General features: G+C 68.2%; 52 protein-coding genes, 2 pseudogenes and 1 riboswitch (1 of these 55 cut by a window edge). Of the genes and pseudogenes, 23 read left to right on the top strand and 31 right to left on the bottom strand.

What is annotated here, in order from left to right; genetic code table 11:
- Window positions 1–494, top strand: a pseudogene (locus JCM7685_RS17630) (IS5 family transposase); it begins 266 nt to the left of the window's first position.
- A gap of 26 nt (window positions 495–520) precedes the next feature.
- Here the strand turns inward: JCM7685_RS17630 and JCM7685_RS17625 are convergent.
- Window positions 521–1,278 (bottom strand): IS5 family transposase gene (locus JCM7685_RS17625; RefSeq protein ID WP_100526130.1). Its coding sequence is split into 2 segments (ribosomal slippage): window positions 521–960 and window positions 960–1,278, totalling 759 coding nucleotides; the frame shifts between segments, so codons are not numbered across the junction.
- 57 nt (window positions 1,279–1,335) lie between these two features.
- On the bottom strand, window positions 1,336–3,396 hold the full coding sequence (locus JCM7685_RS17620; RefSeq protein WP_074967542.1) for a TonB-dependent receptor domain-containing protein: 2,061 nt from the start codon (window positions 3,394–3,396) through the stop codon (window positions 1,336–1,338).
- A gap of 144 nt (window positions 3,397–3,540) precedes the next feature.
- Here JCM7685_RS17620 and JCM7685_RS17615 point away from each other — a divergent pair, with 144 nt between their 5' ends.
- The 5 genes from JCM7685_RS17615 to JCM7685_RS17595 all read left to right on the top strand — a co-directional run bounded on the left by JCM7685_RS17615 (window position 3,541) and on the right by JCM7685_RS17595 (window position 8,413).
- A complete protein-coding gene (locus tag JCM7685_RS17615) occupies window positions 3,541–4,581 on the top strand; it encodes a hemin-degrading factor (RefSeq protein WP_074967663.1) in 1,041 nt (346 codons plus the stop codon).
- Window positions 4,578–5,471: a heme/hemin ABC transporter substrate-binding protein gene (locus JCM7685_RS17610; protein WP_074967544.1), complete on the top strand. Its 894-nt coding sequence runs from the start codon at window positions 4,578–4,580 to the stop codon at window positions 5,469–5,471. The genes JCM7685_RS17615 and JCM7685_RS17610 overlap by 4 nt, the downstream gene beginning before the upstream one ends.
- Window positions 5,472–6,542 carry a FecCD family ABC transporter permease gene (locus JCM7685_RS17605; RefSeq protein ID WP_074967546.1) on the top strand — a complete coding sequence of 357 codons (1,071 nt, stop codon included), beginning with the start codon at window positions 5,472–5,474 and terminating at the stop codon, window positions 6,540–6,542.
- Window positions 6,539–7,312, top strand: coding sequence for a heme ABC transporter ATP-binding protein (locus JCM7685_RS17600; RefSeq protein WP_074967548.1), 774 nt, complete (start codon window positions 6,539–6,541; stop codon window positions 7,310–7,312). The genes JCM7685_RS17605 and JCM7685_RS17600 overlap by 4 nt, the downstream gene beginning before the upstream one ends.
- A gap of 117 nt (window positions 7,313–7,429) precedes the next feature.
- Window positions 7,430–8,413: a zinc-dependent alcohol dehydrogenase family protein gene (locus JCM7685_RS17595; RefSeq protein ID WP_074967551.1), complete on the top strand. Its 984-nt coding sequence runs from the start codon at window positions 7,430–7,432 to the stop codon at window positions 8,411–8,413.
- A gap of 91 nt (window positions 8,414–8,504) precedes the next feature.
- Here JCM7685_RS17595 and JCM7685_RS19940 read toward each other — a convergent pair whose 3' ends face one another.
- Window positions 8,505–8,768: a hypothetical protein gene (locus JCM7685_RS19940; protein ID WP_170848919.1), complete on the bottom strand. Its 264-nt coding sequence runs from the start codon at window positions 8,766–8,768 to the stop codon at window positions 8,505–8,507.
- A gap of 547 nt (window positions 8,769–9,315) precedes the next feature.
- Here JCM7685_RS19940 and ligD point away from each other — a divergent pair.
- Complete coding sequence (ligD, locus tag JCM7685_RS17590) at window positions 9,316–11,865, top strand: DNA ligase D (RefSeq protein WP_074967553.1); 2,550 nt, start codon at window positions 9,316–9,318, stop codon at window positions 11,863–11,865.
- On the opposite strand, the gene ku is transcribed toward ligD, so the two are convergent.
- Window positions 11,862–12,668 (bottom strand): non-homologous end joining protein Ku, encoded by an 807-nt coding sequence (ku, locus tag JCM7685_RS17585; RefSeq protein ID WP_074967555.1) that lies wholly within the window; start codon window positions 12,666–12,668, stop codon window positions 11,862–11,864. The genes ligD and ku overlap by 4 nt on opposite strands.
- Before the next feature lie 487 nt (window positions 12,669–13,155).
- On the opposite strand from ku, the gene JCM7685_RS17580 reads away from it, so the two are divergent.
- Together JCM7685_RS17580 and JCM7685_RS19935 are read left to right on the top strand one after the other, a co-directional pair.
- Window positions 13,156–13,707 (top strand): CAP domain-containing protein, encoded by a 552-nt coding sequence (locus JCM7685_RS17580; RefSeq protein WP_083412699.1) that lies wholly within the window; start codon window positions 13,156–13,158, stop codon window positions 13,705–13,707.
- Window positions 13,708–13,922: 215 nt separating this feature from the next.
- Complete coding sequence (locus JCM7685_RS19935) at window positions 13,923–14,096, top strand: hypothetical protein (RefSeq protein WP_170848920.1); 174 nt, start codon at window positions 13,923–13,925, stop codon at window positions 14,094–14,096.
- Between the two features lie 24 nt (window positions 14,097–14,120).
- Here JCM7685_RS19935 and JCM7685_RS20580 read toward each other — a convergent pair whose 3' ends face one another.
- The 6 genes and pseudogenes from JCM7685_RS20580 to ychF form a co-directional block, all read right to left on the bottom strand.
- The gene (locus JCM7685_RS20580; protein ID WP_269458841.1) at window positions 14,121–14,246 is read right to left on the bottom strand and encodes a hypothetical protein; all 126 of its coding nucleotides are present in this window, start codon (window positions 14,244–14,246) and stop codon (window positions 14,121–14,123) included.
- A 688-nt stretch (window positions 14,247–14,934) separates the two neighbouring features.
- On the bottom strand, window positions 14,935–16,302 hold the full coding sequence (locus tag JCM7685_RS17575) for a uracil-xanthine permease family protein (RefSeq protein ID WP_074967557.1): 1,368 nt from the start codon (window positions 16,300–16,302) through the stop codon (window positions 14,935–14,937).
- Window positions 16,303–16,342: 40 nt separating this feature from the next.
- Entirely contained in the window at window positions 16,343–17,695 is a 1,353-nt protein-coding gene (locus tag JCM7685_RS17570; RefSeq protein WP_074967559.1) for an 8-oxoguanine deaminase, read from the bottom strand.
- Window positions 17,696–17,943: 248 nt separating this feature from the next.
- Window positions 17,944–18,144, bottom strand: a complete 201-nt coding sequence (locus JCM7685_RS17565; RefSeq protein ID WP_074967561.1) for a hypothetical protein — start codon at window positions 18,142–18,144, stop codon at window positions 17,944–17,946.
- A 576-nt stretch (window positions 18,145–18,720) separates the two neighbouring features.
- Window positions 18,721–18,858, bottom strand: a pseudogene (locus tag JCM7685_RS20430) (IS5/IS1182 family transposase); the annotation flags it as partial.
- Window positions 18,852–19,949 (bottom strand): redox-regulated ATPase YchF, encoded by a 1,098-nt coding sequence (ychF, locus tag JCM7685_RS17560; protein WP_074967563.1) that lies wholly within the window; start codon window positions 19,947–19,949, stop codon window positions 18,852–18,854. The gene ychF and the pseudogene JCM7685_RS20430, both read right to left, overlap by 7 nt.
- Before the next feature lie 126 nt (window positions 19,950–20,075).
- Between ychF and trpA the strand changes: the two genes are divergently transcribed.
- From trpA to JCM7685_RS17540, 4 genes are all read left to right on the top strand, one after another.
- Window positions 20,076–20,873 (top strand): tryptophan synthase subunit alpha, encoded by a 798-nt coding sequence (gene trpA, locus JCM7685_RS17555; RefSeq protein ID WP_074967564.1) that lies wholly within the window; start codon window positions 20,076–20,078, stop codon window positions 20,871–20,873.
- 552 nt (window positions 20,874–21,425) lie between these two features.
- A complete protein-coding gene (locus tag JCM7685_RS17550) occupies window positions 21,426–22,043 on the top strand; it encodes a glutathione S-transferase family protein (RefSeq protein ID WP_074967565.1) in 618 nt (205 codons plus the stop codon).
- Window positions 22,044–22,053: 10 nt separating this feature from the next.
- A complete protein-coding gene (locus JCM7685_RS17545; RefSeq protein ID WP_074967566.1) occupies window positions 22,054–23,577 on the top strand; it encodes a VOC family protein in 1,524 nt (507 codons plus the stop codon).
- Window positions 23,578–23,719: 142 nt separating this feature from the next.
- On the top strand, window positions 23,720–24,310 hold the full coding sequence (locus JCM7685_RS17540) for an NADPH-dependent FMN reductase (RefSeq protein ID WP_074967567.1): 591 nt from the start codon (window positions 23,720–23,722) through the stop codon (window positions 24,308–24,310).
- Between the two features lie 27 nt (window positions 24,311–24,337).
- Here the strand turns inward: JCM7685_RS17540 and JCM7685_RS17535 are convergent, their stop codons facing one another.
- Window positions 24,338–24,739, bottom strand: coding sequence for a DUF1801 domain-containing protein (locus JCM7685_RS17535; RefSeq protein WP_074967569.1), 402 nt, complete (start codon window positions 24,737–24,739; stop codon window positions 24,338–24,340).
- 132 nt (window positions 24,740–24,871) lie between these two features.
- Window positions 24,872–25,816, bottom strand: a complete 945-nt coding sequence (locus tag JCM7685_RS17530; RefSeq protein WP_074967571.1) for a ring-cleaving dioxygenase — start codon at window positions 25,814–25,816, stop codon at window positions 24,872–24,874.
- Between the two features lie 137 nt (window positions 25,817–25,953).
- Here JCM7685_RS17530 and JCM7685_RS17525 point away from each other — a divergent pair, with 137 nt between their 5' ends.
- The 3 genes from JCM7685_RS17525 (at window position 25,954) to JCM7685_RS17515 (ending at window position 29,099) form a co-directional block, all read left to right on the top strand.
- Window positions 25,954–26,877, top strand: coding sequence for a LysR family transcriptional regulator (locus JCM7685_RS17525; protein ID WP_074967573.1), 924 nt, complete (start codon window positions 25,954–25,956; stop codon window positions 26,875–26,877).
- A gap of 2 nt (window positions 26,878–26,879) precedes the next feature.
- Window positions 26,880–27,899, top strand: a complete 1,020-nt coding sequence (locus tag JCM7685_RS17520) for an LLM class flavin-dependent oxidoreductase (protein ID WP_074967575.1) — start codon at window positions 26,880–26,882, stop codon at window positions 27,897–27,899.
- Between the two features lie 234 nt (window positions 27,900–28,133).
- Window positions 28,134–29,099: a bile acid:sodium symporter family protein gene (locus tag JCM7685_RS17515; RefSeq protein WP_074967577.1), complete on the top strand. Its 966-nt coding sequence runs from the start codon at window positions 28,134–28,136 to the stop codon at window positions 29,097–29,099.
- Here JCM7685_RS17515 and nrdF read toward each other — a convergent pair.
- The 8 genes from nrdF to JCM7685_RS17475 form a co-directional block, all read right to left on the bottom strand.
- Entirely contained in the window at window positions 29,096–30,067 is a 972-nt protein-coding gene (gene nrdF, locus JCM7685_RS17510) for a class 1b ribonucleoside-diphosphate reductase subunit beta (RefSeq protein ID WP_074967579.1), read from the bottom strand. The genes JCM7685_RS17515 and nrdF overlap by 4 nt on opposite strands.
- Before the next feature lie 64 nt (window positions 30,068–30,131).
- Window positions 30,132–32,258 carry a class 1b ribonucleoside-diphosphate reductase subunit alpha gene (gene nrdE, locus JCM7685_RS17505; protein WP_074967581.1) on the bottom strand — a complete coding sequence of 709 codons (2,127 nt, stop codon included), beginning with the start codon at window positions 32,256–32,258 and terminating at the stop codon, window positions 30,132–30,134.
- Window positions 32,240–32,668 (bottom strand): class Ib ribonucleoside-diphosphate reductase assembly flavoprotein NrdI, encoded by a 429-nt coding sequence (gene nrdI, locus JCM7685_RS17500; RefSeq protein ID WP_074967583.1) that lies wholly within the window; start codon window positions 32,666–32,668, stop codon window positions 32,240–32,242. The genes nrdE and nrdI overlap by 19 nt, the downstream gene beginning before the upstream one ends.
- Before the next feature lie 5 nt (window positions 32,669–32,673).
- A complete protein-coding gene (gene nrdH / locus JCM7685_RS17495) occupies window positions 32,674–32,895 on the bottom strand; it encodes a glutaredoxin-like protein NrdH (RefSeq protein WP_074967585.1) in 222 nt (73 codons plus the stop codon).
- Window positions 32,896–32,990: 95 nt separating this feature from the next.
- A riboswitch (cobalamin riboswitch) is annotated at window positions 32,991–33,176 on the bottom strand.
- Between the two features lie 244 nt (window positions 33,177–33,420).
- Complete coding sequence (locus JCM7685_RS17490) at window positions 33,421–34,254, bottom strand: metal ABC transporter permease (RefSeq protein WP_074967587.1); 834 nt, start codon at window positions 34,252–34,254, stop codon at window positions 33,421–33,423.
- Complete coding sequence (locus JCM7685_RS17485) at window positions 34,251–35,114, bottom strand: metal ABC transporter permease (protein WP_074967589.1); 864 nt, start codon at window positions 35,112–35,114, stop codon at window positions 34,251–34,253. Before JCM7685_RS17485 ends, JCM7685_RS17490 begins: the two co-directional genes overlap by 4 nt.
- On the bottom strand, window positions 35,098–36,012 hold the full coding sequence (locus JCM7685_RS17480) for a manganese/iron ABC transporter ATP-binding protein (protein WP_074967591.1): 915 nt from the start codon (window positions 36,010–36,012) through the stop codon (window positions 35,098–35,100). The genes JCM7685_RS17485 and JCM7685_RS17480 overlap by 17 nt, the downstream gene beginning before the upstream one ends.
- 94 nt (window positions 36,013–36,106) lie before the next feature.
- Window positions 36,107–37,009, bottom strand: a complete 903-nt coding sequence (locus JCM7685_RS17475; protein WP_074967593.1) for a metal ABC transporter substrate-binding protein — start codon at window positions 37,007–37,009, stop codon at window positions 36,107–36,109.
- A gap of 982 nt (window positions 37,010–37,991) precedes the next feature.
- On the opposite strand from JCM7685_RS17475, the gene choX reads away from it, so the two are divergent.
- Window positions 37,992–38,930 (top strand): choline ABC transporter substrate-binding protein, encoded by a 939-nt coding sequence (gene choX / locus JCM7685_RS17470; RefSeq protein WP_074967595.1) that lies wholly within the window; start codon window positions 37,992–37,994, stop codon window positions 38,928–38,930.
- On the opposite strand, the gene JCM7685_RS17465 is transcribed toward choX, so the two are convergent.
- Genes JCM7685_RS17465 through JCM7685_RS17455 form a run of 3 tightly spaced genes read right to left on the bottom strand, consistent with a single transcriptional unit; the run spans window position 38,919 to window position 42,282 of the window.
- Window positions 38,919–39,884 carry a GlxA family transcriptional regulator gene (locus tag JCM7685_RS17465; RefSeq protein WP_083412711.1) on the bottom strand — a complete coding sequence of 322 codons (966 nt, stop codon included), beginning with the start codon at window positions 39,882–39,884 and terminating at the stop codon, window positions 38,919–38,921. The genes choX and JCM7685_RS17465 overlap by 12 nt on opposite strands.
- A gap of 56 nt (window positions 39,885–39,940) precedes the next feature.
- Window positions 39,941–41,362 (bottom strand): carnitine 3-dehydrogenase, encoded by a 1,422-nt coding sequence (locus JCM7685_RS17460; RefSeq protein ID WP_074967599.1) that lies wholly within the window; start codon window positions 41,360–41,362, stop codon window positions 39,941–39,943.
- A complete protein-coding gene (locus JCM7685_RS17455) occupies window positions 41,359–42,282 on the bottom strand; it encodes a BKACE family enzyme (RefSeq protein WP_074967601.1) in 924 nt (307 codons plus the stop codon). Before JCM7685_RS17455 ends, JCM7685_RS17460 begins: the two co-directional genes overlap by 4 nt.
- Window positions 42,283–42,380: 98 nt before the next feature.
- Between JCM7685_RS17455 and JCM7685_RS17450 the strand changes: the two genes are divergently transcribed.
- Together JCM7685_RS17450 and JCM7685_RS17445 are read left to right on the top strand one after the other, a co-directional pair.
- Window positions 42,381–43,358, top strand: a complete 978-nt coding sequence (locus JCM7685_RS17450) for a GlxA family transcriptional regulator (protein WP_074967604.1) — start codon at window positions 42,381–42,383, stop codon at window positions 43,356–43,358.
- Window positions 43,359–43,509: 151 nt separating this feature from the next.
- Complete coding sequence (locus tag JCM7685_RS17445; RefSeq protein WP_170848921.1) at window positions 43,510–44,019, top strand: pyridoxamine 5'-phosphate oxidase family protein; 510 nt, start codon at window positions 43,510–43,512, stop codon at window positions 44,017–44,019.
- 298 nt (window positions 44,020–44,317) lie between these two features.
- On the opposite strand, the gene JCM7685_RS20090 is transcribed toward JCM7685_RS17445, so the two are convergent.
- The 5 genes from JCM7685_RS20090 to JCM7685_RS17420 form a co-directional block, all read right to left on the bottom strand.
- On the bottom strand, window positions 44,318–44,779 hold the full coding sequence (locus JCM7685_RS20090; RefSeq protein WP_074967606.1) for a DUF6522 family protein: 462 nt from the start codon (window positions 44,777–44,779) through the stop codon (window positions 44,318–44,320).
- A gap of 19 nt (window positions 44,780–44,798) precedes the next feature.
- Complete coding sequence (locus JCM7685_RS17435) at window positions 44,799–45,236, bottom strand: RrF2 family transcriptional regulator (protein WP_074967608.1); 438 nt, start codon at window positions 45,234–45,236, stop codon at window positions 44,799–44,801.
- 482 nt (window positions 45,237–45,718) lie between these two features.
- Window positions 45,719–46,615 (bottom strand): bestrophin family protein, encoded by an 897-nt coding sequence (locus JCM7685_RS17430; RefSeq protein ID WP_074967610.1) that lies wholly within the window; start codon window positions 46,613–46,615, stop codon window positions 45,719–45,721.
- A gap of 6 nt (window positions 46,616–46,621) precedes the next feature.
- Complete coding sequence (locus tag JCM7685_RS17425) at window positions 46,622–47,419, bottom strand: family 1 encapsulin nanocompartment shell protein (RefSeq protein WP_074967612.1); 798 nt, start codon at window positions 47,417–47,419, stop codon at window positions 46,622–46,624.
- A gap of 2 nt (window positions 47,420–47,421) precedes the next feature.
- Complete coding sequence (locus tag JCM7685_RS17420; protein WP_074967614.1) at window positions 47,422–48,447, bottom strand: Dyp-type peroxidase; 1,026 nt, start codon at window positions 48,445–48,447, stop codon at window positions 47,422–47,424.
- Between the two features lie 170 nt (window positions 48,448–48,617).
- Between JCM7685_RS17420 and JCM7685_RS17415 the strand changes: the two genes are divergently transcribed.
- Window positions 48,618–49,841, top strand: coding sequence for a GTP-binding protein (locus JCM7685_RS17415; RefSeq protein ID WP_074967616.1), 1,224 nt, complete (start codon window positions 48,618–48,620; stop codon window positions 49,839–49,841).
- Window positions 49,842–49,849: 8 nt separating this feature from the next.
- Here JCM7685_RS17415 and JCM7685_RS17410 read toward each other — a convergent pair whose 3' ends face one another.
- On the bottom strand, window positions 49,850–50,323 hold the full coding sequence (locus JCM7685_RS17410; RefSeq protein WP_074967618.1) for an Lrp/AsnC family transcriptional regulator: 474 nt from the start codon (window positions 50,321–50,323) through the stop codon (window positions 49,850–49,852).
- Window positions 50,324–50,457: 134 nt separating this feature from the next.
- Here JCM7685_RS17410 and JCM7685_RS17405 point away from each other — a divergent pair, with 134 nt between their 5' ends.
- From JCM7685_RS17405 to JCM7685_RS17395, 3 genes are all read left to right on the top strand, one after another.
- The gene (locus JCM7685_RS17405; protein WP_139218085.1) at window positions 50,458–50,658 is read left to right on the top strand and encodes a hypothetical protein; all 201 of its coding nucleotides are present in this window, start codon (window positions 50,458–50,460) and stop codon (window positions 50,656–50,658) included.
- A 13-nt stretch (window positions 50,659–50,671) separates the two neighbouring features.
- The gene (locus JCM7685_RS17400) at window positions 50,672–51,004 is read left to right on the top strand and encodes a hypothetical protein (RefSeq protein ID WP_074967622.1); all 333 of its coding nucleotides are present in this window, start codon (window positions 50,672–50,674) and stop codon (window positions 51,002–51,004) included.
- A 407-nt stretch (window positions 51,005–51,411) separates the two neighbouring features.
- Window positions 51,412–52,368 (top strand): GlxA family transcriptional regulator, encoded by a 957-nt coding sequence (locus JCM7685_RS17395; RefSeq protein WP_074967667.1) that lies wholly within the window; start codon window positions 51,412–51,414, stop codon window positions 52,366–52,368.
- Between the two features lie 165 nt (window positions 52,369–52,533).
- Here the strand turns inward: JCM7685_RS17395 and JCM7685_RS17390 are convergent, their stop codons facing one another.
- Window positions 52,534–53,241: a hypothetical protein gene (locus tag JCM7685_RS17390; RefSeq protein WP_074967624.1), complete on the bottom strand. Its 708-nt coding sequence runs from the start codon at window positions 53,239–53,241 to the stop codon at window positions 52,534–52,536.
- Window positions 53,242–53,302: 61 nt separating this feature from the next.
- The gene (locus JCM7685_RS17385; RefSeq protein ID WP_244532101.1) at window positions 53,303–54,862 is read right to left on the bottom strand and encodes a trimethylamine methyltransferase family protein; all 1,560 of its coding nucleotides are present in this window, start codon (window positions 54,860–54,862) and stop codon (window positions 53,303–53,305) included.
- Window positions 54,863–54,913: the final 51 nt, after the last annotated feature.

Below are 54,913 nucleotides of genomic sequence, written 5' to 3'. Positions count from 1 at the left end.
GACTTTGAATACCTGATCGTGGACAGCACCATCATCCGCGCCCATCAACACGCCTCCGGTGCAAAAAAGGGGCTGAAGATCAGGCCCTTGGCCGATCCCGTGGCGGCCTGAGCACCAAGCTCCACATGGCCGTCCGGGGCCTTGGCTGCCCGATCCGCTTCACCCTGACCGCCGGGCAGCGAGGAGATGCGCCGCAGGCCGAAGCCCTGATCGCAGACCTGCCCGCCGAGGTTATCATGGCCGACACCGCCTATGACAGCGACCGCCTGCGCGAGACGGTTGCACAGAAAGGGGCTGTCGCCGTTATTCCAAACAACCCGTCGCGCGCCCGCAAGTATCCGCTCGACCGGCATCTCTACGCACAACGGCAGTTGATCGAATGTTGCTTCTCAAGGCTCAAGCAATTCCGAAGGGTCGCCACACGATACGAGAAAACCGCCAGAAATTACCTTGCTGTCGTCACCATCGCAGCAATCGTCCTATGGATCAGGTAAATGTCCAAAGAACCTACAGTCAGGACTCACAACCAATAGATGACGGTGACTGCCAAGGCGCAGGCTGAGAGAAACAGGATCGGGCAGCGATCATAGCGGGTTGCAATCCGACGCCAGTCCTTCAGTCTGGCGAACATGTTCTCGATCCTGTGGCGTTGACGGTAGAGGTCGGCGTCGTGTGGGATCGGCACCTTCCGGGCTTTCCGGGATGGGATACAGGGTGAAATCCCCATGTCGATCAGCGCATTGCGAAACCAGTCGGCATCGTCGCCCCGGTCGGCAAGCAATGCCCCGGCTGGAGGGATGGAGGACAGGAGCGCCCCCGCCCCGATGTAATCCGAGGTCTGCCCCGCCGACAGGAACATCCGGATCGGACGGCCCTTCGCATCGGCCAGGACATGCAGCTTCGAGTTCAGTCCGCCTTTCGTGCGCCCGATCAGCCGTCCGCGTCCCCCTTTTGGAGCCCCAGGCTCGATGCCGTCCGGTGCGTTTTCAGATGTGTCGCGTCGATCATCACCGTGTCGGTTTCCTGCGCCTGCCCGGCCAGTTCGGTCATGATGGTGGCAAACACCCCCATCCGGCTCCAGCGCTTCCAACGGTTGTAGAGCGTCTTCGCGGGACCATAGGCGGCAGGCGTGTGCTTCCACATCAACCCATTGCGTTGAATGAAGATTATGCCGCTCGGCACGCGCCGGTCGTCAACGCGCGGCCTGCCTCGTGATTTCGGAAAGAACGGCCGTAACCGCTCCATCTGCGCATCGGTCAGCCAGAAAAGTTCGTCCATCATCCCTCTTCATGTCGGGAGGGTAGAATCATGACGTTAGACTGCGCTCAAGTGAATTTATGGGTCCTGACCGTAGAAGCTGCGCGAGACCGAGAGCTTGAGGTTGCGGCCGGGCGCCGGACCGGTGAGCCAGGTCGCGGGCGTGTAGTCGCGGTCGGTGACGTTGTCGACGCCCATATGGACCTCGATCCCTTCGAGCTGGCCGCCCTGCGGTTTCCAGGTCGCGAAGATGTCGTGCACGCCATAGCCCGCGCGGCGATCCCCGTCCGGCTTGTCGCGGCCCGCGGCGAGCGTGCTGCGCAGGCCGATGCGCCAGGCGTCGCTGGCCTGCCAGATCGCCGAAAGCGTCAGCCGGTTGTTCGGCAGCGTGTCGAGATCGGCGCCGTCCTGGTCCTCGCCGTTCACCACCGAGACCGCGGCGCCCAGTTCCCAGGCCGCGATGGAATAGCTGGCCTCGATCTCGCCGCCGCGCAGATAGGCGCGGTCGATGTTGACATAGGCCGGCGTCGGCGCCGGCGCGTTGGTGCGCACGATCATGTCGTCGATATGGTTGCGGAACAGCGTGATCTTGACCACCGCTTCGTCATCCGCGGCCAGCACGCCGCTGCCGCGATAGGATAGGCCCAGCTCGATGTTCTTGCCCTTCTCGTCCTTCAGGTCGCCCGAGGGCGCGCCGCCCATGAAGCTGTCGTAGAGCTCGTCCACCGTCGGCATGCGGTTCACGAAGGCTACCGAGCCAAAGACCGACAGGCTGTCGTTCAGCCGGTAGATGGCGGCGACCTGCGGTTCGATCGATTCCGAGTTGTAGTCGTCGTCGGTCACCGTGACCGAGGACTTCGGCTCGGTCCGCTGCTTTTCATAGCGCAAGCCGGAGTTGACCGTCAGATTGCCCCAGGTCAGCTCGGACAGCGCATAGGCGCCCCAGCTGCGCGTATAGGCCTCGGGGTGCGAGCTTGACGGCACGCTGGAGGAGCGGTCCTGCTTCAGCACCTCGGCACCGGTGGTCAGGTGATGGTCGTAGCCGGCGCCCGACAGGTCCGCGACGTTGCGTAGCTTGAATTTCCACAGTCGGTAGTCGCGCGCGCCCAGAAGCGACTCCATGATCGGCTCGTCCGGGTCGTCGCCCTGCCGCACGTCCTTGAGCGTGTTGGTATAGGACAGCGTCGCCGTCAGGTCGACATAACGGTTGTCCTGCGGGTTCCAGCCCCAGATCAGCCGCGCGGTCTGGTCGCGGGTGGTGATGTCGCCGACGCCCCAGCCGGGGAAGCCCGGGAAGAGCCCGGCCTGCGCGCCTTCCAGCTGGTTGAAGTCCTGGTCGTCGCCCTTGGCCTCGAGATGCTGGTAGGAGAAGGCGACATATTGGTCGCCGAAGCTCTTCTTCGCCTTCAGCAGCAGGTTGGGCGTCCTGGAATTCGCGCGCACCGTGGTGTTGCCGTCGGCGTCCTTGGTGTCGCCCAGCTTGCGCCAGGCGAAGGCGGCCATGGCCTCGAAATCCTCGGCCGGGCGCCAGCCGAGCGCGACGCTGCCCAGCACGGTGTCCGGGTTCGAGGCATAGCCGAGCTTGGCCTTGCCGCCGAAGCTCTTGCCCGGGGCGATCAGGTCGCTGGCCTCGATGGTCTCCATGGCGATCACGCCGCCGAGCGCGCCCGAGCCGTAGAGCGTGGACGAGCCGGGGCCCCGCAGCACCTCGACCTGGCGCAGGAAGTCCGGTTCGACGAACAGCGCGCCCTGGCGATAGGATTCGTAGTATTTCTTCTCGCCGTCGATCAGCTGGACGATGCCGGCCTCGGAGGCGGCGGCGCTGGACGAACCGAAGCCGCGGATGTTGAAACCCTGACCGAAGAAGCTGCCCGAGCCGACGCCGGCGACGCCCGGCACGGTCGACAGCACCTCGCCGATATGGGTCGCCTCGATGTCGTCGAGCTGCTGGCTGTCCACCACCGAGACGGATTGCGGCACCTCGGAGGCGACCTTGGGCTTGCCGGCGCGCAGCACCAGCTGGTCCAGCACGAAGGTTTGCGGCGCGGCGTCCTGCGCCAGCAGCGGGGTCCAAAGCGTCAGGACGGTCAGGCAGGTCGAGCCGGCAAGCAGCGCGCCGCAAAGCGGATGGCGTGTCATGGTTCCTCGTGGACAGACGGGAAAAGTTTCCGGCTGGCCCGGGGGCTGGCATCTTGCGCGGCCTAATTTATTCTTAGTAAAACTGTCAATGATTCCTTGCTCCATCCGGTTCGGAGCCCTTGCAGCCCAGCAAAAGGCATGACCATGAATCCCTATTCCCCCGAAGACCTGCGCCGCCGGCTGGCCGAGGACGGCGGCCGCCCCTACGACCTGGCCGAGCGGCTGGGCGTGCCCGAGGCCGCCCTGGTCGCGGCCCAGGTCGGCCATGGCGCCACCCGCATCGACGCCCTGCCCGGCCGGCTGATCCCGCATGTGCAGGCGCTGGGCGAGGTGATGGCGCTGACCCGCAACCGCTCTTGCGTGATCGAGAAGGTCGGCACCTACAACGACTTCCACGACGGCGACCATGCCGCGATGACGGTGGATCCCGAGATCGACCTGCGCATGTTCCCGCGCCATTGGGTGCATGGCTTTGCCGTCGAGAAGGCGGGCGATGCCGGCATCCGCCGCTCGGTCCAGGTCTTCGACGCCGCGGGCGACGCGATCCACAAGATCCACCTGCGCGAGGGCTCGGACCTGGCGGCCTGGCAGGCGCTGGTCCGCGCGCTGGCGGTCGAGGACCAGTCCGACAGCGGCAGCTTTGCCGCGCGCGAGCCGGTGGAGCCGGCGAAATCCGCGCCCGAGCGGGTCGATGTGCTGCGCCGCGAATGGTCGGGGATGACCGACACGCATCAGTTCAACATCCTGATCCGGCGGCTGAAGATGAACCGGCTGGGCGCCTATCGCATCGTGGGGGCGCCCTTCGTGCGGCCGCTCTCGGTCGAGGCGGTGCCGGCGCTGATCGAGCGGGTGCAGGCCGAGGGCGCAGGCGTGATGATCTTCGTCGGCAACCAGGGCTGCATCGAGATCCATTCGGGCCGGTTCGAGGTGCTCAAGCCCATTGGCCCCTGGCTGAACGTCATGGACCCGCGCTTCAACCTGCACCTGCGCGGCGATCACGTCGCCGAGGTCTGGGCGGTCGAGAAGCCGACCAAGCGCGGCCCGGCGCTTTCGGTCGAGGCCTTCGATGCCGAGGGCGGGCTGATCTTCCAGTGCTTCGGCCTGCGGCCGGAAAAGGGCGGCGACGCCGCGGCCTGGTCGGCGCTGGTCGCGGGCCTGCCGGTGCTGGCCGAGGCGGCGGAATGAGACGCCGCGCCCTGGCCCTCGCCCCTGCCCTGGCCCTTGCGGCGCTGGCCCTGGGCGCCCGGGCCGAATCCTGGCCCGAGGCGCGGCGCGTGCTGCCGCTGGGCGGCTCGGTAACGGAAATCGTCTATGCTCTGGGGGAACAGGACCGGCTGATCGGGCGCGACACCACCTCGAACTGGCCGCCCGAGGCCAATGCCCTGACCGATGTCGGCTACCTGCGCGCGCTGTCGCCCGAAGGGGTGCTGTCGGTGTCGCCCGACCTGATCATCGCCGAGCCCGGCGCCGGTCCGCCCGAGGCGGTCTCGGTGCTGAAATCGACGGGCGCGCCCTATGTCGCCGTGGACGACAGCTTCGACGCCGAGGGCGTGCTGCGGAAGGTGGACGAGGTGGCCGAGGCGCTGGGGGTGGCGGAAAAGGGTCGCATCCTGCACGAAAAGCTGGCCGCGGACCTGGCGGCGGTGGGGGACCGAGCGGCCGCCGTCGACACGCCGAAGAAGGTGCTTTTCGTGCTGTTCCTGCAAGGCGGCCGGGTCACGGCCGGCGGCACGGGCACGGCGGCGGACGGCATCATTCGACTGGCAGGCGCCGAGAACGCCATGCCGTCGATCCAGGGCTACAAGGCCCTGACCGACGAGGCGGTGATCGAGGCCGCGCCCGACGTGATCCTGATGATGCAGCGCGGCGATCCCGAGGCGGATGCCGCCGCCAACGGCGCCAGCAGCGAAGCCGATGCGAAACGGGCGGCGCTGGCCTTTCCGGCGCTGGCGCAGACCCCCGCCGGCCGCAATGGCGCGCTAGTGATGATGGACGGGCTGAAGCTTCTGGGCTTCGGCCCGCGCACCGGCGAGGCGGCGGCAGAGCTGCACGACCTGATCTACGCGGGGGGCTGAATGGTGGCCGCCTCACCCGCGCGCCTGCGGATCGAGGGCGACCGCAGCCATCGCGCCCGCCGGCTGAGCCTGGCGCTGGCGCTCTTGCTGGTGGCGGTGGCGCTGCTGTCGCTGGGCTGGGGCGCCTCGGGGACCTCGCTGACCCGGGCGGTCTCGGACTGGACGGCGGGGCGGGAACTGGCGGTGCAGGACCGGGTGGTGCTGCTGGACATCCGGTTGCCGCGGGTGCTGATGGGCATCGTCGTCGGCGCCGCTCTGGCGGTTTCGGGCGCGGTGATGCAGGGGCTGTTCCGCAACCCGCTGGCCGACCCGGGCATCGTCGGCGTCAGCGCCGGCGCCTCGCTGGCGGCGATCGCGGCGATCGTGCTGGGCGGGGTGCTGCCGGCCTGGATCGCGGGGCTGTTCGGCTGGTATCTGGTGCCCTGCGCCGCCTTTTTCGGCGGCTGGGCCACGACGCTGATGCTTTACCGCATCGCCACGCGGCGCGGACGCACCTCGGTCGCGACCATGCTGCTGGCCGGGATCGCGCTGGGGGCGATCATGGGCGCGCTTTCCGGGCTGCTGGTGTTCCGCGCCTCGGATTCCCAGCTGCGCGACCTGACCTTCTGGGGCCTCGGCTCGCTGGCCGGGGCGAACTGGCCCAAGCTGCTGGCCGGCGCGCCGATCATGGCGGCGGCGCTGGTCTTCGCCCCCTGGCTCGCCCGCGGGCTGAACGCGCTGGCGCTGGGGGAGGCGGCGGCCGGCCATGTCGGCATCCGCGTGCAGCGGGTCAAGAACCTGGCCATCCTGACCGTGGCCGGCGCCACCGGCGCCGCGGTCGCGGTCTCGGGCGGGATCGGCTTCGTCGGCATCGTGGTGCCGCATCTGCTGCGGCTGGCCAGCGGGCCGGACCACCGCCACCTGCTGGTGAACGCGGCGCTTCTGGGGGCGCTGATGCTGCTGGTCGCCGACATGGTCAGCCGCACCGTGGTCGCGCCGGCGGAGCTGCCCATCGGCATCGTCACCGCCATCATGGGCGGGCCGTTCTTCCTGTGGATCCTGCTGCGCAACCGCGGAGTGCTGGACCTGTGAGCCTGCTCGCCACCGACATCTCGGTCAGCCTGGGCCGCAAGCCGGTGCTGCACGGCGTCTCGATCCGGGCGCGGGCGGGCGCGATCACCGCCATCGTCGGCCCGAACGGCTCGGGCAAGACCACGCTGATGCGCTGCCTGACGGGCGAACTGGCCTGCGCGGGCAGGATCACCCTGGGCGGGCGCGACCTTGCCGCGATGCCGCCCCAGGAACAGGCCCGGCGCCGGGGCGTGCTGCCGCAATCCGCGGCGCTGTCCTTTCCCTTCACCGTGGCCGAGGTGGTCCGCATCGGCCTGGAAGCCCGGGGCGAGCGGGCCGAGGCGGTGGTGCCGCCGGCGCTGGCGGCGGTGGACCTGCCCGGCTTTTCCGGCCGGCTGTATCAGGAACTGTCGGGCGGCGAGCAGCAGCGGGTGCAACTGGCCCGGGTGCTGGCGCAGGTCTGGCAACCGGTCGATGGCGACGGCCCACGCTGGCTGCTGCTGGACGAGCCGGTCAGCAGCCTCGACATCGCCCATCAGCTGACGGTGATGCGGCTGGCGGCGGGCTATGCTCGGGCCGGCGGCGGCGTGGTCGCGGTCATGCACGATCTGAACCTGACCGCGCTTTTCGCGCAGAGCCTGGTGCTGATGAGCGCCGGCCGCGTCCTGTGCCAGGGCGGCCCGGCCGAGGTGCTGACCGACGACAACCTGTCCTTGGCCTATGGCTGCCGGCTGCGCGTCAACACCGTGCCCGAAAGCGGCATCTGGGTGCTGCCCCACGCCGCCGCCTGACCCTCGCCGGACCCGCGCGCGCCCGGCCTGCGACCCAAGGCCGCGCCCGGATTTACAACCGCGACCCGCGCTCGCCATATTGGACGTGACGGGCGCGGGCGCGGGGAGGATGCCGGAATGCATGCGATGGTCCTGGAACAGATCGGCGCGCCCCTGGTCTGGACGGAACGACCCGACCCGCTGCCCGGTCCCGGTCGGATCCGCGTCCGCGTCGCCGCCTGCGGTGTGTGCCGCACCGACCTGCATGTGGTGGACGGCGAACTGCCGCAGCCGCGCGTGCCGATCGTCCCCGGCCACGAGATCGTCGGCCGCATCGACGCGCTCGGCCCCGGCATCCAGGGGCTGCGGCTGGGGCAGCGGGTCGGCATCCCCTGGCTGGGCCATACCTGCGGCGCCTGCCCCTATTGCCTGGGCGGGCAGGAAAACCTCTGCGACCGGCCGGGCTTCACCGGCTACACGAGCGACGGCGGCTATGCCACCGCGGTCGTCGCCGATGCCCGCTTCGCCTTTCCGCTGGGCGAGGAAGGCGCGGACATGGCGCTGGCGCCGCTGCTCTGTGCCGGGCTGATCGGCTGGCGTGCGCTGACCATGGCCGGTCAGGGCCGGCGGCTGGGACTTTACGGTTTCGGCGCCGCGGCCCATATCGTCGCGCAGGTGGCGGCCTGGCAAGGCCGTTCGGTCCATGCCTTCACCCGGCCCGGCGACCGCATGTCGCAGGATTTCGCCCGCAGCCTGGGCGCCGACTGGGCCGGCGGTTCGGACCGGCCGCCGCCCGAGCCGATGGACGCGGCGATCATCTTCGCTCCGGTGGGCGAACTGGTGCCCGTGGCGCTGCGGGCGGTGCGCAAGGGCGGCCGCGTGATCTGCGCCGGCATCCACATGAGCGACATTCCCGGCTTTCCCTATGCCCTGTTGTGGGAGGAACGCCAGATCGTCTCGGTCGCCAATCTGACGCGGCAGGACGGGGTCGATTTCCTGACGCTGGCCCCGCGCATCGGCATCCGCACCCGCACCACCGCCTATCCGCTGCGCGAGGCGAACCGGGCGCTCGCCGACCTGCGCGCCGGCCGTTTCGACGGCGCCGCGGTGCTGGTGCCCTGACCGTCCGGACCGACCGCAAAAGGCGCTGGCGTGATCGCGCCTGATGTCGCCGTGCCGCAATGGTGGGCAAAGGCTTGGCGGCAGGGCCTTTTCACCGCCCTGGAACGTGCCGGCGGCTGTCGGGCGGCCGACGGCGGCGGAATGTTTCGCGGGGCTGGAACAATTCGACCTCGACCCGGTTACGGGCGGCATCGAATGAGGTGCAGGATAGGAGGAGACGATGAACCAGCAGAACCAGGACCAGAAACCGGGCCAAGGTCAGGGCGGTCAAGGTGGCGATCAGGACCAGCGCGGCGGCCAAGGCGGGCAGCCTGGCCAGGACCAGCGCGGCGGTCAGGGTGGCCAGGGTGGTCAAGGCCAGGACCGCGATCAGGGCAACCGCTGACGGCCCATGCAGGAGACGGCGGCGGTTCTCCCGCCGCCGTTTCTGTTTTTCAGATGGTTATATGAGATTTCTCGATTTTTTCCAAGAAACGCCCCTCAGCCGCTGCCCCGAGCGTCATTGAGCGCATCCGCCGCAGCATCCCGACCTGTCGGCCGGGCGCCGCATAGGTGCCGGGAACATTTCTGATCCGCAGCGGTTCATCCGACCCGAAGCCGACTCGACCGGCGATGTCCCTCTCGCGCCAGACGGCCGGAAGCCTGCGGTCCTTCGCGGCCGTGGGCTGGCGGCTTCGGGCTCTGGGCGGCCGGTTTGTCCGGGCGATGGCCCTCGCGTCGCCGGTTCGTCCCACCCGGCGAAAGCTGCGGCGGCCGCCTCGATGGCTCTTCTCCTGACCGGCGGGGAACAAAACTGGCGTCCGCCGGGTTTGGCGAATCCCCGGCCCGGCGGCCCGTGCCCGTCGCGCGCCGGTCTGGAAGGAGCCCGGACATGACCGCCACCCTTGCCGTCCCGCACCGCCATGGCGCTTGAAACCTATCGCGAGAAGCGGGATTTTTCGGCCACGCCCGAGCCCCGCGGCGGACGGCGGCGCAGGACAGGCCATGCCTTCGTGATCCAGAAACATGCCGCCACCCGACTGCATTACGACTTTCGGCTGGAGCTGGACGGCGTGCTGAAAAGCTGGGCCGTCGCCAAGGGTCCCAGCCTGGTCCCTGGCGAAAAGCGCCTGGCGGTGCATGTCGAGGACCACCCGCTGGAATACGGCGATTTCGAGGGCACCATCCCGAAAGGCGAATACGGCGGCGGCACCGTTATTCTTTGGGACCGCGGCACTTGGACGCCCGAGGGCGATCCGCATCAGGCCTATGCCAAGGGACATCTGGAATTCACCCTTCACGGCGAAAAGCTGGGCGGGCGCTGGCATCTGGTCCGCATGCGCGGCAAGCCGCGCGAAAAACGCGAGAACTGGCTGCTGATCAAGGGCGAAGACGATTTCGCCCGCGGCGAGGACGCGCCCGACATCCTGGAAGAGCGGCCGGAATCGGTCAAGACCGGACGGGTGATCGCCGATGTCGCCGGCGAGGCACCGGGCTGGTCCTCGAAGACCGGGCGTATCCGCAAGACGTCGGCCCGGGCTGCAAAGACTCCCGAGCCGACGCCCGATCCTCGCCCAAGCCCGGACCCACCCGAGCCGGCACAGGTCAAGGGCGCCCGCAAGGCGGCGATGCCGGGCTTCGTCCCGCCGATGCTGGCCACGCTGGTCTCGGCCGCGCCGCAGGGCGACCGCTGGCTGCACGAGATCAAGTTCGACGGCTATCGCCTGCAGGCCCGCATCGAGGCCGGGCGGGTCAAGCTGCTGACCCGCAGCGGGCTGGACTGGACCGCGCGCTTCGGCAAGGCGGTGCCGCAGGCGCTGCGCGACCTGCCGGTCGGGTCCGCGATCCTCGACGGCGAGTTGGTGGTCGAGACCGACGCCGGCGCCTCGGATTTCTCGGCCCTGCAGGCCGATCTCAGCGCCGGGCGCGACGACCGCTTCGCCTTCTACGCCTTCGACCTGCTCTATCTGGACGGCTACGACCTGCGCGGGGCGGCGCTGGTCGAGCGCAAGGCGCTGCTGGCGCAGTTGCTGGGCGCAGAGGGCGGGCCGTTGCGCTACAGCGGCCATTTCGACGAAAGCGGCGCCCTGGTGCTGCGCCACGCCTGCCGGCTGAGCCTGGAGGGGATCGTGTCGAAACTGCGCGACGGCCCCTATCGGACCGGGCGCGGCAAGTCCTGGGTCAAGTCGAAATGCTCGGCCCGGCAGGAGTTCGTGGTCGCGGGCTATGTGCCCTCCTCGGTCTCGCGCAGGGCCATCGGCTCGCTGATCCTGGGCGTCTATGGGGACGGCGGGCTGGAGCATGTCGGCCGGGTCGGCACCGGTTTTTCCGCCGCCGTGGCCGAGGACCTGTTCCGCCGCCTGGAACGGCTGCGCATCCCCGAAAGCCCGTTCGCCGCGCCCCTGACCGCCGAAGAGGCGCGGCAGGCCCGTTTCGTGCGCCCCGAACTGGTGGCCGAGGTCGAGTTCCGCGCCTGGACCGCCGACGGCCACCTGCGTCACGCCGCCTTTCGCGGCATCCGCGAGGACAAGCAACCGGAGGAGATCGTGCGCGAAACCGCCAAGCCGGCCGCCAAGGTCCCCGCCCCCCAGCGCCGCCGGGTGCGGCTGACCCATCCCGACCGGATCTATTGGCCCGCCGAAGGCGTCACCAAGGAAGGGCTCGCCGATTATTACGCCGAGGTCTGGCGCCATATCTCCCCCTGGATCACCGGCCGCCCGCTGGCCCTGCTGCGCTGCCCGAACGGCATCGAGGGCGAGAAGTTCTTCCAGAAGCACGCCTGGAAGGGCATCAGCCCGCATGTCGTGCAGGTGCAGGACCCCAAGGATCCCCAGGGCGAGCCGCTGATCGCGATCGAGGACCTGGACGGGCTGATGGGGCTGGTGCAATCCGCGACGCTGGAGATCCACCCCTGGGGCTCGACCCTGGCCGATTGGGAACGGCCGGACCTGATCACCATGGACCTGGACCCGGGCGAGGCGGTGGAGTGGTCGGCGGTCATCGCCGCGGCGCGCGAATTGCGCCGGCGGTTCGAGGATCACGGGCTTTCCGCCTTCGTCAAGACCTCGGGCGGCAAGGGGCTGCATGTCGTGGCGCCGCTGCGGCCGCAGGCGGAATGGCCGGCGGTCAAGGCCTTCACCAAGGCCATGGCCGATGCCATGGCGGCGGACGACCCGGACCGCTATGTATCGACCATCAGCAAGGCCAAGCGCCGCGGCAAGATCCTGATCGACTATCTGCGCAACCAGCGCGGCGCCACCGCGGTCGCCGCCTATTCCACCCGCGCCCGGCCTGGCGCCGCCGTTTCGGCCCCGCTGCGCTGGGAGGAACTGGACGAGGGCATCGGCCCCGCCTGGTTCACCATCCAGAACATGCCCACCCGGCTGGCCACGCTGGCCGCCGACCCCTGGGAGGGCTTTCGCGCCGCCGCCGTGCCGCTGAAGGCGCCGAAAACCGGGCGGAAGAAAGCCTAGCGCCGCTTGCCCTTGCTTTCGGCGGCAATGCTTTTCTTCAGCGCATCCATGATGTTGACGACATTGCCCGCCGCCGGGGGCTTATCCGCCTTGGGCTTCGCCGCACGTTTGCGTCCCTTGGCCTTGGCGGCGATGATATCCAGCAGCCGGTCCTGCACCGGGTCCGCGACCATGGCCGGATCCCAGGGCGCCTTGCGTTCGTCGATCAGCCGGGTTACCAGCTTCAGCAGCCCGGCATCGACCTTGCCTTCGTCGATGTCCTGGAAATAATCCGCCTCGGGCCGCACCTCGTCGCCATAGCGCAGGGTCCACAGCACGATGCCCTTGTCGCGCGGCTCCAGCATCACCGCGCGCTCGCGGCGATAGAGCACCAGCCGCGAGATGCCCACGGTTCCGGTTGCAGCCATGGCGTCGCGGATCACGCAAAAGGCCTCTTCGCCGATGGGATCGTCGGGCACCAGGTAATGCGGCTTGTCGTACCAGATCCAGCCGATGGAATCGGCGGGCACGAACATGTCGATGTCGATGGTGCGGGTGCTTTCCAGCGCCACCGCGTCGATCTCGTCATCCTCGAGCAGGACATAGTCGTCCTCGCCGCGGGGATAACCCTTGACCGCGGCGTCTTCGGCCACCGGCTTGCCGGTCGCGGCATCGACATACTGGCTGAGAACGCGATGGCCGGTCCGGGCGTTCAGCGTGTGGAAGCGCAGCTTCTCGCCCTCGCCGGTCGCCGGCATCATCGACACCGGGCAGGTGACCAGCGACAGCTTCAGATAGCCTTTCCAGAAGGAACGCGGTGCCATCAGGGTGAGCCGCGACTGGCTGCGGGCCCGCGCCCAGGCAGGTCCGCGGCCTTTGCCGCGTCCATGCGGTTGCGGGCACTGTCCTGACGCTGCCGGGTGTCCAGCCCGCGCGGATGCGAATGCCACGTATCGTCGCGGTTCGAAAGCACTGCATTCGCGGTCATGCGCTCGCCCTCTTCCGGAGCCAGCCCGCCCGACGCATGACCCTGTCCTGGTCCTGCCGGCCTGCGCCGAATGTCTTGCGGCTTGCATCGGCCATCGCTCGTTCCTCCTGCATCAGGGCTGGTCCGGGTCAACCGCCGAACGCCGCCATTTGTTCCTGATGCCAGGCGGAACCGATCGCTCTTCCGGAAGTTGATCTCTTCAAGCGGGTTTCTAGCCATAGCGACTCGCCTTTTGCATGATCATGCGGTGCATGACACCGGTGATTGCTGTCGGTTTTGCGTCCTTGCTGCAGGCAGTCCCCGACCCGATCAGGAGAAGGACGATGCTGCAAGAAAACCCGATTGCTTCCTTCGCCTTGCTGCTGGCCTGCATCCTGCCAGCGGCCTGCGCGCCCGAACCGACCGGCACCACCGCGGGCCCGGCCAAGGGCGGAGTGGTGCAGGCCGCGGCACCGGGGCAGGTCGAATGCCGCGCCTCCAGCCCGGCGGTGACCGCAGCGGGCCTGACCGCGACCAACCGCGCGCGCCGCCAGGCCGGACTGCCCCCGGTCGCCGCCAATGCCCTGCTGGCCAGCGCCGCTGCCGCGCATGCCTGCGACATGGCCCGAAGCGGACGGATGGCCCATGCCGGCAGCCGCAGCAGTGGCCCGGCGCAACGGATCAAGGCCGCGGGATACGCCCCCCGGATCGCCGCCGAGAACATCGCCGCCGGCCCCTACGGCGTCGAGCAGACTCTGCGCGCCTGGAGCGGCTCGGGTGGCCACCGGGCCAATATGCTGATCCCCCAGGTCCGCGAATTCGGCATGGGCGAGGCCACGGCGGCGGATGGGCGGACCCGCTTCTGGTCGGCGATTTATGCCGCCCCCGGCGGCTGAAGTCCGCAGGAAACTCCCGTGGCCGGCATGGGCCGCTTTCGGCGCACGCGCTGCCCTGCGAAGCCCGCGCCTGGGAATCGACAACAGCCGCGCCGGAACGCTGACTATCTGGGCCGTTTCCGCCGCGTGGGAACCGATGCCGGCAACGGCCGGGCTGCGTCGCCGCTGCCTCAGGATCTGTCCCCGGCTTTTTGCCCGGCATCAATGGCCGAGCCATGGTCGCGCTGCTGCGGCGGCAGGCGGCGCTTTCCGGCGCAGATTTCATCGGCGCCCGCGTCACCAAGTTTCGGTGCAACAGAACGGGCTTTGCCACCGCCCTTAAGCCTCGCGCATCTGTGTGGACGGCCGTAACGTCGGAGGATTGCGCCGGCGCGGCGATTATTGACTGATCTCCTGCGGGAAAGGCCGTCCTGTCAGAAGTCCGCCGTCCCGATCCAGATGCCCATTGCCTGTAGCGCCATCACCGATGCCGTCGCGAACGTGGCCCCAGTCACGATGCTCGCGACCATCGCCGATGCAAGAAATGTCTGATGCGGCATCCTCACCTCCTGTTGCTTGCGTGCAGTGCCGCTACATGCCTTCATATCAACGTATGAATAAAAGCGCGGCGGCGAAAGACCGCCATTTGCCGATTTTATAGGCAATTTTTATGAGTAGTCTTTGCGTTTGACCAGTGGAAGCGTGGTCGGGCTGGGGGCCAAAAAGGGTGTGATAAAGGGAGTGCTTCTATGACCCTTCGGTGGTCAACTGGCGGAGCTCTTCCTCTGCACTGTCCCATTGCTATACGGCGATGACCGTCAGTTTCGCCGACTTGCCCAGCAACTCGCGGACGGCGTTGTCCTGGCGGAGCAGATTGCCATAGCGCCGGAATAGTCGCGCACCCGCGGCTGCAATCACAAGATATCGTCGCGGCTGGCGCCTGCAGCGAGATCGCGGACGGGAAACCGTGCCAGCGGCGCTCCGCAAAGACCTGCTTGCGAAAGAGCCGGCTTTCCCCCGTGGCAAAGACGAATTTTACCTCCCTGTACCCGCTCAGCATCGACCGCGCGCACGGTGCCTGCGAGTGGTTCATCGGCGAAACGACGGCTCGCCATCGGCGCGCAGCGGGCTCGTCCTCGGCACCTTCCCCGACGAACCCGCGACCGAGTTATCGCCAAACCCCGCTGTCGAGGCTGCGCGGCGCCGGCCGGATGCCCGGCCCCTTGGGTCGCCGGCGCTGCAACGCCGTCAGTCCTTTCCGCCCTGCGCCTGTTCTCCGCGCTCGTCGGCCGTCGCTCCCAGAGCCCTGGGCAGCTGCACCAGCACCAGCTCGGCCAGGATGGCGACTACCGAGCCGACGACGATGGAATGATGCGCCATCTCTGCCAGGACCGGATGCAGGGACGGGGCCAGCGCATCGGCCAGCGGCGGCACGCCGAGGCCCGCCATGATGCCCAGCGGCGCCACCAGGTTCCGGGCCGGGCTATGACGCTCAATCCCCGCCATCTGGATGCCGGCCATGATAACCGTCGCCGCCGCCGGGATGAACAGCCCGCCGATGACCGGGGCAGGAGTTGCGACCAGGATGGCGCCGACCTTGGGAATGAAGGCCAGAAGGATGAAGATGATCCCGGTCACCCGCACCACATGCCGGCTGGCGACGCCAGTCAGCTTCACCACGCCCAGGTTCTGCGCATAGGCCGTGGTGCCGAAGGCCCCCATCAGCGCCGACAGCATCGATCCGCCGGCCTCGCCCGCAATGCCCATGTTGATGCGCCGGTCGGTCAGCGGCGTACGGGTCAAGAGCGCGGTGGCCTCGTACATCCCGACCGCCTCGACGACGGCGACAAAAAAGACGATGACCATGGTCAGGGTGATTCCCAGGTCGAAGCTCCAGGCGCCATAGGGCAGCAGCTTCGGCAGGGCCAGCCACGGCGCGGCGCCAACCCCGCCATAGTCGAGCAGCCCCGCCACGGCCGCCGCGACATTGCCGACGACCAGCCCGATCAGGAAGCCGAAGGTCCGAAACCGCCCCCCGAGACCCGAGCAGACCACCACCGCGCCCATGGTCAGCGACGCGATCAGCAGGCTGTGGCCGGTGCCGAAATCCGGGCTGCCCGGGCCGCCGAAGAACTCCATGAAGGCGAAGCCGGTCAGCGAAATGCCGACCAGGGTGATGATGGCGCCCGGGACGGATTTCGACAGCACCGTGCGGATCCTGGCGAACTGGCCGCTGATCGCCGCCAGAAACACCAGCGCCGCGCCGATGAACAGCCCAAGGCCCGCCGAGGCGATGGTGCCCGCCTTGTAATAGCCGATGGCGAGCGGCGAGAAGGCCGAGGACGGCCCCTGCACGATGGGCAGCCGGACCAGTTTCGTGCTTTGCACGAAGGTCACGATCCCGGCCGCCAGGAAGGTCGCCGAGACCAGATTGGTGGCCAGCCCGGCCGAGAAGCCCGTCACCGAGGCGATGAAGATCGGGTCCAGCCAGGCGTTCGAGACCAGCGCCTGCTGGGCGCCCAGAACGACCCGTTTCGGAAGGGGGATGAGCTCCTCGACGCTGCCGACGTCCCCCGCGTTGTCCTGTCCTGCGTCGATATGACGTTCCATGGCCATGATGGTTCCTCCCCCTGACCGGTTCGAAGGCGTTGCCGGGTTACGGGTTCAGGCGCTGGATCCGCCGCGCCTGCTGCATGTGCTCGCGCAGCACGTCGTTCAGGCCGGGCAGGTTCGGCAGGCCGTTCTCGACCAGCGGCACGCCGTTCACGATGGTGGTGCCGGCGGTGGCCGGACCGCAGCGCAGCAGCGCCTCGACCGGGTCGGTCAGAGCGCCGGCCAGCGCGACATCCGACATCTGCCAGATCACCAGGTCGGCGCAGGCCCCGGGCCTCAGGTGCCCGATCTCGTCCTCCCAGCCCAGGCAGGCGGCGCCGCCGCGCGTCGCGGCGTCCAGCGCGTCGCGGGCCGACATCGAATGCGGCCCGTTCTTGTAGCGGCCAAGCAGCAGCGCCGTGCGCGCTTCGAGCCACAGCGAGGCGCTGTCGGTCGAGGCCGAGCCGTCGCAGCCCAGCCCCACAGGCATCCCCAGCGCCCGCAGGCCCATCAGGTCCGCCGACCCGCCGCCGATCAGCATGTTCGAGCAGGGGCATTGCGCGGTGCATACCCCGGCATGGGCTAGCCGCTTGATCTCGTCCTGCTTGGGATAGATGAAATGCGCGACCCAGGAGCGCGGCGTGGCCCAGCCGACGCGTTCGAAATATTCGACCGGGGTGCAGCCATAGACCTCCTGGCAATAGGTGTCTTCCTGCGGGTCCTCGGCCAGGTGGGTGTGCAGGCGCAGGTCGTATTTCTCGGCCAGCCGCGCCGATTCCGACATGATCCGCTCGGTCACCGAGAACAGCGAACAGGGCGCCAGGGCCACGCGGTTCATCGCCCCTGGAGCGGCGTCGTGGAACGTCTCGACCAGCCGGACCGAATCCTCCAGGATGACGTCTTCCTTCTGCACCACCGAAGCCGGCGGCAGCCCGCCATCCTCGACCGAGCGCGTCATCGAGCCGCGGGTGGCATAGAAGCGATAGCCGATCTCGTTCGCGGCCTTGAACTGGGCGTCGATCAGGAAGGGCTTGGGATGGACATACATGTGGTCCATCGAGGTGGTGCAGCCCCCCAGCAGCAGCTCGGCCATGGCGACATAGGTCGACAGATAGACCGAATCCGCGTCCAGTTCCGCCCAGAGCGGATAGAGCCCGGTCAGCCACTCGAACAGGGTGCCGTTCGTCACCGGCGCATAGGAGCGGGTCAGGTTCTGGTACATGTGATGGTGGCAGTTGATCAGGCCCGGCGTGACCAGCCTGCCGTGGGCCGAGATGCGGCGCTTCGCCGCCGGTTCGGTGCCGCTGTCGCCGAGGGCGGTCACGCGGTTGCCGGTGATCGCCACCCATCCCGACGGGATTTCCCAGCCGCGATCGACATAGATATAAGCATCGTGAATAAGAAGATCGGCTGTCATGCCCCCTCCAGTTCCCATAGGTGAACCGGCCAGAGGCCGGCGTCGCTATGATCCCTGTACCAGGAGGCGCGAACTCCGGATCGTCATCAACCTGGGTTGAGCGGGTATGAACGTCGCAGCAGACCGCCGCGACCCCCCCGACCTTGCCGGGGCGACCGCCCGCCTGTCAAGCGGTTTTGAAACCCGGCGCCGGCTTGCCAGTTCAGATGCGCGGCGGGCCGGCGTCCGAAGCGACGGCGATCCGAAAGTCAGGCTGCCGGCAGGATGTCGAGCAACGGATCGGCCGCCTCGACGATCTGATAGCTGGCCGCCAACAGGTCATCGAGCGCCATCGACGCCTCGCGGCCGACATGCTCGCTGATGGGGTCGCTGACGTCTTTCGGCGCCTCGGCCAAGGCCGAAAGCGCTGCCTGGAGCTGCCCGATGAGTTCGTTAGGAATCTCTGCCATGTCGTTCCCTGCTTCTTTTATACCTGCGGAACGCGCAACGATGCCGTTGGTTCAATCACGTTACCCTGCCGTGGGTCGCAGCCACGCCAAGCCTTGCCGTGCTTGCAGGCGGCAAACCCGGAGGGCGCCATTGTTGAATTCCCCACCAGGAATTTCACGGCGAAGCCATGGCGTTGACAGGCTTCCGAAAAAGTACTCCGAGAGAGGGGTCGGGAAGGTTCTGGATCTGACGAGAACCGGCTCGAAAATCGGGAGTTTCCTGCCGTTTCGCGGCAAGTTTCCCGCTATCCGGACTAGGATGGCTCGTAGCGGGGACTCATTTAAGCAACCTGTCAACGGGGTAACGCACCGCCACTGCGGGGCGGGTCGGAAACCACGACGATGCGTCAAGCTGACCCGAAGGGTCGCCCGATTCGGATCTTCCGTCGGCGGGCCAGACCTCGGACTATATCGGAGCTTGGGCGCTCCTATCAGCATCGGCTGCGCGCCGGATGGCCGTTCTGATGCACCGCATCTGGGTCGAGGGAACCACCTTCCTCTGGAAGACGGGTACGGTCAGGCAATCGCGCCGAAGCCGCCGCGGTCCCCGAGCAGCCGTCCGACATCCGGCAGGTTGCCGGACAGCGCCCGCGTCCTGGCCTGCCCGGCGGTGACAAACAGGTCGAGCGGCCCGCCCTGGCTGTCGCAGATAGGATGCCGCCGGCCGATCAGGCGTTGAACAGGAAATGCAGCACGTCGCCGTCCTTGACCTCGTAGGACTTGCCCTCGACGCGGAACTTGCCGGCCTCGCGCGCGCCGGCCTCGCCCCGGTAGGTGACGTAATCGTCATAGGCGACGGTCTCGGCGCGGATGAAGCCGCGCTCGAAATCGCCATGGATCACGCCCGCCGCCGCCGGGGCCAGCGTGCCCTTGTGGATGGTCCAGGCACGGGCCTCCTTGGGGCCGACGGTGAAATAGGTGTCGAGGCCCAAGAGCTTGTAGCCCTCGCGGATCAGCCGGTCCAGCCCGGCCTCGTGCAGGCCCATCTCTTCGAGGAACATGGTCGCCTCTTCGGCGGGCAGCTGGCTGATCTCTTCCTCGATCTTGGCCGAGATCACCACATGGCCGGCGCCCTGCGCGCGGGCCATTTCTGCCACGCGCTCGGACTGGCTGTTGCCGGTCGCGGCCTTGTCCTCTTCGACGTTGCAGACGAACAGCACCGGCTTGGCGGTCAAGAGCTGCAGCATGTCCCAGGCCTTCCGGTCCTCCTCCGCCACGGCGACGGTGCGGGCGGGCTTGCCGGATTCCAGCGCCGCCTGCGCGGCCTTCAACAGCTTCTCCTGCGCGACGGCGTCCTTGTCGCCGCCCTTCAGCTTGCGGGCGATGTTCGCCAGCCGGCGCTCGACCGATTCCAGGTCGGCGATCATCAGCTCGGTCTCGATGGTCTCGGCATCGGCGATGGGATCGACGCGGCCCTCGACATGGGTGACGTCGCCGTCCTCGAAGCAGCGCAGGACATGGGCGATGGCGTCCACTTCGCGGATATTGGCCAGGAACTGGTTGCCCAGCCCCTCGCCTTTGCTGGCGCCCTTCACCAGGCCGGCGATGTCGACGAAGGTGATGCGGGTCGGGATGATCTGCTTCGAACCGGCGATCTCGGCCAGCGTATCCAGCCGCGGGTCGGGCACGGCGACCTCGCCCACGTTCGGCTCGATGGTGCAGAAGGGAAAGTTCGCGGCCTGGGCGGCGGCGGTTTTCGTCAGCGCGTTGAACAGCGTCGATTTGCCCACGTTCGGCAGGCCAACGATCCCCATGCGAAAGCCCATGACTGCACCCCTTTGTCCCGGATTTCCGCGCTTATTATGGGGCGGGGGCGCCCGAGTCCAGTGGCGGGGCGTTGATCTTGTCCCGGGCGCGGGCTAGGGCTTGGCGGAACAAGAGGGAACGGGCGCATGAGCAGAATCGACGACACTTTCGCGCGGCTGGCCGAAACCGGCGGCAAGGCCTTCGTCGCCTATATGATGGGCTGCGACCCGGATTTCGACACCTCGCTGGCGATCATGCGCGGCCTGCCCGGCGCGGGCGTGGACATCATCGAGCTGGGCATGCCCTTCACCGACCCGATGGCCGACGGCCCGACCATCCAGGCGGCCGGCCAGCGCGCGCTGGCGGCGGGCGGCAGCGTGACCCGCGTGCTGGACATGGTGCGCGCCTTCCGCCAGGAGGACGCGACGACCCCCATCGTGCTGATGGGCTATTACAATCCCATTTACGCCCGCGCGGGCGGGGTGGACCGCTTTATCGCCGAGGCGGTCGAGGCCGGCGTGGACGGGCTGATCGTCGTAGACCTGCCGCCGGAAGAGGACGCCGAACTGTGTCTGCCGGCGCGCGAGGCCGGGCTGAACTTCATCCGGCTGGCGACGCCGACCACCGACGACCGCCGCCTGCCCGCGGTGGTCAGGAACACCAGCGGCTTCGTCTATTACGTCTCGGTCACCGGCATCACCGGCGGGCCGGCGGCGAACGCGGCCGAGGTCGCGCCCGAGGTCGCCCGCATCCGTGCCAGCGCCGGCCTGCCGGTGGTGGTGGGTTTCGGCATCTCGACCCCCGAGGCGGCGCAGGCGGTGGCGGGCGTGGCCGATGGCTGCGTCGTCGGCTCGGCCATCGTCAAGCTGGTCGGCGAGGGGCGGCCGGTGGCGGAGGTGCTGGATTTCGTCGCCTCGCTGGCGGCGGGCGCGCATCGGGCCTGAAGGCCGGGGGCATGAGGGAACGCGATTGGGGCGCAAGCGCCTCGGGACGCTGCATCTTCTAACTGGCCGCTGAAAATGAGCTCCGAGAGGGGCGTCGGGACGGAAATCGTTCTGCGCCCGACATGACGGGCTGGAAAGCAGGGCATTTGCGGGTGTTTCGTGGCGCATTTCCCGTTTTCTGTCCATTCTGCCGCGTCGGGGGGACCTTTTCCGTAGCCTGCTAACAGCAAACCTGCCCGAGAAGATTCCAATCGGGGGCTGCCATCGGCGGCGCGTAAGGAAACGATTCCCGGCGGCTTCGCGGATTCTGAGCTTTCACGCAGCCTCTGCCCGTCCCGCTTGCGACGGCGCCAGACGACCCGATGCTGCCGTTCGTGCCGATGTGCCCTCGACGCACCGCTTCCGAATGTCCCAAAGATCCCGGGACGAGGGCCGCTATCCGGCCTCCCCTGTCCGACCCGTTCGACCGCACCGAACGCAGCGTTCCCGCCGCAAGTGCTTGGAGAAACGCGCCGCGCCGCTATCTTCAGCGCATCACCGACGGAGGAACCCATGGCCAAACTGCTTTACCACACCGGCGCCTGCTCGCTGGCGCCGCATGTCGTGCTGGAATGGATCGGCGCGCCCTATGAGGCCGAGAATGTCGCCTTCGGCTCGAAAGAGCTTCTGGCCGCGAACCCCTCGGGCGCGGTGCCGGCGCTGATCGAGGATGACGGCTGGATCCTGACCCAATGCGGCGCGATCCTGCGCTATCTGGCGAGAAAGCACCCCGAGGCCGGTCTGGCCGGCGGCAGCGGCCTGCGCGCCGAGGCGGAACTGGACCGCTGGTCCAGCTTCTTCACCGGCGACATGCATCCCGCCTTCTTTCCCCTGTTCATGCCCGCGCGCTATACCGTCGGCCAGGACGCGTCCGCGCAGGAGGAGGTGCAAGAGGCCGGCCGCAAGCTGGTGCGCCGCAAGCTGAAGCTGCTCGACGACCACCTGGCCGGGCGCGAATGGATCCTGGACCGCCGCTCGATCATCGATGCCTATGCCCTGCCGATGATCCGCTGGGCAGAGAAGCTGCTGCCCGAGGGCATCGCCGGCTGGCCCCATGTCCAGTCGCTGCATGATCGTCTCATGGCGGACCCCGCCGTGCAAAACGTCCTGGCCCGCGAGGCGGGCGAATAAGGAGAGCATCATGCCCACCGGCATCCATCACGTCACCGGCATCACCCGCCGGGTGCAGGCCAATGTCGATTTCTACGCCGGCTTTCTGGGTCTGCGGCTGGTCAAGCGCACCGGCGGCTTCGAGGATGCCGAGCAGTTGCACCTCTTCTATGGCGATGCCCTGGGCTCGCCCGGCTCGCTCGTCACCTTCCTGGTCTGGGAGGATGGCGCACCGGGCCGGGTCGGGCACGGCCAGGTCGCGGAAATCGCCCTGGCCGTGCCGCCGGCCAGCATCGGCGCATGGCTGACCCGCGCCATGACCGCCCGCATCCCGGTCGAGGGTCCGGCGCGCGAACAGGGCGAAACCGTGCTGCGGCTGAAGGACCCGGACGGCGTGATCGTCAAGCTGGTGGGCGTCGACCTGCCGGCGGCGGCGGCGCTGCCCGATCCGATCGCTCCGACGCGGCTGCGCGGGGTCACGTTGCTGACCGAGAAGCCGGCCGAGACAGCCGCCTTCGTCGCCCGCTTCGGCTATCGGCCGGCTGCGGCCGAGGGCGCGGTGCAGCGACTGGTCTCGGACCGCGACGCCGTCGACATCCGCGACGCCACCGGTTTCTTTCCGGGCATTCCAGGCACCGGCACCCTGGATCACGTCGCCTTTCGCGCCCCGGATGACCAGGCGCTGCGGGCAATGCGGCAGGCGCTGCAGGATACCGATGCGACCACGGTGCACGACCGGAAATATTTCCTGTCGCTCTATGTCCGCGAGCCGGCCGGCACGCTGCTGGAATATGCCACGGACGCCCCGGGCTTCACGCTGGACGAGCCGCCCGAGACGCTGGGCAGCACGCTGTTCATCCCACCCGGCGATGCGGCGCGCGCGCAGGAGCTGCGCGTGATGCTGCCCCAATTCGCCCTGCCGGGCGAGGAAAGGACGCCGATGCGCGATCTGCATTTCATCCACCGCTTCCACCGGCCGGAAAACCCCGATGGCAGCACCATCGTGCTGCTGCACGGCACCGGCGGCAATGAGACCGACCTGATGCCGCTGGCCCGCCGTATCGCCCCGAACGCCACGCTCTTGGGGGTGCGCGGCCGCTCGACCGAAGAGGGGATCAACCGCTGGTTTCGCCGCTTCGACGCCGTGACCTATGACCAGGCCGACATCCGCGCCGAGGCCGAGGCCTTTGCCGCCTTCGTCGACGAGGCCGCGCGGGCCTATGGGCTGGACCCTGCGGCGCTGGTGCACCTGGGCTATTCCAACGGCGCGAACCTGCTGGGTGCGGCGATGCAGCTGCATCCGGGACTGATCCGCCACGCCATCCTGCTGCGCGGGATCCAGGTGCTGGAACAGCCGCCGCCGCTGGCGCCCGAGGCGCTGGCCGGGACGCGTGCGCTGCTGCTCGGCGGCGCCCGCGATCCCTTCGCCCGCATGGCACCGGCCCTGGAACGGGCGCTGCGGGCCGGCGGCGCCGCGGTGCAGGCCCAGGAGCTGGCGGCCGGGCACGAGCTTTCCGCGGCCGACCTCGACGCCGCGCGGGCCTGGCTGGACTAGGCGGCGGCGGCAGCGCCTCGGTTTCCAGATTCCGAACACCGCGTTCCGATATGGCCGGCTTGCCCGAAAGGGCCGCCACCGCCAGATTGCCGGAACAAGCATTCCCGCCCGCCGTTGCGGGCCATCAACCAAGGATCGTCAGATGACCCAACCGAACATCGCCATCATCATCGGCTCGACCCGCGACACGCGCTTCGCCGACAAACCCGCCGCCTGGCTGCTGGAAAACGCGCAAAAGCGCGACGACATGCGCTTCGAACTCGTGGACCTGCGCGACTACGACCTGCCGCTGTTCAACGAGGCGGCCTCGAACCTGTGGATGCCGTCCTCGGACCCGCGCGCGGTGAAATGGCAGCAGAAGCTGGCCGAGTTCGACGGATTCATCTTCCTGACCGCCGAATACAACCACTCGGTCACCGGTTCGCTGAAGAACGCGCTGGATCAGGCCTACAAGGAATGGAACCATAAGCCGGCCGCGGCCATGGGCTATGGCGGCGTCGGTGCGGCCCGCGCCATCGAGCACCTGCGCGGCATCGCCGTGGAATTGCAGATGGTGCCGCTGCGAAATGCCGTGCATCTGGGCGGCGGCGATTTCTTCAAGGTCTCGCCGCTGGGCGCCAACGGCCCGATGTCCGAGGTCGAGGCGAACCTGAAGCCGGCGCTGGATGCGATGCTGGACGAATTGCTCTGGTGGACCGAGGCGACCATGGCGCAGCGCGCCAAGACCGCCTGAGCCTTTCCGGTCCCGGTCAAAGGGCGGTCACCTCGACCGCCCTTTCGTCTTTTCGCCATTCAGCGCGATCGCGGCGCGGACCAGCGCCGTCAGCGCCTCGGCATCGGCCTGTTCGCCCTCGCGCAGGTCGATGGCGCGGCGCGTGTTGCCGTCCAGGCTGGCGTTGAACAGCCCCGCCGGATCCTCCAGCGCCGCGCCGCGGGCGAAGGTCAGCTTGACCACCTGCCGATAGGTCTCGCCGGTGCAAATGATGCCGTGATGCGACCAGACCGGCACGCCGCGCCATTTCCATTCCTCGACCACCTCGGGATCGGCCGCGCGGATCAGGCGGCGCACCCGGGCCAGCGTTTCGGCGCGCCAGTCGCCGAGTTCCGCGATCCGCGCGTCGATCCGTTCCGAGGCGGATCGTCCTGTCTCCGGCTCGCTCATGCTCGCGGCTCCTGTCGGTCGGGTTGCCGGCAGGATGCGGCAAACCCGCCCGCCGGGCAACCGGCGAGGGGTCCACGCGCAGGAAAAGGCCGCCGGATCGCGCCGGCGGCCTTGATCTTCTGTTGGCGAGGGTTAGTCCAGCGGCCGCAACCCCGCCTCGATCTGCGCCCGGCGGCTCTCCAGGAAGGGCGGCAGCGACAGGCTTTCGCCCAGCCGGTCCAGCGGCTCGTCCACGGCAAAGCCGGGCTCGTCGCTGGCGATCTCGAACAGGTTGCCGCCCGGTTCGCGGAAATAGAGCGAGCGGAAATAGTAACGCTCGACCTCGCCCGAGTTCGGCACCCGCATCCGGTTCAGCCGCAGCGCCCATTCGCGGATCGCCGGCTTGTCCGGCACCCGGAAGGCGACGTGGTGCACGCCCCCGGCGCCCTGGCGCGCCACGGGCAGGTCGGGCTGCACTGCGACATGCAGTTCCGCCGACGGCCCGCCCGCGCCCATTTCATAGACATGGACCGCGCCCTGCCCGTCCGGGCTGGCATAGTCCCGGACCTTGCGCAGGTCCATCGCCTGCGTCAGCACCCGGTCCGTCGGCGCCAGGTCGGGCACCGAGATGGTGATCGGCCCCAGCCCGTGGATCTGGTGCTGCGCCGGGACCGGGCTTTTCTCCCAGGGTGCGGATGCGGCACCCGCTTCATCCTCGGTCAGTCGGAAGCGCTGGCCCTCGGGGTCCTCGAAATCCAGCACACTGCGGCCGTCGAGCGTGCCGGGCTTGCCTCGGGTCAGGCCGGCATCGCCAAGCCGCGCGGCCCAGAAATCGAAACTGTCCCCGCCGATCCGCAGGCCGGTGCGGCTGATCGAATGGGTGCCGCGCCGCTCGCCCGACGCGGGCCAATCGAAGAAGGTCAGATCGGTGCCGGGCTGCGCCAGCCCATCGGCATAGAACAGATGATAGGCGCTGGTATCGTCCTGGTTGACGGTCTTCTTGACCAGCCGAAGCCCCAGCGTGTCGGTATAGAACCGCCGGTTGCCGGGCGCATCGGCGGTGATCGCCGTCAGGTGGTGAATTCCGGTGAGCTGCATGATGGCTCCTCCTTTCGCTGGGCTGAATATCGGCGTCCCGCGCCGTTTCCGCCACCGGAGCAGGCCCGAACCTCGCGTTCGTCCGGATCGAACGCTTGGGGCTTTGCGCCGGGCATGGGACGCCCTATCTTCATCCCATGCGCTACGACCTCGACGATCTTGAGACCTTCCTGACGGTGATGGAGCTCGGCACGGTGACCGCGGCGGCCGCGCGGCTGAACCTGTCGAAATCCGTGGTCAGCAAGCGGATCACCGACCTGGAATCCACCCTGGGCGCGGCGCTGTTTCGCCGCAACGCCGGCCGCATCATCCCGACCGAGGCCGCGCTGCGCCTGGCCGAGCGGCTGCGCCCGGCGCTGTCCGAGCTGGTGGCGGCGGCGGAAAGCACCGCCTGGGACATGGACGGCGTGGCGCCCCTGCGCGGCAGCCTCTCGATCGCCGCGCCGATGAGCTTCGGCGTGCTGCATCTGGGCCCGATCATCGCCCGCTTCGCCGAGGCCAATCCCGAACTGGACATCGCGGTCGACTACGACGACCGCACCCGAGATCTGGCGCGCGAGGGCTTCGACGTGGGCATCCGCGTCGGCAAGACCCGCGACAAGGCGCTGATGCAGCGCAAGCTGTGCGAGGACGAAAGCGTCGCCGTCGCCGCCCCCGCCTATTTGGAGCGCATGGGCCGGCCCCGCACGCTGGCCCAGTTGCGCGACCATCAGGTGATCGGCTACAGCCATGTGCCCAATAGCCAGCTCTGGCAGTTCCAGGACCGCGACCGCTTCGTCTCGCCCCTGGTCGCCGGGCGGATCTCGCTCAACAACGGCGAGGCGATCCGCTGCATGGCGATGCAGGGGCTGGGTCTTGCCATGCTGCCGGGCTTCATCGCCGCGCCGGCGCTGGCCGAAGGCCGGCTCGAGCGCGTGCTTGCTGATTACCCTACCCGCCCGCTGCCGATCGTGGCGGTGTGGCCGCCCGTTTCCCCCATGCCCGCCAAGCTGCGGCGCTTCGTCGACCATCTGGCCGGCGCGTTGAAGAACCCGCCCTGGCGGACGGAACCCAAGGAATGACCATGAAGAAAATCGGCTTTCTGTCCTTTGGCCACTGGTCCGACGAACGCGCGGCGGCCACCCGCAGCGCCCAGGACACGCTGCTGCAATCCATCGACCTTGCCGTCGCGGCCGAGGAGTTGGGCGCGGACGGCGCCTATTTCCGGGTGCACCACTTCGCACGCCAGCTGGCCTCGCCCTTTCCGCTGCTGGCGGCGGTGGGCGCGCGGACCAGCACCATCGAGATCGGCACCGCCGTCATCGACATGCGCTATGAAAATCCGTTCTACATGGCCGAGGACGCAGGCAGTGCCGACCTCATCTCGCAGGGGCGGCTGCAACTGGGCATCTCGCGCGGCTCGCCCGAGCAGGTGATCGACGGCTGGCGGCATTTCGGCTATCGCCCGGCCGAGGACGAAAGCGATGCCGACATGGCGCGGCGCCATGCCGAGGTGTTCCTGCAGTTGCTCGAAGGCAAGGGCTTCGCCCAGCCGAACCCGCGCCCGATGTTCCCGAACCCGCCCGGTCTGCTGCGGCTCGAACCGCATTCGCCCGGGCTCATCGACCGCATCTGGTGGGGCGCGGCGTCGAACGCCACGGCGCAATGGGCGGCGCGGCTGGGCATGAACCTGCAAAGCTCGACCCTGAAGGACGACGAGAACGGCAAGCCCTTCCACGTCCAGCAGGCCGAGCAGATCCGCGCCTATCGCGCCGCCTGGGCCGAAGCTGGGCATGCGCGCACGCCCCGCGTCTCGGTCAGCCGCTCGATCTTCGCGCTGACCGACGACCGCGACCGCATGTATTTCGGCCGCGGCGGCAAGGAGTCCGACCAGATCGGCTTCATCGAAGAGACCCGCTCGGTCTTCGGCCGCGGCTATACCGGCGAACCGGACCGCCTGGTCGAGGAGCTGCGTCGCGACGAAGGCATCGCCGAGGCCGACACCCTGCTGCTGACGGTGCCGAACACGCTGGGCGTCGACTACAACGTCCATGTGATCGAGAACATCCTGAAGCATGTCGCCCCGGCCCTGGGTTGGCGCTGACCGCCCGGGCACCGGACAGAACCGCGGCCGGGGCTGTGCGCCCCGTCGCGGCCAGCGATCCGGCCATATCCTTCCTGCCCGGGTTGACCTCTGCTGGACCCGCCCGCGGCTCACGGTGCCGATGGTGCGATGCGCAACCGGCCGACCACCCGGCTTGCTTGTATCCGCCCTGCAAGTGGTCCAGAACCGCGGCCGGCCCCCAGGGTCGCCGGAATGCCTGCCAGGAGAACCGCCATGAACGCGCTGAAACGGATCGGCATCGACAGCTACATGCTGCTTCTGCTCGCCACGGTGGCGCTTGGCCTGCTGCTGCCGGCCCGCGGCTTCGCGGCCGAGGCGCTGCGGCTGACGACATGGTGGGCGGTGGTGCTGCTGTTCTTCCTCTACGGCGCCAAGCTGGACCCGGCCTCGATCCGTGCCGGGCTGCTGAACTGGCGCTTGCAGGGGCTGACTTTCGGTGCCACCTATGCGCTGTTCCCGCTGCTGGGTCTGGCGCTGGCCGCGGTCTTCGGCGGCGTGCTGGGGCCGGAACTGACGCTGGGGCTGCTGTTCCTGGCCGTGCTGCCCTCGACGGTGCAAAGCTCGATCGCCTTCACCTCGATCGCCGGCGGCAACGTGCCGGCGGCGATCTGCGCGGCGTCGCTGTCGAACCTGATTGGCGTGGCGCTGACGCCGCTGCTGGTCACCCGCATCCTGCACCAGGAAGGCGCCGCGGTCAGCCTCGACGCGGTGGAAAAGATCGCGATGCAGATCCTTTTGCCCTTCGTCGTCGGCCAGGTGCTGCGGCCCTGGATCGGTGACTTCGTGCGGCGCCACCGGCTGCTGACCATGGTGGTGGACCGCGGCTCGATCCTGCTGATCGTCTATTCGGCCTTCGGCGCCGGCACGGTGGCGGGCGTCTGGTCCAGCATCCCGGCTTCGGGCCTGGTGCTGTGCTTCCTGGTGGTGGCGCTGCTGCTGGCGCTGGCCATGGGCATCATGGTCGCCGCGGGCCGCATCTCCCGGCTGCCGCCCGCCGACCAGGCGGTGCTGTTCTTCTGCGGCTCGACGAAAAGCCTCGCCTCGGGCCTGCCCATCGCCTCTGCGATCTTCCCGGCGGCGACGGTGGGCGCCACCGTGCTGCCGGTGATGATCTATCACATGACCCAGCTTCTGGTCTGCTCGGCAGTGGCGCAACGCTACGCCCGGGCGCGCGCCTAAAAGTCCCAGTCGTCGTCTTCGGTCGCCACGGCCTTGCCGATGACATAGCTCGATCCGGAACCGGAAAAGAAGTCGTGGTTCTCGCTGTCGGGCGACAGCGCGGCCAGGATCGCCGGGTTCACCTCGCAGGCGGCCGGCGGGAAAAGCGCTTCGTAACCAAGGTTCTGCAAGGCCTTGTTCGCATTGTAGTGCAAAAAGGCCTTCACATCCTCGGTCAGGCCGATGCCGTCGTAAAGCTCGGCGGTATATTTCGATTCGATGTCGTAGAGATCGAAGATCAGCGAAAAGGCAAAATCCTTCAACTCCTGCTGCCTGGCGGCGCCCAGCTTCTCCAGCCCGCGCTGGTACTTGTAACCGATGTAATAGCCGTGCACCGCCTCGTCGCGGATGATCAGGCGGATCAGATCGGCGGTATTGGTCAGCTTGGCGCGGCTGGACCAGTACATGGGCAGGTAGAAGCCGGAATAGAACAGGAAACTCTCCAGGAAGACCGAGGCGATCTTGCGCTTCAAGGGATCGGCGCCGGCCTTGTATTTCTCGACCACCGTATGAGCCTTGGCCTGCAGATGCGGGTTCTCCTCGGCCCAGCGAAAAGCCTCGTCCACCTCCTTGGTCAGGCACAGCGTCGAAAAGATCGAGCTATAGGACCGCGCATGCACCGCCTCCATGAAGCTGATGTTCGACAGCACCGCTTCCTCATGCGGGGTCAGCGCATCGGGCATCATCGAGGGCGCGCCGATGGTGTTCTGCACCGTGTCGAGCAGCGTCAGCCCGGTAAAGACCCGGATGGTCAGCTCGCGCTCGGCCGGCCGCAGCGTGGCCCAGCTCTGCACGTCGTTCGACAGCGGCACCTTCTCCGGCAGCCAGAAGTTGACGGTCAGGCGGTTCCAAACCTCCAGGTCCTTCTCGTCCTCCAGCCGGTTCCAGTTGATCGCGCGCAAAGGCGTCCGCACGGCATGATCCTTCATTGGGAAGAACCTTTCTTTTGTGTCCAAATATCCCACGGGGGCCCGGGGGTGTGAAACCCCCGGCTCAAAGCGTGCAGGAAACGCAGCCCTGCACCTCGGTGCCTTCCAGCGCGGTCTGGCGCAGCCGGATGTAATAGATCGTCTTGATGCCCTTCTTCCAGGCATAGATCTGGGCGCGGTTGATGTCGCGCGTCGTCGCTTCGGCCGGGAAGAACAGCGTCAGCGACAGGCCCTGGTCGACATGCTCGGTCGCGGCGGCATAGGTGTCGATGATCGCTTCGGGGCCGATCTCATAGGCGTCGCGATAGAACTCGATGTTCTCGTTCGACATGAAGGCGGCAGGATAATAGACCCGGCCGATCTTGCCTTCCTTGCGGATCTCGATCTTGGCGACGATCGGGTGGATCGAGCTGGTCGAGTTGTTGATATAGCTGATCGAGCCGGTCGGCGGCACCGCCTGCAGGTTGCGGTTGTAAAGCCCGTGCTGCATGACCGAGGCCTTCAGCGTCGCCCAATCCTCGCGGGTGGGCAGGGTGACGTTCTCGAACACCCGCGTCACGTCCGGCAGGGTCGGCAGCCAGTCGCGCTCGGTATATTTGTCGAAGAACGAGCCGTCGGCGTATTTCGACTTCTCGAAATCCTTGAAGGTGCTGCCATGCTCCTGCGCCAGCAGATTCGAGGCCCGGATGGCGTGATAGGCCACCGCGGCGAAATAGACGCCGGTGAACTCGACCCCCTCGGGGCTGCCGTAATGGATGCGCTCGCGGGCCAGGAAGCCGTGCAGGTTCATCTGGCCCAGGCCCACGGCATGGGCCTCGTCATTGCCGCGCCGGATCGAGGGCACGGCGTCGATGGCCGACATTTCCGACACCGCGGTCAAGGCGCGGATCGCCGCCTCGACGGTGGCGCCCAGGTCCGGGCCGTCCATGGTCGCGGCGATGTTCAGCGAGCCGAGATTGCACGAAATATCAGTGCCCAGGTGGGAATAGCTCAGATCCTCGTTGAACTCGCTGGCCTCGTTGACCTGCAGGATCTCGCTGCACAGGTTCGACATGGTGATGCGGCCATGCACCGGGTTGGCGCGGTTCACCGTGTCCTCGAACATGATGTAGGGATAGCCGCTTTCGAACTGGATCTCGGCCAGGGTCTGGAAAAATGCGCGGGCGTTGATCTTGCGCTTCTTGATGCGCTTGTCGTCCACCATCTCGGCATATTTCTCGGTCACCGAGATTTCCGAGAAAGGCACGCCATAGACCTTCTGGATGTCGTGCGGCGAGAACAGGTACATGTCCTCGTTGCGCTTCGCCAGTTCGAAGGTCACGTCCGGGATCACCACGCCCAGGCTCAGCGTCTTGATGCGGATCTTCTCGTCGGCGTTCTCGCGCTTGGTGTCGAGGAAGCGCAGGATGTCCGGGTGATGCGCGTTCAGATAGACCGCGCCCGCGCCCTGACGCGCGCCCAGCTGATTGGCATAGCTGAACGAATCCTCCAGCAGTTTCATCACCGGGATGACACCCGAGGACTGGTTCTCGATGCCCTTGATCGGTGCGCCCGCCTCACGCAGGTTGGTTAGCATCAGCGCCACGCCGCCGCCGCGCTTCGACAGTTGCAGGGCCGAGTTGATCGAGCGGCCGATGGATTCCATGTTGTCTTCCAGCCGCAGCAGGAAGCACGAGATCAACTCGCCACGCGACTTCTTGCCGGCGTTGAGGAAGGTCGGCGTCGCTGGCTGGAAGCGACCGGACAGGATCTCGTCCATGAAGCGCATCGCCAGGCCCTCGTCGCCGCGCGCCAGCGCCAGGGCGACCATGACCACGCGGTCCTCATAGCGTTCCAGGTAGCGCTGGCCGTCGCGAGTCTTCAGCGTGTAGCTGGTGTAATACTTGAACGCGCCCAGGAAGGTCGGGAAACGGAACTTCTTCTGATAGGCGGCATCCCAGATCGCGCGCTGGAAGTTCTTGGAATACTGGTCCAGCACCTCGGGCTCGTAATAGCCCTCGTCGACCAGATAGCGCAGCTTTTCGTCCAGATTGTGGAAAAAGACGGTGTTCTGGTTGACGTGCTGCAGGAAATACTGCCGCGCCGCCTTGCGATCCGCGTCGAAGCGGATGCGGCCCTCGCCGTCATAGAGGTTCAGCATCGCGTTCAGCGCGTGATAGTCCAACTCGGCCTTTACGCCATCGTCAAGCATTCCGTCCCCCAGAATTCGCTTAGCCCCGCATGCACGCGGGAAATATCCAGATCGGTCCCCGCCAGCTCGAAACGATACAGCACGGGAACGTTGCATTTGGTGGAAATCACCCGACCAGACAGCGCATAGGTGGCGCCGAAATTCCGGTTGCCGGCGGCGATGACGCCGCGCAGCAGGGCGCGGCGGTCGGGATCGTTCAGGAAATGGATGACCTGCTTGGGCACCGCGCCCCGCCCCTCGCCATCGGCATAGGTCGGGCAGATCAGCACATAGGGCAGATCGGGCGCAGGCATCGGGTCCCTGGGCGAGATCGGGATGCGGCAGGCGGGCCGGCCGAGCCGGGCCACGAAGCGCGCCGTATTCCCCGAAGCCGAGGAGAAATAGACCAGTCTGCCCGTCGGCCCGCCCATGGCCCTTACGACAGGCGGCCGATCATGTCCGGGCGGAAGCCGGCCCAATGCGCCTCGCCGGCGACGACGACCGGCGCCTGGCGATAGCCGAGCGAGGTGACCAGTTCCAGCGCCGAGTCGTCCTCGGTCAGGTCCACCAGGTGGTAGTCGAGACCGCGCGCATCCAGGGCGCGGGTGGTGGCGGTGCATTGCACGCAGGCGGGCTTGGAATAAACGGTGATGGTCATGCCTCTGCTCCTTCTTTTTTGCTGTAGGGCAGCCGAGGGCTGGGCCGGAGGCTATGCCATCCGAACCGCTCAAGCCCCGCGCCCGCCGCACGGTGTGGTCCTTTCGTGCCATGGCAGGTCTTCTGACTCGCAGGTCTCGGCTCGGCTGCCCTTCCCGGTTTCCCAGTGGCGTTGCAACCTCGCTCACCGCTTACAGCTGCGGGGGCAGTGCCGGATTTTCACCGGGCTTCCCTCTTCGTCCTCCGGATCGCTCCGGATTAACCATGACCCGGCCAGTAAGCCACGCCGTGCGGCCCGGGTCAATCCATATCTAGTGGGATGCGGCGATCTATCCCCAAATATGTGGTGGGTCTGTGGATAAGATCGCCAGGGCGCACGAAAGGCGTCCCGTTAACCATTCGCCGAACGGATCGGGGTCCGAAGCGGCCATCCTGCTGCCGGAGGTTGTGCGGCGCCGCCGCGGGCGTACTCGGCGGCAGGGACGCATGGCGGGACCGAGATCCGACCCCGCAATCCGCGGCGCCCTCACAGGGCGGCCGTGGCACGCTTCACCTGCCATGTCCGCCGAACAAAGGCGGCGACGAAGATCGCGGTCAGGATCAGGATGACCGTCGGCGCCGGCGCGCTGTCCAGGAAGAAGCTGGCATAGGCCCCGGTCAGCATCGCCGCCATGCAGACCGCCACCGCCACCGCCAGCATGCGGCCGAAGCTGCGCGCCAGCAGGAAGGCGATGGCGCCCGGCGCGATCAGCAGCCCGACCGCCAGGATCAGCCCCGTCGCCGCCATGGTGGCGACGATGGTCAGCGACAGGATCGTCAGCAACCCATAATGCAGCAACCCCACCGGCAGGCCCGACGCCCGCGCCTGCGCCGGATCGAAGGCGTGCAGCATCAGGTCCTTCCATTTCAGCAGCAGCACCAGCGACACCGGCGCCCCGATCCACAGGGCGGTGCGCAGGTCCGCGGCGCCCACGCCCAGCATGTTGCCGAACAGGATATGGTCCAGGTGCACGTCCGAGGCGATCGAGGTGTAGAGGACGATCCCCAGCCCGAACATGCCCGAGAAGACGACGCCCATGACCGTGTCCTTCTTCACGCGGCTGTTGTCCGCCAGGTATCCGGTGGCCAGCGCCGTCACCATCCCGGCCGCGAAGGCGCCCAGGATCAGCGGAAAGCCGAGGATATAGGCCAGCACCACGCCCGGCAGCACCGCGTGGCTGACCGCGTCGCCCATCAGCGCCCAGCCCTTCAGCACCAGGAAGCAGGACAGCAGCGCCGTCGGGACCGCGACGATGGCCGAGATCAGGAAGGCGTTCTGCATGAAGCCGAACTGGAACGGCAGCAGGAGCTGGTCGATCATTGCGGGGCCTCCTCGCGCAGGGCGGCGCGGGCCTTGGCGCGGGCGGCCAGCAGCCCGTGCTTCGGCGCCCAGACGAAGGCGGCGAGGAAGATCAGCGTCTGCAGCACGACGATGATGCCGCCGGTCGCGCCGTCGAGGAAATAGCTCAGATAGGCGCCCAGGAAGCTGGTGACGGTGCCCAGGGTCACCGACAGCAGGATCAGCCGCGGGAAGCGGTCGCAGAGCAGATAGGCCGTGGCGCCGGGTGTCACCACCATGGCGATGACCAGGAACGCGCCCACGGTCTGCATCGCCGCCACCACGCAGGCCGACAGCAGCACGAAGAACATTCCCTTCAGCAACCCGGGCCGCAGCCCGACGGTCCGGGCGTGGCTCTCGTCGAAAAAGACCACCATCAGGTCCTTCCACTTCAGCGCCAGCACCGCCAGCGAGACGAAGCCGATGATGGCCAGTTGCAGCGTGTCCCCGGGCGTGATCGCCAGGATATTGCCCATGGTGATGGTCTGGACCGACACCGCCATCGGATTGACCGAGACCATGAACAGCCCCAGCCCGAAGAAGCTGGTGAAGATAAGCCCGATCACCACGTCCACCTTGAGCCCGGAACGGTCGGACAGGAACAGCATCGCCGCCGCCGCCAGCCCGCCCGAGAGGAACGCCCCCAGCGCGAAGGGCAGGCCCAGCATATAGGCGCCGGCGACGCCGGGGACCACGGAATGGGACAGGGCGTCGCCGATCAGCGACCAGCCCTTGAGCATCAGATAGGCTGACAGGAAGGCGCAGACCCCGCCCACCAGCGCCGAGACCCACATGGCGTTCATCATGTAGTGATAGCCGAAGGGTTCAAGCAGCAGGGTCATCCGAGGCCCCCTCGTGCGTCCGGGTGCGGTCGCCGTATTGCACCAGCGGGCGTTCGTCGTCGCTGAGGATGGTGATGCGGCGGCCGTCCTCGTCGTCGTGCAGCGCATGTCCGCCCAGGGTGAAATGCCGCAGCACGCCGCCAAAGGCCGCTTCCAGGTTCCCGGGCGTGAAGGTGGTCTCGGTCGGGCCATAGGCCAGCACGGTGCCCTTGACCAGCACCACCCGGTCGCAGAATTCCGGCACCGAGCCCAGGTTGTGGGTCGAGACCAGCATGACCCGGCCTTCGTCGCGCAGCGCGCGCAGCAGGGCGATGATCTGCTCCTCGGTCTTGACGTCCACGCCGGTAAAGGGCTCGTCCAGCAGGATGACCTGCCCGTCCTGCGCCAGGGCCCGGGCCAGGAAGACCCGCTTCTTCTGGCCCCCCGACAGCTCGCCGATCTGGCGGCGGCGATGGTCGAGCATGTTCACCCGCGCCAGCGCCCGCTCGACCGCCTCACGATCCGCGGCCGAGGGACGGCGCAGGAAACCCATGTGGCCGTAGCGGCCCATCATCACCACGTCCTCGACCAGAACGGGAAAGGACCAGTCCACCTCTTCGGCCTGGGGCACATAGGCCACGAGGTTCTTCTTCAGGGCCTCGCGCACGGTCATGCCCAGCAGCCGGATCTCGCCCCGGGCGACCGGCACGAATCCCATGATCGCCTTGAACAGCGTGGATTTCCCGGCGCCGTTCACGCCGACCAGCGCGGTGACGGTGCCCCTGGGGATGGCGAAGCTGGCATTGCGCAGCGCGGTCAGGCCGTTGCGATAGGAAACGGTCAGATCGCGCGCCATGATGCCGCCGCCCGAATCCGGCGCGTCGCCGCTGGTCCTGGTGGTCGATCTGTCGTCGCGCATCTTGGTTTTCGCTTTCTGCCGGAACGGGACGGTCGCCCTCGGATGGGAAGCCCGGCGCGCGAGGCGCGTCAGGACGCTTTCCGGGGATCCTCCCTCAGTTCACGCCGGCCGCAAGCCCTTTCGCCACGGTCTCGGCGGTGACCCTCAGCAGGTCCAGATAGGTCGGCACCGGCCCGTCCGGGCCGGACAGGCTGTCGACGTAGAGAACCCCGCCGTAATGCGCCCCCGTTTCGCGCGCGACCTGTTCGGCGGGTCCGGTGTTCACCGTGCTTTCGCAAAAGACGGTGGGGATGTCATGTTCCCGCACCCCGTCGATCACCGCGCGGACCTGCTTCGGCGTGCCCATCTGGTCGGCATTGATCGGCCACAGATACAGTTCGTGCATGCCGAAATCCCGGGCCAGATAGCTGAAGGCGCCTTCGCAGCTGACCAGCCAGCGGCGGTCTTCGGGGATGGCCTCTATCTCGGCCTTCAGCGGCGCGATGGTGCTTTCCAGCTCCGCCTTGTAGCGTTCGGCGTTGCGCGTGTAGGTCTCGGCATTCTGTGGGTCCTGCGCGACGAAGGCCTTTTCGATATTGTCGACATAGACCTTGGCGGTCTCCAGCCCCATCCAGGCGTGGGGGTTCGGCTTGCCGTCGTATTCGCCGCCGCGGATCGGGATCGGCGCGATCCCCTCAGTCACCGTGACGACGGGCACCTGATCGAGATTGGCAAGGAACTTCTGGAACCACAGTTCTAGGTTGAGGCCGTTGTAGAGGATCAGATCGGCGCCCTGCGCGCGAACGATGTCCTGCGGCGTCGGCTCATAGCCGTGGATCTCGGCCCCCGGCTTGGTGATCGACACCACCTCGGCGGCATCGCCGGCGACGTGACCCGCCATGTCGGCGATCACGGTGAAGGTGGTCACCACCTTCATCCTGTCCTCGGCCGTCGCGGTCCCCGCCATCAGCGCCGTTGCCGTCACCGCACCAAGCAGGCGTGCCAAGCTGGAGGACATATGAATTCCTTTCCTGTTTCCCTTGTCGGAGCCGCCCGCGACCCAGTTGCGAGCGCTTCGCGACAAGAGATAGCGATCCGCGAACAATTTGCAAGTGAAAATCAATCTCAATAAGGTTGATGCTGGCAGCAAGCGATCCGTGGCAGCCTCGCGCAGGCCCGGCTCTGCGGCTGACTTAGGAAAAAAGTAAGGGATCCCAGCCATTGGCCGTCACGCGATGGTAAGTTCCGTCTTACCCGCCTATTGCGGCAATGATGCTTGGAGGCTTTCGCCGAGGCGCGCGACAACTGCGCCGGCAATCATCGGAAAAAGAGGCGCCCTTCTTCCAGGTACGGGCGATTCCGTCGACGATGCCTTGACCGACGATTCCGGCGCCCTGATCGACCGGTCGGCACAGCGACATCGCGGATCTCGTACCTGCAGCCTTAGGCAGCATCCGGGAACCGTCGTGAGCATCCCGTTGAGTTTCGGATGGCCACCACAACCAGGACCTACAACCGCCCCCCATTGCTGTCTACCACTCCGAGCCACTGGGTAAGTAGTATCCTATTGCTGACGGGCTTCGACCAAGGCGCCAGCACGATTCTAGAATGACCTGCCGCGGAACGGCCTGACCTTTCGCACCGCCCGCCCAGCAGCGCAGCGTCTCGCATTCCGGGGCCATGCGCCTGGAAGCGATCACGCTGAACACACTGCCGATGGCGGGCCCTGTGGACCGGCTCGGCCTACCCCTGTTCCAGATCCGGCTGGCGGTAGCCGGCTTGGTCTCGGCGACGATCTTCCTGCTGTCAGGATAGTGGTCTACCCGCGCTGATCGGGCTCGGCCGCTGCGGACGCCGGGGGCCGGGGTCGATTAAGCGCCGATTCCTGCGCGAATCGCAAAATATGCTGCGGTTTTGGTCAACCTGCTCTGGGGGTCTGGGCTATCCTTTGCGCAAGGCCGACCGCAGCGGATCGGCCCGACCAACAACGGAGGAATGAAATGAAGCGCCAGATCGCCACCGCAGTTCTTGCCTCGCTGGCCGTGCTGCCCCGGGCCGAGGCCGCCGAGCCCGCCGCCTGCCAGTCCCCCCGCTTTTCGGATGTCGGCTGGACCGACATCTCGGTCACCACCGCCATGTCGGCGATGGTGCTGGAGGCCCTGGGCTATTCGCCCAAGTTGCAGATCCTGTCCGTCGCCGTCACCTTCGAATCGCTGAAACAGGGCGATACCGACATCTTCCTGGGCAACTGGATGCCGCTTCAGGAACCGATTCAGAAGCCGCTGGTCGAGGCCGGCCAGATCGAGGTGGTGCGCCCGAACCTGGAAGGGGCGCTGATCGGGTTCGCGGTGCCGGAATACAGCCATCAGGCCGGGCTCCAGACCTATGCCGACATCGCCAAGTTCAAGGACCAGCTGGGCGGCAAGATCTACAGCATCGAGGCCGGCAGCAGCGCCAATACCACGATCCTGAAGGCGATCGCGGAGAACGCCTTCGACCTTGGCGACTTCGAGCTGGTCGAATCCAGCGAACAGGGAATGCTGGCGCAGGTGCAGCGCGCCATCCAGGCCGAACAGCCGATCCTGTTCTTCGGCTGGCGGCCGCATCCGATGAACGTGCGCTACGAACTGGCCTATCTGACCGACGGCAACGACACCTTCGGGCCCGACGACGGTGCCGCGACCGTGCTGACCAACACCCGCGCCGGCCTGTCCGGGGAATGCCCCAACCTGGGCAAGTTCCTGTCGAACCTCGCCTTCACGGTCGAGGCCGAGGACATGATGATGTCCTATGTCCTGGACGACGGGCTGGAGCCGAAGGCCGCGGCCGAGCGCTGGCTCAAGGACAACCCCGCCGCGCTGGACGGCTGGCTTGCGGATGTCACCACCGTCGCGGGTGAGCCGGGGCTGCCCGCGGCCAAGGCGGCGCTAGGCCTTTGAACCGCGTCTGGCGGCGGTGGGCGGATGCCCGAACCGCCGCCGGAAGGCACGCGACAGCGAGGCGATCGAGGCGAAGCCCGTCCTGACCGCGATCTCGGCCATGCCGAGGTCGGTGTCGGTGATCAGCCGCCGCGCCGCCTGCAGGCGCAGCGACTGGTAATAGGCGGCGGGCGAGGTCTGGACGATGTCGCGAAACAGCCCCTCCAGCGTCCGGCTGGAACATTTCACCTGCGCGGCGATGCTGGCGATGGGCAATGGGCTGTCCAGATTCGTCTCCATGATGCCGATGGCCTGGGCGACACGGCTCTCCATCCGCCCGGCCCGGCCCAGCGAGACCAGGGGTTGCGCGTCCGAAGGCAGGCGCATCTCTTCGTAGACGTAAAGGCTGGCCACGTTCAGCGCGGGGGCAAAGCCCTGACGGGCGCGGATCAGCGCCAGCATGAAGTCCAGCGTCGGCGCCGCGCCGCCGGTGGTGAAGACCGCGCCGTCGATCACCCAGCGGTCGGGGATGGCGCGCACCTGCGGAAAGCGGGCGGCAAAATCCTCGAGATCCTCCCAATGGGTGGTGGCCTGGCGCTGGTCCAGCAGGCCGGCGCGGGCCAGCACCCAGCTGCCGGCCTCGACGCCGCCGACCAGCGCCGCCCGCCGCGCGCCCTGCCGCACGGCGGCCAGCACCGCCGGGGCGACATGGCGCGCGACGTTGAAGGCCGCGACCACGATCAGCAGGTCGCATGCCTCCTGCGGCCGAAAGGGCCCATCGACCTGCACCGGCAGGCCGCAGCTGGTCGCCACCGGCCTGCCGTCGACCGAGACGACCCGCCAGCGATAGCATTCCGCCCCCGACACGCGGTTCGCCGCCCGCAACGGGTCCAGCGTGGCGGCCAGGCTCATCAGCGAGGCATCGGGCAGCACCAGGATGGTGGCGCCGAGCGGCCGGTCAGAGCGCCGGAACACCCCTTCCGCGGCCGCCGTCACGTCGCCCGTGCCCCAGGCAGGCCGTATCCCATGCGTCAGGACCTGGGCTGGCCGACGAAGCGGCCCGCCCCTTCGGCCGGCATGTCGGCATGGCTGCCGGCCCAGTCGGCCAGCGTCGCGGCCACGGCGGGCGCGGGTGCGCTGGTGCGGCGGGTGCCGAGGTCGGTGTGCAGCAGCAGCGTTTCGACCGTGGCGGCCAGCACCTCGCCGCGCCAAAGTCGGTGGAACAGGTGCAGCCTCTTGCCCTGCCCGTCCAGCACCTGAGTCGTCACCACCAGCCGGTCGCCGGCATGAATCTCGTCCAGATAGCGGATGTGGTTCTCGACCGTGAAATAGCTCTGTCCCGAGGCGACGTAATCTGCATCGGCGCCGATCATCTCCATGAAGCGGTCGGTCGCCAGCGAGGCGGCTTCCAGATAATGCGTCTCGTTCATGTGGCCGTTGTAGTCGGTCCAGGTCACCGGCACCTGGCGCGTGACGGTGATCGGCAAGCCGTCGCGCTCGCCCGGGTCGGGCAGGTGCGCCTCATGCGCCCGCAGCACGCCGCCGGCGCCGCTGCCCGAGCGGCGCAGCGCGCGGATCATGCCGACGACGTTGTCGTCGCGCAGACGTTCCAGCTCGCGGATCGAGCGGTGGCCGGATTGCGCGTCGGACTGGCTGGCGATCAGGTCGACCAGTTCGTCGTTGAACTCGGGCACGTCCATCAGCTTGGTCCAGGGCCAGGACAGCGCCGGACCGAACTGGGCCATGAAATGCTTCATCCCGGCCTCGCCGCCGGCGATGCGATAGGTCTCGAACAGGCCCATCTGCGCCCAGCGGATGCCGAAACCCATGCGGATCGATTCGTCGATCTCTTCGGTGGTGGCGATGCCGTCCTTGACCAGCCAAAGCGCCTCGCGCCAGACGGCTTCCAGCAGGCGGTCGGCGATATGGGCGTCGATCTCTTTCCGCACGATTAGGGGGAACATGCCGATGCCGCGCAGGATGTCGGCGGCCCGCGCGCAGGTGGCGCCGTCGCCCACCAGTTCGACCAGCGGCAGCAGATAGACGGGGTTGAAGGGATGCGCCACGACCGCATTGGTTCCGGCCGCGTTCAGCTCGGACGGCTTGAAGCCCGAGGTGGACGAGCCGATCACCGCATCCGGCCAGGCCGCCGCCGCGATGGCGGGCAGGATCCTGTGCTTCAGCGCCAGCACCTCGGGGACGCTTTCCTGGATCCAGGCGGCGCCGGCCACCGCCTCGGCCATGTCGGCGTGGAAGGTCAGCCGGCCCTCGGGCGGCAGCGCGCGGTCGTAAAGCGCGGGCAGCGCCCGGCGGGCATTCGCCAGCACCTCGCCGATCTTGCGCTCGGCCTGCGGGTCGGGGTCGAAGACCGCCACATCCCAGCCGTTCAACAGGAAACGCGCAGCCCAGCCGCCGCCGATGACGCCGCCGCCGATGATCGCCGCCTTGCTCATGCCGCGACTCCTTTCGGGGCGCGCTTCACCAGGCCCAGGCGTTGGCGGACTTCGGCGGGACCGATCACGCGGGCGCCCAGGTTCTCGATGATGGTCGCGGCGCGCTCGACCAGCTGCGGGTTGGTGGCAAGCTGGCCCTTGCCCAGCCACAGATTATCTTCCAGACCCACGCGCACGTTGCCGCCTGCCAGCACCGAGGCGCCGACGAAAGGCATCTGGTCGCGGCCCAGGCTGAAGGCGGACCAGGTCCAGTCCGAGGGCACCGCGTTCACCATCGCCAGGAAGGTGTTCAGGTCGTTGGGCGCGCCCCAAGGCACGCCCATGCACAACTGCACCAGCGCCGGGCCGGCCAGCGTGCCTTCCTCGACCAGCTGCTTGGCGAACCACAGGTGGCCGGTGTCGAAGGCCTCGATCTCGGGCTTGACGCCCAGGGCGGTCATCATGCCACCCATGGCCCGCAACATGCCGGGGGTGTTGGTCATCACGTAATCGGCCTCGGCGAAGTTCATCGTGCCGCAATCGAGGGTGCAGATCTCGGGCAGGCATTCGGCGACATGCGCCATGCGCTCGGTCGCGCCGACCATATCGGTCCCGGCAGCATTCAGCGGAAACGGCGCCTCGGTATTGCCGAAGACGATGTCGCCGCCCATGCCGGCGGTCAGGTTCAGCACCACGTCGACCTCGGCCTCGCGGATGCGGTCGGTCACCTCGCGGTAATAGTCCAGCTTGCGCGACGGGGCGCCGGTCTCGGGGTCGCGGACGTGGCAATGGACCACCGCCGCACCGGCCTTGGCCGCCGCGATGGCGCTTTCGGCGATCTGTTTCGGGCTGCGCGGCACGTGGGGCGAGCGGTCCTGGGTGCCGCCCGATCCGGTCACGGCGCAGGTGATGAAGACGTCCCGATTCATGGCAAGGGGCATGGCGAACTCCTGGTTGGCGCATCCCGGATGCTAGGGGCTTGCGCGGCACCGCGATTGTCCTATCCTGTCACAGGATTATCCAAACAGGTCAGCATTTCATGGTCCGCGTCGGCTTCCTGCTTTTCGAGGGTTTCTCGAACATGGTGCTGTCCTGCCTGCTGGAACCGCTGCGCGCTGTGCGCGACCAGGCCGAGATCGACATCCGCTGGCAGGTCCTCACCCCCGACGGCCGGCCGGTGCGGTCCTCGAGCGGGTTGTCCGTCGCGCCGGACGACGGGGCGGCGACGGATTTCGACCTGTTGGTGGTGGTGGCGGGCTATGGCTATCGCGACCATGCGGCAGGGGCCGGGCTGCGCCGCGTCCTGGCGCTGGCACGGCGCAGCCGTATCGTGATCGGCGCCGACAGCGGGCCCTGGCTGCTGGCGGCGGCGGGCTTGCTGGATGGGCGGCGCGCGACGCTGCACTGGTCGCTGCTGGCCGATTTCGCCGAGGCCTTCCCCGATGCGCAGGCCGACACCGCCCCCTACGTGATGGCGGGGCGGGTCTGGACCTGCGGCGGCGCGGCGGGGGCGCTGGACCTGATCCTGGCCTTCATCGCCGAGCGGTTCGGCCAGGCCAATGCCTTCATCGCCTCGTCGATGTTCCTGCACGACGCCGACCGCGGCGAGGCCGGCCCGGCCCTGCCCGGCCTGCCCCGCAAGGGCACGGCGCGGCTGCGGCAGGCGATGAACCTGATGATCGAGACCATCGAGACGCCGCTGCCGCTGCCCGAGATCGCGGCACGCTGCGGAGTCTCGCTCAGCAAGCTGGACCGGTTGTTCCGCGCCGAGACCGGCATGGCGCCGGGCCGCTATTTCCAGATGCTGCGGCTGTCGCAGGCGCGCGAACTGGCCGCCAGCACCGGGCTTGGCCTGCGCGAGATCGCGCTGCGCTGCGGCTATTCCGACGCGGCGGCGCTGAGCAAGGCGCATCGTCGTCTCTACGGCCGGCCGATCCGGCAATCCACCCCGCCCGCCGGCGAACCTGCTCGCGGCCCGCGGCCTTTCTCGACGCCGCCGGCGCTGCGGACCCGATGACCTGGTCGGGGCGACCCCCAAGCAAGGCGGACCACCGCCAGGCCATTCTTCCGGCCCGCGGCGAGCCATGCGGAACCCTGGCGGCCTTGGCCCCGTCGCCGGGTCTTGCAACGGTTTCGGGGCGCATTGCTACATCGGGACGGCGCGTGCCTTGGCGACGCTTTCCGTGCCAGCGATATCGGGGACAACTTCGAGAGGCGCTTATGACCCGAAGCTTCAACGAGACCGAAAAGGTCGTTCTCTGCTGGCTGGCAACGGCGGATCCCGCAACAGGCCGAATGTCTCTCCCAAGCAGATCCACGCGGAAGCGGACGACGGCCGGTTCTTGATCGCCGACATCGCCTCGGCGCGCAGCGTCAAGAACATCCGCGACAATCCGGCGGTCTGCGTCAGCCTGATCGATGTGTTCCTGCAGCGCGGCCGAAAACTGGAGGGCGTGGCCGAGATCATCGCGCCCGACCATCCGGATTTCGCGGCCTTGTCCGCGCCGCTGCTGGCAATGACAGGCGGCAGCTTCCCGATCCGGCATGTGATCGCCGTCAGGGTCGAGCGGAGCGCGCCCATCCTGGCGCCCAGCTACACCTTCTATCCGGAAAGGAGCGAAGCGGACCTTCGCGCGGACGCCTACCGCACATATGGGGTGCGGCCGCTCGGGGAATGATCGCTGATCCTGCGGGGCGGGTGTGCGTCCTGCCGGATCTTTTTATCACGGTAGCGGCTCGGAGCGGTGCCAGCCGTCTTTTCCTCCGCGCTTGCCCCGACAGGCTGCTAAAAAGAACTTCGAGAGGGCATCGTTTTGGGCCCAGGATCGGCTGAAGAACAGGACATTTGCGGGCGATCCGATGCGATTTTCGCGCTTCCGTGCAGTTTGCCGCGTCACGGGGCTTTTCAGCAGCCTGCTCAGGGCCGAAATGGCCTCCTGCGGGCCGATCCGGTCGGCTGGTTGCGCCTGATGGCGGTCAGGGCGCCTCGCCGCGCGACGAGTCCGCTTGCGGGGCCGCGTCGATGTCGATCGCGATGGGATCGCTCGCGGGGAAGGTGCCTTGCAACGCCGGGTCGAGAAGCCTGTCGATATGGGCCGCCTGATCCGGACCTGCGCCGGCAGAAGCAGCACCGGCCGCCTCATGATCGGCGTCCCCGGCGGCCTCCGGCCTCCCGCTTCGGGGCGGTCCGACCAGATCCACGGCGGTGCAGGTCAGGACGTTGCCGCTGTCGTCCGCGGTGATGCGGACGCGGCGCCGGGACGAGAAAAAGACCAGCCGCACCCGGCCGGCATCCGCGCCTTCGCCGCGCTCGCAGCGGCTGGTGATGGTGCCGTCGCGCATGCTTTGCCTCAGGGCGTCGGTGCCGATCCGGAACGCCTTGGCCAGCAGGGCCGCATCCACCTGGATGCCGTTCTTCCCGAATTCGATCTGAGACATCGCTTCCTCCTGTCCAGCCCTAACCGTCCGTCGCCACGCGCCCGTCCGGGTTCCGTCCCGGCCAGGCGCAATCCGCAATCGTCGTGCGGTCGAGCTCTGCCATGAACGCTTCGCGCGCCGCCGCAAGCTGCGGTTTCAGGCGGCAACCCGGTCCGAGGACGCATTCGCCGCCATCGGCGCGAAAGCATTCCACAAGCGAGAACCTGCGTTCGAGATGGCGCACCACCTGCCCCACCGTGATTTCCTGCGCCGGGCGCATCAGCCGCAGCCCGCCCGTCCGGCCGCGCACCGAGCGCACGAAACCGCCCAGACCGAGATCGCTGACCACCTTGGCCAGATGGTGCTGCGAAATCGCGAACTCCGTCGCGATCTGTCCGGTCGAGACCGCCTTTTCCGGCGTTCCGGCCAGGCGCATCAACACGCGCAATCCGTAGTCGGTGAAAGTGGCAAGACGCATGCGCAATCATAATCGGTATTCTTGATGCCGATTATATGGCGGGATATTCGGCACGGCAAGTTCCGAATATCCCCCCCCGCCGGGGCTCTTCATGCGAACGACCGGCCCGGAGATTCGGCGCTCCTGCATGACCGCGGGTTAGATCGCCGCGCAGAACCCCCGGCATCGTGCGCCCTGGGTCTGGACGCAGGACAGCCGACCCGGCAGGGCCTGTTCCTGCTCGCGACCATCACGCCGACCGGCGCCGCGCAAATGCGCCCTGGTGGCAGAGACGGCCCTTTCGGATCGTGCGGGGCCGGACGCATGGCAAATTCGGAGATGCTTGTCGCAACGCGGGCGCTTTCGCCCCAGCCTGCGGCCGTGACGGCCGGGGCGCGCAATGCCCGTGCATCGCTGGGGCACCCGCGACGAGAAGGACAAGAGGGCCGAGCATGATGAACGACCTCTCGGATCCGGACGGCGGCCCGCCGGCCGTCCGGCGTTCAGCGCAGCACGTGGTTTTCGGGTTTCAGCGGCTCGGGCAGGCTGTCGGTTCCCATCGCGTCCAGCATCTCGCGCTCGATCATGCGACACAGCGCATCCAGCGGCAGGGCGTTGGGCGTTTCGCCGAACGGGTCCTCGAGCTGGTGGCCGAGCGCGTCGAGGCCGAAGAACGTATAGGCCACCAGCAGCACCGGCAGCAGCGTCCACCAGCTCAGCGAGCCGGCCAGCGCAAAGGGCAGCAGCACGCAAAAGACCAGCGCCGTGCGATGCAGCAGCAGCGAATAGGCAAAGGGCACCGGGGTCGAGGCGATGCGCTCGCACGCCGCCTGGGCGCTGGACAGCCGATGCAGATGGCCCTCGAGCACCGACCAGCGGATCTCGCCCAGCCGGCCCGCGGCGCTGAGCCCGACCAGCGCCGCGCCGGCGTCCTGCAGCACGCGATCCGTGGGGTTCGGCCGCCCGGACAGGGTGTCGCCCGGCAGCCAGGCCGCGATGGCCGCGTTTTCGTCGCGCTGGCGCAGCCGCGCGGACAGGCCGGCCGCGAAGGCGCAGAGCGAGAGCAGCAGGCGGCGGCGCAGCTGCGGGTCCAGGCCGGCGCTGGCCCGCGCCATGCCCCGGCAGGCGACCACGATCTCGCCCCAGAGCTGCCGCCCCTCCCACCAGCGCGCGTAGCAGGTGCCGTTGCGAAAGCTCATGAACACCGACAGCGCGATGCCGATCAGGGTGAAGGGGATGGCGCTGATGCGGGCGAAGATGCCGGGGTGCAGCTTCGCCGCCAGGATCGCGACCAGCGACACCGCTCCGATCACCGCCAGCCGGCCCAGGATAGCGGGGATGATCGAGCCCTGGACCGTCAGCAGGATGTCGCGCAGGTTCGGCTGCGAGCGCAGGATCATCGCCGCTCAGGCCCCCAGCACCACCACCGCCTCGGAGGTCTGCATCTGGAAGGTCAGGCTTTCCTGCAGGTAAAGCGTCACCGTCTCGACATCATGCGCCAGATAGCCGATCGAGACGTCCTGCCCCAGCCACAGGTCGAAATCGCCGCCGCGGGTGGTGACGACGGCGCCGCCCTCCAGCGCCTGGCTCCAGACCACGGGCACGTCGACCAGCCGCTCCAGATGCTTCAGCACCGGATAGCCGTCCTCGGCGCCGCCGGTCGCCTCGGTAAAGGCGGCGGTGCCCAGCACCAGCGCATAGGGGCCGTTGACGCCGGCCAGCCGCAGCTCGCTGACGGCGCGGGCCAGGGCCTCGGGATAATCGGCGACGTCGTCGGGCAGCGGCACCACCGGGTTGCTGGTGCCGGGCAGGATGCCCTGGATGCCGGCGGCGTCGTAGCCGCGGAACACCAGCCGGTCCTCGGCCAGCGCGATCTGGCGTGCCGCGTCCTTGAGCGGCTGCCAGTCGCTGTCGTTCGAGCCGCGCGCCACGTCGTCGATGGCCGCGCGGGTCAGCCGGAACGGCACCCGCAGCTCGACCAGCGGGTTCACCTCGCGCTGGTGGCAGGCGACGCCCTCGGCCAGCGCCGGCGCGGGCTTCAGGTGGCCGGTGCCGACCGCGGACAGATCGAACCCCTCGGGACCGTGCAGGTCCACGACGCGGCGCGCGCCCAGATAGCGCTGCAGGGTGCGCCGGGCCTCTTCCTCGATCTGGGTCCAGGCGGCCGCGCTGATCGGGGCCAGTTCGCGGTGAAGATTGTCCAATGTCAGTCCCCCTGTTTCAAGGATCCAAGGCCAAGCGAGCCGTCCGCCCGCGGTTCCGGTTCGGGTTCGGCTGGGGCGGGCGGCGCCAGAGCCTGCCCCGCGCCGATCCTGTCCAGCAGCCCCGCCGCCGGCACGAAGAACAGGCCGCCGGTCACGGCCGTGCTGACGTCGAGGATGCGGTCGTAATTGCCCGGCGACAGACCGACGAACATGTTCTCCAACATGGTCTCGATCCGGCCCGGCTCGCGGGCGTAGCCGATGAAATAGGTGCCGAACTCGCCATGCGCCGGGCTGCCGAAAGGCATGTTGTCGCGCAGGATCTGCAGCTGGTTGCCCTGCGCGTCGTTGATGTTGGTCAGCACGTTATGGGCGAAGCTCGCCTTGTCGGCATCGGGGAATTCGATGTCCGAGAGCTTGTGGCGCCCGATCACCCGTTCCTGGCTTTCCACCGGCATGGCCTCCCATTTCGCCAGGTCGTGCAGGTATTTCTGCACGATGACGTAGCTGCCGCCGGCAAAGGCCGGGTCTTCGTCGCCGATGGCCACCGCCGCGGCCCGGTCCACGCCCTGCGGGTTCTCGGTGCCGTCGACGAAGCCCAGCAGGTCGCGGTTGTCGAAGAACTTGAAGCCCTGGGTCTCGTCCTCGACGGTGGCGACCGCGCCCAGCCGGCGCATGATCTGGCTGGCGAGCTCGAAGCAGTAGTCCGGGCGCTCGGCGCGGATGTGGAACAGGATGTCGCCCGGGGTCGCAGGCGCGCGATGGACGCCGGCGATTTCGCGGAACGGGTGCAGGCCGGCGGGCGCAAGACCAATGCCCAGCCGATCCCAAAGCCCGGACCCCAGGCCCAGCACGCAGCTGAGCCCCGCTTCGGCGCTGCGAAATCCCACCGCCCGGACCAGGGAAGGCAGGTCGGCGCAAAGGTCGCGGAAAACCGAAAGCGCCGCATCGTCCTGGTGCAGGCTGAGGGTCAGAAAGATCGCGTTGCGGGTCAGGGCGCCCTCGATCGGCTGGTTGGCTATTGGCGGCATGAGCGATTCCCCTCGGGCTTGACCAAGGAATAAACCCGTCCGCGGGGTGTCCGAAAGCCCCAGAAGCGACAGCAGCCCAAGGATCGCGCGCACATCAAGGTCCGAAAGCCCTTGCGGGCGGCTCCGGTCCGCAGGTATATGTTATATTATAACGTAACATAGAGGCCCCCATGTCTGCATCCGCCCGCTCTCGCGACCGCCGCCTGCCCGTCACCGTGGTGTCGGGATTTCTGGGCGCGGGAAAGACCACGCTGCTGAACCATGTCCTGAACAACCGCCAGGGCCGCCGCGTCGCGGTGATCGTCAACGACATGTCCGAGGTCAATATCGACGCCGACCTGGTCCATGCTGCCACCGAACTGTCCCGCACCGAGGAGAAGCTGGTCGAGATGACCAATGGCTGCATCTGCTGCACCCTGCGCGAGGACCTGCTGGACCAGGTGCGCCAGCTGGCCGGAGAAGGCCGCTTCGACCACCTGCTGATCGAATCCACCGGCATCGCCGAGCCGCTGCCGGTGGCGGCGACCTTCGCCTTCCGGGACGAGGACGGCAACAGCCTTTCGGACGTGGCGCGGCTGGACACGATGGTGACGGTGGTGGATGCCGCCAACCTGACGCGCGATTTTTCCAGCCACGACTTCCTGGCCGACCGCGGCGAAAGCCTGGGCGAGGACGACCAGCGGACGCTGGTGGACCTGCTGACCGACCAGATCGAATTCGCCGACGTGATCGTGCTGAACAAGATCGGCGCCGCCGGGCCCCAGCGGCGCGACGAGGCGCGGCGCATCCTGCAGGCGCTGAACCCCGATGCCCGGGTTCTGGAAGCGGATCATGCCCGGGTCGATGCCGGCATGATCCTCGACACCGGGCTGTTCGACTTCGACCGGGCGCATGAGCATCCGCTGTGGGCCAAGGAGCTTTACGGTTTCGCGCATCACACGCCCGAGACCGAGGAATACGGCGTATCCTCTTTCGTCTATCGCGCCCGCCGGCCCTTCGATCCGCTGCGCATCCATGCGGTGCTGAACCGCGAACTCGGCGGCGTGATCCGGGCCAAGGGCCATTTCTGGATCGCGACCCGGCCCGACTGGGTGGCAGAGTTCAGCCTGGCCGGGGCGATGTCGACGGTCGCGCCCCTGGGCCGCTGGTGGGCGGGCGTGCCCCGGCAGCGCTGGCCGACCGTCACCGAAAGCCTGGATGCGGTCGCCGAGGTCTGGCAGGAACCCTGGGGCGACCGGCGGCAGGAACTGGTCTTCATCGGCACCGGCATGGACCAGGCCGCGATCACCCGCGCGCTGGATGCGGCCCTGGTGCGCGAAAGCGGCTTCATCCCCGAGCTGTGGGCCAACCTGCCCGACCCCTTCCCGGCCTGGGGGGCCGAAAGCGCCGCCTGAGGCATCGTTCAACGGTTGCGGGTATCGACCGGATAGGCGGTGGTGAAGCGGATGCGCTCCATGGCGAAATGCGAGGTCACGTTCTTGATCGGCACCGCATCCGTCAGCCGCTTGTAGAACAGATCGAAGGCCGCCATGTCCGGCACCGCCACGCGCAGCAGATAGTCCATGCGCCCCGCCATCCGGTGGACCTCCATGATCTGCGGCAGCTGGGCGACGGCCGTGGCGAATTCCTCGCGCCATTGCACGGAATGGTTCGGCGCCTCGATCTCGACGAAGACCAGCGTGCCGAAACCCAGCTTCTCCGGATCGGCCAGCGCCACCCGCCCGGTCAGCACCCCCGCCGCCTCCAGCTTCTGGATCCGCTTCCAGCAGGGGGTCTGGGACAGGCCCACCCTGTCGGCGATCTGTGCGATGGGCAGCGTCGCGTCGCGCATCAGCTCCGCCACGATCTTGCGGTCGATCAGGTCGAGATCCGGCATAGCGCCCCTTCCGACGCCGGAGGAATGCCCGGCGATGCGGCGTCATATTTATCTATATTCTCTATGTGTTCAATCGTGTATTATGGTGGCCGTATCGCAAGAGGCCGATTCTGCGAAAGGGAGGCATGGCGACCATGAACGACATCGTCCTGATGACGCGACCTTGGGCCGGGGACGCACGCATCGTCCCGGTCCGGCTGAGCGACAGCCGCTGCGGCGGGATCCCCGGCCTGAACGGGGTTGCGCCGAGCGTCCTGACCTCCGCGCTGCGCGACGCGGCGCCGTCTTTGCTGCGCCTGCGGCGCGCCGAGATCGCGCCGTCGGGCCCGGCGTGACGGAGATGCGGGGATGGGCAAGCTGTCCCAGCGGGTCGGCGACCGGCTGCTGTTGCTGACGACCCACCAGGCGGCGGGCGGACGCTGGCCCGCGCCGATCCCGGGCGAGGGCTGGCGCCTGCGCCGCGCCGGACCGCGCTGGTTCGCGGTCTGGTCGAGCGATTGCGAGCGGCTGCGGCGGCTGCGCGTGCTGCTGCTGCCGGCAGCGTGGCTGGGGCTGAGCGCGCAGCAGGAACTGGCGCTGGCGCTGGGTCAGTCGCGCGCTGGCGACTGCCCAGCGGCACTGGCAGGTCCGCTGCTGACCGCGCGGGGGAAACTGCGCCGGCGGCTGTCCCGCGGCTTCTGAGTTCCGGCCCTCGGCAGGAAGTTCGGGAATGCCCTCCGGCGCACGGCCGGGGCGCGCCGCCCGCGGCCACGGCACGGCCGCAGCCGCCGAAGATGCTTGATACCGCCCCTCGCCAAGGGTCGCGGGCAGGATGACCTGGGTTGCCGGGGTCGGGGAGATCGGCCCCGTCCCTGCCGCCCTTCCTCGCCCTGCGGACATGTGGCGTTCGGCCCGAAACGCCTCGCCCCGCGCGGCGGGCGACGGGACAGCGGCACCATGCCGCAAGGGGGCGCCCCTGCGCGCTATTGACCGGTATTCCGTTCCGACCGACTCTGGCGGCGACCCCAGGTTCATACGGCCCAGGGTCTTGTGTAGTGAGGTTACGGGTGTCGCAAGCCACGGCCAGCAAGCGCTCGATCGTTTTCCTGATGGTGCCGGATTTCACCATGATCGCCTTTGCCAGCGCGCTGGAGCCGCTGCGGGCGGCGAACCGGATGCTGGGCTACCAGGCATATCACTGGCGGCTGGCCAGCATCGACGGCCTGCCGGTGCCGGCCTCGAACGGGGTGGAATGCACCGTCGACGGCGCGCTGGAGGAGGAAAGGCGCCGGCTCTCGGGACCCGAACGCCCCTCGATGGCCATCGTCTGCTCGGGGCTGGGGATCGAGGCCTACCAGCAGAAACCGGTCTTCGCCTTCCTGCGCGAGGCGAACAGCCGCCGCGTCGCCATCGGCGGGCTCTGCACCGGCGCCTATGTGCTGGCCCGCGCCGGGCTGCTGTCGGGCCGGCGCTGCGCCATCCATTGGGAGAACCTGCCGGGCTTTTCCGAAGCCTTCCCGACCGCCGATGTCTATGCCGACCTGTTCGAGGTCGACGGCAATATCTACACCTGCGCCGGCGGCACCGCGGCGCTGGACATGATGCTGCAGCTGATCGGCGACGATTTCGGCGACGAGATCGTCAACCGGGTCTGCGAGCAGTTGCTGACCGACCGGGTGCGCAGCCCCGGCGACCGCCAGCGGCTGCCGCTGCGCGCCCGGCTGGGCATCCAGAACCCCAAGGTGCTGTCCATCATCGAGCTGATGGAGGCCAACCTTGCCGAGCCGCTGTCGCTGCTGCAGCTCGCCTGCCATGTCGGCCTGTCCCGGCGCCAGATCGAGCGGCTGTTCGAGAAGGAGATGGGCCGTTCGCCCGCCCGCTATTACCTCGAGATCCGGCTGGACCGCGCCCGGCACCTGCTGATGCAGTCCACGCTGCCGGTGGTCGAGATCGCGGTGGCCTGCGGCTTCGTCTCGGCCTCGCATTTCGCCAAATGCTACCGTGAGCTCTATGCCCGCTCGCCGCAGCAGGAACGGGGCGAGCGCAAGCCGCTGGTGCTGCCCTGACAGGTCGCGGGAAAAGGATTCCGACAGGGCGCCAGGACGGAAAATCGTTCCGGCCCCGGCCGGGACCGGCTGGATAACAGAGCATTTGTCGGCGATTCGCGGCGCATTTCCCGTTTTCTGTCCGGCGTGCCGCGGCGCTGGGATTTTCAGTGGCCTGCCCAGGGCTCAGCCGGCGAAAGCCCGCTGGTGGAACGCCTGCACCGCGTCGGGATAGCGCCAGCCGCGCCCCTGCGGGCAGGCGTCGCGCGCCAGGCAAAGCCGGGTGCAGCCGGCGCCCGCGGCGCTGCGCAGATGCGACAGGCAGGCGGCATGGGCGAAGCCGTCGGCGCCATAGGCCGCGACCGGACAGCCGCGCAGGCAGGGCTTGTCGGCACAATGGTCGCAGGGATGCCGCGTCCTGCCCCGGGGCCGGTTCAGGCGGCGCAGCGCCCGCCGCGACAGCGCGTCGTCCAGCAGCAAGGCGCCGCGGAAGGCGTGCCACAACCCCAGGCGCGGATGCATCAGCAGCCCCAGCGGCGACGGCTTCAGCCGCAGCGCCCGCATCGCCCATTGCTGGAAGGGCGCGAAGGGGCGGTCGTTCGGCATCAGCACCCGCGCGCCGATCTCGGCGGCGGCCCGTGCGATCACCTCGCGCGACCAAAGGTCCAGCGGTTCGGCCGGCGGGTCGGTCTGCGCCCGCCGCCATTGCGCGAAGACCGGCCAATAGCCGGCGCCGGCATTGCCGACCAGCAGCACCGCCGCCGCCGGCGCGCCGCCGGGTCCCGGCGGGCGCGGCTCGTCCGGGGCGAAGTTCAGCCCGCCGCGCAGCACCAGCCCGCTGGGCGCCAGCGCCGCCGCAGCCCGGTCAACCCGGTTCCCGACCCTGAACGGCATTGCGCCACACCTCGTCATGGATGAGATCCGCGACCCTCTGTCGCGCCGAAACCGGCGGCTTTCATGTGAAGGCGTCCGGCATCGAGGCTTTCTTGCGCGCCACGAAATCGTTCAGGCTTTCGGCGATGCCCGGGTCCAGCGCCGGCGGCTCGTAGCTGTCCAGCCAGCGCCGCGCGAGCTCGTTGGCGCGCTGCGCCGCGGTCTTTTCGCCCTCGGCCTGCCATTGCTCGAACGAGTTGTTGTCGGCCACGATCGAGCGATAGAAGGCGGACTGGAAATTCGCCTGGGTATGGGCGCAGCCCAGATAGTGGCTGCCGGGCCCCACCTCGCGGATCGCGTCCATCGCCTGGCCGTTCTCGGACAGGTCGACGCCCGCCGCCAGCTTCTGCGCCACGCCCAGCTGATCGACGTCCATGATGAACTTCTCGTAGCAGGCTGAAAGCCCGCCCTCCAGCCAGCCGGCCGAATGCAACACGAAATTGGCGCCGCAAAGGATGGTCGAATTCAGCGTATTCGCGCTTTCATAGGCCGCCTGCGCATCCGGCGTCTTCGCGGCGCAAAGCGAGCCGCCCGTGCGCAAGGGCAGGCCCAGCCGCCGCGCCAGCTGCGCCGCGCCGTAAGAGACCAGCGATGGCTCGGGCGTGCCGAAGGTCGGCGCCCCCGACTGCATCGAGATCGACGAGGCGAAGGTGCCGAACAGCACCGGTGCGCCGGGGCGCACCAGCTGGGTGAAGGCGGCGCCCGCCAGCACCTCGGCCAGCACCTGCGTCAGCGTGCCCGCGACCGTCACCGGGCTCATGGCGCCGGCCAGGATGAAGGGGGTGACGATGCAGGCCTGGTTGGCGCGGGCATAGACCTTGGCCGCGCCCAGCATGGTGTCGTCGAAGACCATGGGCGAGTTGGCGTTGATCAGGCTGATGGTCACGGTGTTCCGGTCGACGAATTCCTCGCCGAACAGCAGCTTCGCCATGGCGACGGTGTCCTCGGCCCGCTCGGGCGCAGTAACCGAGCCCATGAAGGGCTTGTCCGACAGCGTCATATGCGCCAGCAGCATGTCCAGGTGGCGCTTGTTCACCGGCACGTCCACCGGCTCGCAGACGGTGCCGCCGGAATGGTGGATCGAGGGTGCCAGATAGGCCAGCTTCACGAAATTGTGGAAATCCTCCAGCGTGGCATAGCGCCGGTTGGCCTGCAGGTCGCGCACGAAGGGCGGGCCGTAGACCGGCGCGAAAACGGTGGCGCCGCCGCCGATCTGCACCGAGCGTTCCGGGTTCCTCGCGTGCTGGGTAAAGACCGAGGGCGCGGTCTTCAGCAGTGCCCTTGGCAGCCCTTTCGGGAAATGGACGCGCTGGCCGCGCACGTCGGCGCCGGCTTCCTTCCACAGCGCCAACGCCTCGGGGTCGTCGCGGAACTCGATGCCGATCTCTTCCAGCACCGTGTCGGCATTGGCCTCGATCAGCGCCAGCCCCTCTTCGCCCAGCACCTCGTAATAGGGCACCTGCCGCTTGATATAGGTCAGTTGCCCCCCAGGTCCGCCGCCTGCCCGCGCCGCGCGCCTGGCGGCCGCGCCGCCGCGTTCGCCCCGGCCGCGCCTGGCGCCGGTGTCTTCCGCCGATGTCATGCTGTCCGTCATGGATTCGCTTCCCATCTCCCTCGCGGGCCAGAGTGCCGC

It is taken from the genome of Paracoccus aminovorans (assembly GCF_900005615.1).
Classification (GTDB): domain Bacteria; phylum Pseudomonadota; class Alphaproteobacteria; order Rhodobacterales; family Rhodobacteraceae; genus Paracoccus; species Paracoccus aminovorans.
This window is presented reverse-complemented; position numbering and strand designations above follow the sequence as displayed.

What these genes read in the sequence shown, in the direction of transcription:
- JCM7685_RS17550 (WP_074967565.1), top strand. Translation starts at nt 21,426, where the DNA reads ATGGCCAAACTGCTTTACCACACCGGCGCCTGCTCGCTGGCGCCGCAT.
- JCM7685_RS17490 (WP_074967587.1), bottom strand. Translation starts at nt 34,254, where the DNA reads ATGATCGACCAGCTCCTGCTGCCGTTCCAGTTCGGCTTCATGCAGAAC.
- JCM7685_RS20090 (WP_074967606.1), bottom strand. Translation starts at nt 44,779, where the DNA reads ATGTCTCAGATCGAATTCGGGAAGAACGGCATCCAGGTGGATGCGGCC.
- JCM7685_RS17570 (WP_074967559.1), bottom strand. Translation starts at nt 17,695, where the DNA reads ATGACAGCCGATCTTCTTATTCACGATGCTTATATCTATGTCGATCGC.
- JCM7685_RS17525 (WP_074967573.1), top strand. Translation starts at nt 25,954, where the DNA reads ATGCGCTACGACCTCGACGATCTTGAGACCTTCCTGACGGTGATGGAG.
- JCM7685_RS17405 (WP_139218085.1), top strand. Translation starts at nt 50,458, where the DNA reads ATGAACGACATCGTCCTGATGACGCGACCTTGGGCCGGGGACGCACGC.
- JCM7685_RS17390 (WP_074967624.1), bottom strand. Translation starts at nt 53,241, where the DNA reads ATGCCGTTCAGGGTCGGGAACCGGGTTGACCGGGCTGCGGCGGCGCTG.
- JCM7685_RS17460 (WP_074967599.1), bottom strand. Translation starts at nt 41,362, where the DNA reads ATGAGCAAGGCGGCGATCATCGGCGGCGGCGTCATCGGCGGCGGCTGG.
- JCM7685_RS17580 (WP_083412699.1), top strand. Translation starts at nt 13,156, where the DNA reads ATGCTGCAAGAAAACCCGATTGCTTCCTTCGCCTTGCTGCTGGCCTGC.
- JCM7685_RS17595 (WP_074967551.1), top strand. Translation starts at nt 7,430, where the DNA reads ATGCATGCGATGGTCCTGGAACAGATCGGCGCGCCCCTGGTCTGGACG.
- ligD (WP_074967553.1), top strand. Translation starts at nt 9,316, where the DNA reads ATGGCGCTTGAAACCTATCGCGAGAAGCGGGATTTTTCGGCCACGCCC.
- JCM7685_RS17420 (WP_074967614.1), bottom strand. Translation starts at nt 48,447, where the DNA reads ATGCCGCCAATAGCCAACCAGCCGATCGAGGGCGCCCTGACCCGCAAC.
- JCM7685_RS17435 (WP_074967608.1), bottom strand. Translation starts at nt 45,236, where the DNA reads ATGCGTCTTGCCACTTTCACCGACTACGGATTGCGCGTGTTGATGCGC.
- JCM7685_RS17395 (WP_074967667.1), top strand. Translation starts at nt 51,412, where the DNA reads ATGGTGCCGGATTTCACCATGATCGCCTTTGCCAGCGCGCTGGAGCCG.
- JCM7685_RS17620 (WP_074967542.1), bottom strand. Translation starts at nt 3,396, where the DNA reads ATGACACGCCATCCGCTTTGCGGCGCGCTGCTTGCCGGCTCGACCTGC.
- JCM7685_RS17450 (WP_074967604.1), top strand. Translation starts at nt 42,381, where the DNA reads ATGGTCCGCGTCGGCTTCCTGCTTTTCGAGGGTTTCTCGAACATGGTG.
- ychF (WP_074967563.1), bottom strand. Translation starts at nt 19,949, where the DNA reads ATGGGCTTTCGCATGGGGATCGTTGGCCTGCCGAACGTGGGCAAATCG.
- JCM7685_RS17475 (WP_074967593.1), bottom strand. Translation starts at nt 37,009, where the DNA reads ATGTCCTCCAGCTTGGCACGCCTGCTTGGTGCGGTGACGGCAACGGCG.
- nrdF (WP_074967579.1), bottom strand. Translation starts at nt 30,067, where the DNA reads ATGAAGGATCATGCCGTGCGGACGCCTTTGCGCGCGATCAACTGGAAC.
- JCM7685_RS17480 (WP_074967591.1), bottom strand. Translation starts at nt 36,012, where the DNA reads ATGCGCGACGACAGATCGACCACCAGGACCAGCGGCGACGCGCCGGAT.
- nrdH (WP_074967585.1), bottom strand. Translation starts at nt 32,895, where the DNA reads ATGACCATCACCGTTTATTCCAAGCCCGCCTGCGTGCAATGCACCGCC.
- JCM7685_RS17535 (WP_074967569.1), bottom strand. Translation starts at nt 24,739, where the DNA reads ATGAGCGAGCCGGAGACAGGACGATCCGCCTCGGAACGGATCGACGCG.
- JCM7685_RS17615 (WP_074967663.1), top strand. Translation starts at nt 3,541, where the DNA reads ATGAATCCCTATTCCCCCGAAGACCTGCGCCGCCGGCTGGCCGAGGAC.
- nrdE (WP_074967581.1), bottom strand. Translation starts at nt 32,258, where the DNA reads ATGCTTGACGATGGCGTAAAGGCCGAGTTGGACTATCACGCGCTGAAC.
- JCM7685_RS17515 (WP_074967577.1), top strand. Translation starts at nt 28,134, where the DNA reads ATGAACGCGCTGAAACGGATCGGCATCGACAGCTACATGCTGCTTCTG.
- JCM7685_RS20580 (WP_269458841.1), bottom strand. Translation starts at nt 14,246, where the DNA reads ATGCCGCATCAGACATTTCTTGCATCGGCGATGGTCGCGAGCATCGTG.
- nrdI (WP_074967583.1), bottom strand. Translation starts at nt 32,668, where the DNA reads ATGGGCGGGCCGACGGGCAGACTGGTCTATTTCTCCTCGGCTTCGGGG.
- JCM7685_RS17400 (WP_074967622.1), top strand. Translation starts at nt 50,672, where the DNA reads ATGGGCAAGCTGTCCCAGCGGGTCGGCGACCGGCTGCTGTTGCTGACG.
- JCM7685_RS17485 (WP_074967589.1), bottom strand. Translation starts at nt 35,114, where the DNA reads ATGACCCTGCTGCTTGAACCCTTCGGCTATCACTACATGATGAACGCC.
- JCM7685_RS17610 (WP_074967544.1), top strand. Translation starts at nt 4,578, where the DNA reads ATGAGACGCCGCGCCCTGGCCCTCGCCCCTGCCCTGGCCCTTGCGGCG.
- JCM7685_RS17540 (WP_074967567.1), top strand. Translation starts at nt 23,720, where the DNA reads ATGACCCAACCGAACATCGCCATCATCATCGGCTCGACCCGCGACACG.
- JCM7685_RS17575 (WP_074967557.1), bottom strand. Translation starts at nt 16,302, where the DNA reads ATGGCCATGGAACGTCATATCGACGCAGGACAGGACAACGCGGGGGAC.
- JCM7685_RS17385 (WP_244532101.1), bottom strand. Translation starts at nt 54,862, where the DNA reads ATGACATCGGCGGAAGACACCGGCGCCAGGCGCGGCCGGGGCGAACGC.
- JCM7685_RS17430 (WP_074967610.1), bottom strand. Translation starts at nt 46,615, where the DNA reads ATGATCCTGCGCTCGCAGCCGAACCTGCGCGACATCCTGCTGACGGTC.
- JCM7685_RS17410 (WP_074967618.1), bottom strand. Translation starts at nt 50,323, where the DNA reads ATGCCGGATCTCGACCTGATCGACCGCAAGATCGTGGCGGAGCTGATG.
- JCM7685_RS17545 (WP_074967566.1), top strand. Translation starts at nt 22,054, where the DNA reads ATGCCCACCGGCATCCATCACGTCACCGGCATCACCCGCCGGGTGCAG.
- ku (WP_074967555.1), bottom strand. Translation starts at nt 12,668, where the DNA reads ATGGCACCGCGTTCCTTCTGGAAAGGCTATCTGAAGCTGTCGCTGGTC.
- JCM7685_RS17565 (WP_074967561.1), bottom strand. Translation starts at nt 18,144, where the DNA reads ATGGCAGAGATTCCTAACGAACTCATCGGGCAGCTCCAGGCAGCGCTT.
- JCM7685_RS17455 (WP_074967601.1), bottom strand. Translation starts at nt 42,282, where the DNA reads ATGCCCCTTGCCATGAATCGGGACGTCTTCATCACCTGCGCCGTGACC.
- JCM7685_RS19935 (WP_170848920.1), top strand. Translation starts at nt 13,923, where the DNA reads ATGGTCGCGCTGCTGCGGCGGCAGGCGGCGCTTTCCGGCGCAGATTTC.
- JCM7685_RS17520 (WP_074967575.1), top strand. Translation starts at nt 26,880, where the DNA reads ATGAAGAAAATCGGCTTTCTGTCCTTTGGCCACTGGTCCGACGAACGC.
- JCM7685_RS17605 (WP_074967546.1), top strand. Translation starts at nt 5,472, where the DNA reads ATGGTGGCCGCCTCACCCGCGCGCCTGCGGATCGAGGGCGACCGCAGC.
- JCM7685_RS17530 (WP_074967571.1), bottom strand. Translation starts at nt 25,816, where the DNA reads ATGCAGCTCACCGGAATTCACCACCTGACGGCGATCACCGCCGATGCG.
- trpA (WP_074967564.1), top strand. Translation starts at nt 20,076, where the DNA reads ATGAGCAGAATCGACGACACTTTCGCGCGGCTGGCCGAAACCGGCGGC.
- choX (WP_074967595.1), top strand. Translation starts at nt 37,992, where the DNA reads ATGAAGCGCCAGATCGCCACCGCAGTTCTTGCCTCGCTGGCCGTGCTG.
- JCM7685_RS17415 (WP_074967616.1), top strand. Translation starts at nt 48,618, where the DNA reads ATGTCTGCATCCGCCCGCTCTCGCGACCGCCGCCTGCCCGTCACCGTG.